The sequence below is a fragment of the Phyllobacterium sp. SYP-B3895 genome (assembly GCF_009647635.1).
GTDB lineage: Bacteria > Pseudomonadota > Alphaproteobacteria > Rhizobiales > Rhizobiaceae > Phyllobacterium > Phyllobacterium pellucidum.
This window is the reverse complement of the sequence record NZ_WJIG01000002.1, coordinates 908,877-965,457: the sequence shown is the minus strand read 5'-3', so window position 1 is coordinate 965,457 and position 56,581 is coordinate 908,877. Positions and strand designations below refer to the sequence as shown.

The following is a 56,581-nucleotide window of genomic DNA, read 5'->3' as shown; positions in this document are numbered from 1 at the left end:
CGGCCGACGATCTTAGGCAGCTTTATCTGCCGAAGCTCGTTTCCGGCGAATGGATGGGCACGATGAACCTTACGGAGCCGCAGGCCGGCTCCGATGTCGGCGCATTGCGCACGCGCGCCGAACGCGCCGAGGATGGCACCTATCGCATTTTCGGCAGCAAGATTTTCATTACCTATGGCGAGCACGACCTGACCGACAACATCGTCCATCTCGTCCTCGCCCGGCTTCCCGACGCCCCGCAGGGAACGAAAGGTATCTCGCTGTTTCTCGTGCCGAAAATCCTTGTGAACAAAGACGGTTCGCTCGGCGCCCGCAATGATGTTTTCTGCGGCGGCGTCGAGCACAAGATGGGCATCCACGGCTCGCCCACCTGCACGATGATCTACGGGAACGGATTTGCCAAGGGTCGCGAGCCGGGCGCGGTCGGCTGGCTGATCGGTGAGGAAAACCGCGGTCTCGCCTGCATGTTCACCATGATGAACAACGCCCGCCTTGCCGTCGGGATACAGGGGGTCGCTGTTGCCGAGACCGCCTATCAGAAAGCGCTTGCCTATGCCGAGGACCGCCGGCAGATGCGGGCACCCGGCTGGAAGGGCGAAGGCATGAGTCCGATCATCGAGCACCCCGATGTCCAGCGCAATCTATTGACGATGAAGGGCCTGACCGGTGCCGCGCGCGCAATCGCCTATGCCTGTGCCCATGCCATCGACATGGCCAAGACCGGCGAAGGCGATGAGGCGCGGTTTTGGTCGGATCGGGCCAATCTCTTGACCCCCGTCGCCAAGGCTTTCTCGACCGATATAGGCGTGGACGTTGCGTCAATCGGTATCCAGGTTCATGGCGGCATGGGCTATATCGAGGAGACGGGCGCCGCACAGCTGCTGCGTGATGCCCGCATTGCGCCGATCTATGAAGGCACCAACGCCATTCAGGCCATCGACCTTGTCCAGCGCAAGCTGTCGCTTGCCGGCGGCCAGCATTTCGCCGGCTATATCGCAGAGCTGCGAGAAATCGCCGAAGCCGTCAACGCTTCGAACAGCATCGAGTTTGGCGAGACCGGTAAGCGCCTGTTTGGTGGCCTCGACGATCTTGCCGAAGCGGGTTCCTGGCTGCAGGCGGCAATCGCCGAGGGCAGAGTCAGCGACGCCTTTGCGGGGGCGACGCCTTTCCTGCGGCTCTTCGGTCTTGCCGCGGGCGCGGCCTATCTCGCCAAGGGGGCGCTCGGCGGCAACAATGCCGGGCGCTCGGCACTTGCACGATTCTTCGCCGAAAATCTTCTCGCCGAAACGGCGGCGCTAAAGGACCGCGTTATCCATGGCGCCGCCAGCCTTCTCGCCGCGCGCACGGCGCTTTCCTAACAGGGGACCAATATGTCGGAGCATATACAGATCGAGCGCCACGGCGCGGTTAAAGTCATTCGCATGAATCGACCGGACAAGAAGAACGCACTGACACGTACAATGTATGCGGCGATGTCCAAGGCAATCATCGACAGCGACAGCGATCCGGACATCCGCGCCAATGTCTTTTTCGGCGTGCCGGGCGCATTTTCCTCCGGTAACGACCTGCAGGACTTCATGGCCTTCGCCACCACCGGCCAAATGGGCACGGAGGTCATCGACTTTCTCGTAGCGGTCGCCAATGCGAAAAAGCCGCTGCTCGCGGGCGTAGACGGCCTCGCCATCGGGGTTGGATCGACGCTGCAGCTTCATTGCGACTTGAGCTTCGCGACACCACAGTCCTATTTCAAGACGCCGTTTGTCGATCTCGGCCTCGTCCCGGAAGCGGCATCGAGCCTGCTCGGACCGGCTCTGATGGGTCAGCAACGCGCCTTTGCCTTTCTCGCCATGGGTGATGGCCTGAACGCGGTCGAGGCGAAGGAAGCCGGGCTGATCTACCGGTTGGTGGAGACAGACGAACTTGAGGCGACCGTGTTGAAGGCGGCGACCGAAATCGCCGCCAAGCCGCCGCAGGCGATGCAGATTGCCCGTGATCTGTTGCGGATGCCGCGGCAGGAAACCATCGACCGTATCCATCTCGAGGCCAAGCTCTTTGCCGAGCGCCTTCAGTCGGACGAGGCGCGGGCGGCGTTCATGGCCTTCCTCAGCCGCAAGAAAGGCTAGAGCCGAGATCCTGAACGCAGCTTAGGGATAGAGCCGCGTCTTGTTCCAGTCACCGGCTGGCTCGTCGCGGCTGAAGACCACGCGGTCGTGCAGGCGGAATGGCCGGTCGTGCCAGAATTCAATGGATGTCGGGCGAATCCGGAAACCTGACCAATGGTCGGGACGCGGGATCTCGCCGATCGCGTAGCGGGCCGTATATTCTGCCACGGCCTTTTCCAGCGCAAACCGGCTTTCGAGCGGTCGCGACTGCTTAGATGCCCATGCGCCGATGCGGCTGCCACGCGGCCGCGTGGCATAATATGCGTCGGCCTCTTCCTTGCTGACGATTTCGACCGGGCCGCGTACACGCACCTGCCGGCGCAGTGACTTCCAGTGGAAGCACATGGCAGCCTTCATCGATCCGAGGATTTCCTCGCCCTTCCGGCTTTCAAAATTCGTATAAAAAACAAAGCCTTGTGTATCGAACCCTTTTAAGAGAACCATGCGCACGTCCGGCAGGCCGTCCGCATCGACGGTCGCAAGCGCGACAGCGTTCGGATCGTTGGGCTCGGTTTTGGTGGCATCCCCCAGCCATTCCGCGAAGAGGGCGAATGGCTCGGAATTCTCAGTGAAGTCATCTGTTGATGTCATGGGTCTTGATCATTCCATAGGTTTCGAAGACGGTGCCGAGGTCGCTTGACGGCGTATCCTCAACTCCGGTTAGAGTCTTCTAATTTTGTTACCTTCTCCATGCCCTGCATGGCAAGCGGCACCTGGCTTCCAGCTAAATAAGATGGCACGTGAGCGCGCTTGAGGTCTGCGACGGGACGTTAATGAACCGATTCCTCGGTCTATTTATGAAACATTTTCGAATCGGTTACATTTATTGAGTGTGGCGCCGCAAGTATTGCGTGAACCGCCCGCACAAAATCCTGGAGTTGAGGACGCCTCGTTGAACAACACACGCTATCCTTCGCGAAATTCCATCGGACTTCGGCACCGTGGTTTTCTGGCGGCTATCCGCACATGGCTCAAAGAGCGAAAGGCTGCTCCTCTGCTGTCAAGCCAACTCGGAATGCATCAGATCGCGACAGCGACGTCAAAATATACGGACGGTGACATTGCAGTTGTGGTGCCAGTCAGAAATGAAAGGAAATTTCTAGGCTCGTTTCTGACGCATTACAGAAAGCTCGGGGTCGCGCGTTTTATCGTTATTGACGACCAATCCTGTGATGGAACCGTCGAATATCTAACCGCCCAGAATGACGTCGACCTCTGGCGGTCGACGGTTAGATACGCGGACGCTCAACGCTCGATCCTGTGGAGGGAATGGATCTTCAACCACTATGGTCAGAACCGGTGGTACCTCAATCTGGATGTAGATGAGTATCTTGTTTATCAGGACTGCTACCAGCGACCGATTACCGACGTTGCTGCACATCTTTCCATCCAGCAACATTTTAGAATGGCCGCCCCGATGATCGACTTGTATCCGGGCGAGCATTCATGCGCGAACCTTTCCGATGATGTTCCGCCTTGGGAGATTGCAAACCAGTTTGATGCCACCGGGTATGTTATCGGACAGGCGAGTTCGGGATGGTCGATAAAGGGCGGTTTACGAGGCAGGAAGTTCGGCTTGTCGAACCAACTGATAAAATACCCGCTTACCTACTGGGATAGTGAGAGTTCGTTGTCTCGCGGAATACACAAGCCCAGGCCGTTCAAACGCAATTTCGGCCCGATATACGGTGTTCTGCTGCACTTCAAATTCTTCTCTGATCTTAAGCAGAAAGTCGACACAGCCATCAACGACTGCCAATACTTCTCCAATGCTGCGGAATATCAGCTTATCGCCAAAGTCCTTGCAGAAACGCCCGAACTTCAATTGCATGATGTCCAATACTCTGCCGGGTACGAGGGACCTGGCCAACTCATCGGGCTTGGCTTTATGAGGGAGCTATGGATGATCATGGCTGCGTTCATGGGATTCGCCAGCACGTTTCAGTTCCTGCTCGATGGAATATGAGGGGCGTTTCTGACACCTCGTTTCGTGGGTTGCTCCTCGCAACTGAGGTTGGTGCCCGCCTGCCACGGTTCGCGTCCAGGTGATGCTTCTCTCCCGCTTTCCAAAAAAGCTTTCCACAGAAAACCGGCACGTCTTTCAAAGCTGACTTGGATACCCGAAAGCTAACGATTTGATAACGTTCGATGGGTGGGTAATCCGTTGTTAACTTCATTTAATCCATAGTCCCATAGTCATTTCGAATTGACCCTGTTAGAGAAAGGCATGTTTTTGGCGTTTCCACGATCCGGTAGCAAGCAATTCCGTGCAGATAAGCGGCGTGCAGGCGGGCTCTTTAAAGGCTCCGCGGTGATCGTCGTCTTTGGCTTGCTCCAGGGCTGTGCCATGAAGGGTTTCAGTATCGAGAAGGCGGTTCCGGACCAGACAGCGGTGACCGGTTCGGTCGCTCCGGCGCAAGCCGTCGATGCGAAAGGATCGTCCGACCAGACGACCGTCCGCAATATCGTCTCCGCGCTTAATTTCACCCAGTGGGGCAAAAAACCCGTGCCGTGGTCCAACCCGGAAACGGGCAGCCAGGGCACCATCACCGCTATTGCTGAAAAGAAGAACGAGACAGAGCTTTGCCGCGAATTCCAGACATCGCGCGAGTCCTTCGACGGGGTCATGCTCTATAAGGGCGAGACGTGCATGCAAAATGGCGGCCAGTGGACGTTGAAATCGTTCGGCCCTATGTAAGCGGTTGCAAGCTCTGATCTGTTTTCGTAGTTTTTTGCATCAAATCTCTGGAATTTCTTCCTATTCATGAGCATATAGCTGCGGAATCACAAGACATCTCGCTCATGCGAGGAAAGGCAGACACATGCGCGATCCCTATAGCGTGTTGGGCGTCGCCAAGACGGCGAAGCCAGAAGAAATAAAATCGGCGTTTCGCAAGCTCGCCAAGAAATACCATCCCGACCAGAATCAGGATGATCCGAAGGCGCAGGCAAATTTCTCCGAGATCAACCAGGCCTATGAAATCGTCGGCGACAAGGAGCGCCGGGGCCAGTTCGATCGCGGCGAGATTGACGCGGAAGGCAAGCAGCGCGCTCCGCATGGTTTTGAAGGTTTTGGTGGCGGCGAGGGCGATCCTTTCGCCGGTTTCGGCGGTGCGCGCCATCGGCCGGGCGGTTTCGAATTCCGTTCGAGCACGGCCGGCAATTCCGGCTTCGGCGCGGAAGACATATTGAGCAGCCTCTTCGGCGAGGGCGCCGGCATGGGTGGCGCCGGCTTCGGCGGCGCGCGCCGCGCTGGACCGCGCAAGGGCGCCGATCTCCAGGCAACGATCGATATTACGCTCGAGCAGGCCGCAGGCGCCGAGAAGGTCGAGGCGATTTTTCCGAACGGCAAGCGACTTGCGATCAAATTGCCGACCGGCGTCGAGAACGGCCAGACGATTCGGCTCAAGGGGCAGGGCGAGGAAGTATTGGGCGGCACCGCGGGCGATGCTCTGGTGACGATCCGTTTCAAGCCGCACCCTGAGTTCCGTGTCGATGGGCGGGACATCCATGTCGAACTACCGGTATCGCTGCGCGATGCCGTTCTCGGATCACGCCAGGAAGTTGATACTTTAAATGGCCGCGTGGCGGTAAAAGTCGCGCCCTGGACGAGCTCCGACCGCGTTTTGCGGCTGAAGGGCAAGGGTTTGCCGAAAAAGGGCGACGGACATGGCGATCTCTTCGTTCATGTTCGCATCATGCTGCCCGAAAATCGCGATCCGGCGCTCGAAGCGTTCCTGCGCGAATCCGGCAACTGAAAAACCAAAACGACATTGAGAGCATGCTTGAAGCCCGGCGCGGGCTGTGCGATACCGCACATCGATCATAAGTCTCATGAAGGGTTGGTATATGACCGCCAAAACCGGTTTGATGCAGGGTAAACGGGGCCTGATTATGGGCGTGGCCAATAACAGGTCCATCGCCTGGGGCATTGCCAAGGCGGCTCATGATGCCGGCGCCGAACTCGCATTCACATATCAGGGCGACGCTTTGAAGAAGCGTGTCGAGCCGCTTGCGGAGGAACTCGGCGCTTTTCTCTGCGGCCATTGCGATGTCGGCGATGCCGCGACCATCGATGCCTGTTTTGCAGCTCTCGAAGAGAAATGGGGCAAGCTCGATTTCCTCGTGCACGCCATCGGGTTTTCCGACAAGGACGAGTTGACCGGCCGTTATGTCGATACGTCCGAAGCCAATTTCAGCAAGACCATGCTGATCTCGGTCTATTCGTTGACGGCAGTTGCCAAGCGGGCAGAAAAGCTGATGACAGATGGCGGCTCCATCCTGACGCTTACCTATTACGGCGCCGAAAAAGTGATGCCCAACTATAACGTCATGGGTGTTGCTAAGGCCGCGCTCGAGGCGAGCGTCAAATATCTCGCCGTGGATCTCGGCCCCGACAATATTCGCGTCAACGCCATTTCCGCCGGTCCGATCAAGACGCTTGCTGCGTCAGGCATCGGCGATTTCCGCTATATTCTCAAGTGGAACGAGTACAATGCGCCGCTGCGCCGCACGGTCACCATTGAGGAAGTGGGCGACGCCGGTCTCTACTTCCTTTCCGACCTTTCCCGCTCGGTCACCGGTGAAGTGCATCACGTCGACAGCGGCTATCACGTCGTCGGCATGAAAGCGGTGGACGCACCGGATATTTCCGTCGTGAAAGATTGAGCATCGCAGTGATCCCGCCCGACACGCTGATTTATTTCTCGCGTCACGGCGAGACGGACTGGAACGTGACGGAGCGAATCCAGGGGCAGGAAGATATCGATATCAATGCGCGCGGCCGCGCTCAGGCCGACCGCAACGGCGATCTGATCAAGTCGCTCATCGGCGATGGCGCAGGATTCGATTTCGTTGCGAGCCCGCTACGCCGCACGCGCGAGACCATGGAGCGCATCCGCACCCGAATGGGTGTCGATCCGGCTGCCTACCATACCGATCCGCGCCTGATGGAAGTCAGCTTCGGCGACTGGCAGGGCTATATGATCGAGGACATCGCCAGGAAGACGCCGGAACTCGTCGAGGAACGTGCGCGCAACAAGTGGACCTTCGTGCCGCCCGGTCCAACAGCCGAGAGCTATGCGATGCTTGGCATCCGCGTGGCGAGTTGGCTGTCCGAGGTAAAGGGGCCGACCGTGTGCGTTACGCATGGCGGCTGTCTTCGCACCATTTTCCAGATGATCAACGGGTTGGATGGCCACGACGCGGCCAACCTCGCCATTACGCAGGATCACATCCTGCGCCTTGAGCACGGCAAGCTTACCTGGCTTTAGCCCAAATTATTCCTGGGTTTCTTCGATATCGGTGATGAAGCGTTCCTTGTTGACGACGTCGAACATCAACGTGACCTTCATGCCCTTCTCGATGACGCTGAGATCGAACTCGCCCGGCAATTTATAGACCTTGCCGTCGTCGAGCGTGATCGTCGAATTGTCCTCGTCGATCTTGGTGATTGTCCCTTGTGCATCGTCCGCAAGCGCACCGACCGGGAGCAGGGAGGCAATAAACATGAATGTTGCTACAAAGAAGCGCATTTTCGAATCCTCTTTATCAAATAGGTGGTCGGGCGACGCGCACACTTAGAGCGATGATTTGTGGCAAAAGAATTGCGAATCTGCGGTAGATTTGTTGAAATCAGAACCGTCCACCCGACGCTTGCGATACTCGGCAATTCCGTGAAGAATTCTTATAGGTGCATTGTCCTGGAATGCAGCCTGCATATCCTACGAAGAGTTGGAAATACGCCAATGGCGTAATATTAGCTTGAAAAATTACGCCATTGACGCCATAATTCGGCCATGCAGATCGTTCGAACGACGCTTTACAAGAAAGCTCTGAAGAAACTGAAGGCGTCGAAACAGGAAATCGAAGCGCTTGAACAAGAGATTGCCAGCAATCCGCTTGCCGGGGATGTCATCCCCGGACTTGGTGGCATAAGAAAAATTCGTTTCGGCATGGCGGGGAAAGGCAAGAAGGGCGGCGGCCGTGTGATCTACTACCTGATGGTTGCGAAGGACATTGCGTTGATGATTTTCGCTTATGCAAAGGCCGATCAGGAGGATTTGTCAAATAATCAGAAGAAGGCAATCAAAACCTTCGTTGAGGAGTTGGAAGATGGTCAGCAAGAAAATGAATGAGCACACGGCGTTCGGTGATGCGCTCATCAAGGGATTGCGCGAGGCCGTGGAGTGGAAGCGGGGTAAACTTGCTCTGGAGACGGTAAACATCGATCCAATGCCGCCTGAACGGGTGAAGGCCATCCGCAAAAAGACGGCGAAGTCGACCAAGGAATTTGAGCGACGATTCGGCGTTCCTGCTTCAACGATGAACAACTGGGAGCAGGGGAGGCGAAAGCCTGACCTGACGGCCAGGGCGCTGTTGACAATCATCGAGCGTGAGCCGCAAGCCGCCGAACGCGCCCTCCATCCGGAAACGGCATAAGCTAGAGCTCCTGGTTTTCGATAGCTCTCGCGATTTTGGTCACCGCGGCGGGCCGGCCTGATTTGACGGCCTTGCACACGACACCTTCGCCGCACTTTGTTAAGTCCTTCATACCGCCATAAGTCTTATTGCGTAATCCCTGCGCGCCGTTATGTTTTGATGATTACGATATGCATTGAATCAACCGAGATTATGGAGGAGATATTCATGGGGTTTAACAGACGCACTGTTCTTGGACTTGCCGCGGGTTCACTAGTTGCATCGGTATTGCCTGCCGCTGCCGAGACATTTCCGGAGCGGGCCATTACATTGGTGGTGCCTTTTGCCGCCGGCGGGTCCACCGATCTCGTTGCCCGTCTGGTCGCAGCCAATATGTCGAAATCGCTCGGGCAGCAGGTGATCGTCGAGAATGTCGGCGGTGCCGGTGGCAATCTCGGTGCGGCTCGCGTCGCCAAGGCAGATCCGGATGGCTATACGATCCTGATGGGAACCGTCGCGACCCACGCGCTCAACCCGCTCATGCTGAAGACAAAGCCCTATGATCCGGTGACGGATTTCGCGCCAGTCTCGCTTCTTGTCGTTGTTCCCAACGTGCTCGTGGTCAATCCGCAACTGCCGGTCAACAATGTCAAGGAACTCATTGATCTGTTGAAGGCCAATCCCGACAAGTACTCCTATGCTTCATCCGGGAACGGCACGCCGCTGCATCTGTCCGGTGAACTCTTCAAGAGCATGGCCGGCGTGAAGATGGAGCATATTCCGTATAAGGGCGCGGGCCCGGCCCTGAACGACCTTCTCGGCAATCAGGTTTCGATCATGTTCGACAATCTGCCCTCTTCCTCGGCCCATATAAAGGCGAAGTCCCTCAAGGGTCTCGGCGTCACGACGAAGGAGCGTGCGCCTTCCTTCCCGGATATGCCGACGGTGGCCGAGACCGTGCCTGGCTACGAGACCTATACCTGGAACGCGCTGTTTGCGCCTGCGGGCACTCCGCCTGAGATTGTCGCCAGCCTCAACAAGGCTGCCAATACCGCGCTCACCAATCCCGAGCTGATCACGCGCATGAACGATTTCAGCGCGCAGATCGTCGGCTCGACGCCGGAAGCGCTTGCCGACCATGTGAAGGCGGAAATCGCCAAATGGGAGCCCATCGTCAAAAGCACAGGCGTGACTTTGGACTGATCTGTTGCCGAGATCTTTCGTCGGCGGCGCATCCGTCGCCGGCGGAATCAATCGCGCGAGCACAAGGATCCGCACCGCATTGAGAATTTAGCAGCGACGGGTTTGACCACGGGAGGAAACACTCATAAAACGCCTCCCAAAGGCGGGTAACCCACATGTCGCACAATACGTTCGGTCATCTTTTTCGTGTCACCACCTGGGGCGAAAGCCACGGCATAGCGCTCGGCTGCGTGGTCGACGGCTGTCCGCCGGGTATTTCCTTCACGGAGGCCGAAATCCAGGCCTATTTGGACAAGCGCAAGCCCGGCCAGTCGAAGTACACGACGCAGCGGCGCGAGCCTGACCAGGTCAAGGTCCTCTCGGGCGTGATGCTGCAGGATGACGGCGTCACCATGATCTCGACGGGAACGCCGATCTCGATGATGATCGAGAATACCGACCAGCGCTCCAAGGATTATGGCGATATCGCCCGCCAGTATCGCCCCGGCCACGCCGATTATACCTACGATGTGAAGTATGGCATTCGCGACTATCGCGGCGGTGGTCGCTCCTCGGCCCGCGAGACCGCTGCGCGCGTCGCTGCCGGCGCCATTGCGCGCAAGGTCGTGCCGGGTCTCGTGGTGCGCGGCGCGCTGGTCGCAATGGGAATCCATTCGATCGACCGCGCTCGCTGGGACTGGGCCGAAGTCGACAACAATCCGTTCTTTACACCCGATGCCGGCTCGGTCGAAACCTTTGCCGCCTATCTCGACGGCATCCGCAAGGCGGGTTCGTCGATCGGTGCGGTCATCGAGGTTGTCGCTGAGAATGTGCCTGCAGGTCTTGGCGCGCCCGTCTATGCCAAACTCGATCAGGATATCGCCAGCTACCTCATGTCGATCAACGCCGTGAAGGGCGTTGAAATCGGCGACGGTTTCGAGTCGGCCAGGCTCAGCGGCGAGGAGAATGCCGATGAGATGCGCATGGGCAATGACGGCAAACCCATATTCCTCTCCAATCATGCCGGCGGTATACTGGGCGGAATTTCAAGCGGCGCGCCGGTCGTTGCCCGCTTTGCCGTCAAGCCGACCTCGTCGATCCTGACCCCGCGCCGCAGCATCGATGCCGATGGCCAGCAGGTGGATGTGATGACCAAGGGGAGGCACGACCCTTGCGTCGGCATCCGTGCTGTACCGATCGGCGAAGCTATGGTGGCATGCGCCATCGCGGATCATTATTTGAGGCATCGCGGCCAGACCGGCCGCATTTAGGGGGGCGCTTTCATGGCTTACAATCAAAAACGGGTCGTCGATGCTCTGCGCGCCTTCGAACGCGGCGAAATTGTCGTCGTGATGGATGATGACGGACGCGAGAACGAGGGCGATCTGATCGTCGCGGCCGTGCATTGCACGCCGGAAAAGATGGCGTTCATCGTCCGCCACACCTCGGGCATCGTTTGTACGCCCATGCCCCGCGACCACGCGCGGCGTCTCAATCTCGCGCCGATGGTCGCCGAGAACGACGCACCGCATGCAACGGCGTTCACCGTGACGGTGGATTACAAGCATGGCACCACCACCGGCATTTCCGCCGATGATCGCACGCTCACCGTCCGCAATCTCGCCAACCCCAACGCGGGCGCGGCGGATTTTGTCCGGCCCGGACATATTTTCCCGCTTGTCGCGCGCGAAGGTGGCGTCCTCATGCGCTCCGGACATACCGAAGCTGCCGTGGACCTGTGCAAGCTTGCCGGGCTTCCGCCAGTCGGCGTCATCTGCGAACTCGTCAATGACGATGGCTCGGTGATGCGCGGCCCCCAGGTCGCGGCCTTTGCCGAGACGAACAATCTGCATCAGGTAACGGTGGCCGACCTCATCGCCTATCGCCAGCGCAAGGAAACCTTGATCGAGCGCATCGGCGAATATGATATCGACACCTGCGCCGGCAAGGCGAGGGCCATTACCTATGCCTTGCCATGGGAGCCGATGCACCACGCGGCTATCGTCTATGGCGATATTCGCGACGGCGAGGATGTGCCGGTACGCCTGCAGCGCGAGGACGTCTTGAGCGATGTATTCGGCGCGCGCAACACGCTCGACAGTATCATGAAGCGCATTGCCGAAGAAAAGCGCGGCGTCATCGTTTATCTGCGCGAAGGCTCCGTCGGCGTCGGCCGTGACGACGACCGCAATCGTGCCACCCTCCAGGACCGCGAGGCCCACGCCGAAGCGAAGGTCCGGGAGGAGGAATGGCGGCAGATCGGTCTTGGCGCGCAGATCCTTAAAGATCTTGGCATCACCTCGATCCGGCTTCTATCCTCGCGCGAGCGCCACTATGTCGGCCTCGAAGGCTTCGGCATCCAGATCACGAAGACGGACATCCTCTAACCTTCAAATTCTTGCGATTAGCCGGGCAAATTCGCAAGGAACGATCTTCCCATCTGCTATAGTCTCGCTGGTTAGCCTACCAGCGAGGAGACTGTTATGACCGCGCCCCATCCCTCCAAAACCCGCATCGGCAATCACGAGTTGCATCCTGAAACCCTGATGCTCAATTACGGTTATGATCCGGAATTGTCCGAAGGCGCGGTGAAGCCGCCAGTCTTTCTCACCTCGACCTTCGTGTTCAAATCGGCGGAGGAGGGGCGGGATTTCTTCGATTTCGTCTCGGGGCGGCGCGAGCCGCCGGAGGGCACCGGCGCCGGGCTCGTCTATTCGCGCTTCAACCATCCGAACAGCGAAATCGTCGAGGACAGGCTTGCCGTTTACGAGCGTACGGAAAGCTGTGCCCTGTTCTCGTCCGGCATGTCGGCCATCGCAACGACACTTCTCGCCTTCGTCCGTCCCGGCGATGCAATCCTTCATTCGCAGCCGCTTTACGGCGGCACGGAAACGCTGCTTGCGAAGACCTTCCTCAACATGGGCGTGGCGGCAGTCGGCTTTGCCGACGGTGTGAACGAGACAACCGTTCAAGCTGCCGCCGAGGACGCGATGAAGCGCGGGCGGGTCTCCGTGATTTTGATCGAAACGCCAGCCAATCCGACGAACAGCCTTGTTGACGTGGCGATGATCCGCCGGGTTGCCGACGCAATTGCCGAGACGCAAGGCCATCGGCCCGTGATCGCCTGCGACAACACATTGCTCGGCCCAGTGTTCCAGCGCCCCATCGAGCATGGCGCCGATATTTCGCTCTATTCCCTGACCAAATATGTCGGAGGCCATTCCGATCTGATCGCGGGCGCGGCCCTCGGCTCCAAGGCCGTTATGAAACAGGTCAAGGCACTGCGCGGCGCGATCGGCACCCAGCTCGATCCGCATTCCTGCTGGATGCTCGGCCGCTCGCTCGAAACGCTTGGGATCCGAATGGAGAAGGCCAATAGCAACGCGGCCATCATCGCCGACTTTTTGCGCGAGCACCCGAAGGTCGAGAAAATCCACTACCTGCCTTATCATGACCCGGCATCGCCGCTCGGCAAGACCTTCGCGGCGCAATGCACCGGCGCAGGCTCGACCTTCTCGTTCGATATTGTCGGCGATCAGCCTGCGGCGTTCAAGTTCCTGAATGCCTTGCAGATCTTGAAGCTTGCGGTGAGCCTCGGCGGCACGGAATCACTTGCGAGCCACCCGGCGACGATGACGCATTCGGGCGTGCCCTTCGATGTGCGCCAGCGTATCGGCGTTCTTGATTCGACTATCCGCCTGTCGATCGGCATCGAGCATCCGGACGATCTGGTCGCAGATCTTGCGCAGGCCTTGAGCGAAGCCTAGCGCGCGGTTGCACCCTGCAACTCGACCGGGAAGGGCGTTGGCTCGAAGTAGCTTTCAAGTTTGAGCGCCGCGATCGAGTTCAGTTGCTGCTTGCGGAAGAAATCAAGGAGGCCTTCCTGGTCGCGGGCGAGAAGCAGGGGATAATATTTGGGCACGCAATCCTGTTTGCCACTGGCCAAGCCCGCCTCAAGGATCGATGCCGCCTTGTCGAGATCGCCTTTGACGATGGCGATAACAGCCAAGCAGTTGAGGTTTGCGAAAAAGTACCGCGAATTTTCCGGGTCATTCGAGCGGTGTGCAACGAAATCGTCGATCGTGCTGATGGCGCGCAACTCAGGCAGCGCCTCGAACTCGATCATATCGCGCAGAAGCTGCAGAGATACCGGGTCGCGCGTATCCCAAAGCCGTCCTGGTATGTAGAGCATTCGCCCACCGCTCAGCGACCAACCGCCAAAGTTCAAAAACGACAGGTTCACGGCTGTATCGGCAGCAAACGTGAACGGGTCACTCCGACGATCTATGCACACGAAACGCAGGACATGTCGCACCGGCTTGATGATCAGCTTGCGATTGACGAGCGCGAGGTCACTATGGCGCTCCAACAGGGGCGCCACCAAATTCTTGACTTCAGCGATGGTGGTCATGTGTTCACGCGCAATTGTCGGGATATTATGAGACGGTCGTTCGCTACGCCAGGTCAATTCGACTTTCGTACCAACCTGTCCACTTTCGCCTTGAACAAGCTGCTCCGACCGGTGCAAATTCGCTCTGCAACTGATCGGTCATGCTCATGCCCTTTTGGCAGGGCAGAAAGTTTTCATGGTTACTCGCCTTTATACGCATCCGATCTATCTCGAACACCTGACGCTCCCGGGCCACCCCGAGCGGCCGGACCGTCTGCGTGCGCTCGCCAAGGTGCTGGAGGATAGCGCTTTTGACGGTCTGGACCGTGCCGAAGCGCCGATGGGCGATGAGGCGACGATCCTTTATGCGCATCCGCAGGAATTTATCGAGCGCGTCCGCGGCACGATACCGGATGAGGGGCTGACGCGCGTCGATGCCGATACGACAGTCAGCCCGAAAAGCTGGGAGGCGGCCTTGACCGCGATCGGCGCGGCCAACGCCGCCGTCGACGACGTGTTTGCGAACCGGGCGGACAATGTCTTCGTTGCCTCGCGCCCGCCCGGCCATCACGCAGAGCGCAACAAGGCCATGGGTTTTTGCCTTTTTAACAATGCCGCGATTGCCGCACGGCATGCGCAAAAGGCCCACGGCCTCGAACGGGTCGCGATTGTCGATTGGGACGTCCACCACGGCAACGGCACCCAGGATATTTTCTGGGACGATCCCTCGGTGCTCTATTGTTCGACGCACCAGATGCCGCTCTATCCCGGCACCGGTGCGAAATCCGAAACCGGCGCCGGCAATATCGTCAACGCGCCGCTTGCACCGATGACCGGCAGCGACCACTTCCGCGAAGCGTTCACCACGCGGATTCTGCCCGCGCTCGATAATTTCAAGCCCGAACTCATCATCATTTCGGCGGGCTTCGACGCGCATCGCCGCGATCCGCTCGCCGAAATCAACCTCGATGAAGATGATTTCGACTGGGCGACCGCAATGCTCATGGAAAGAGCTGGGAGCTTTGCGGGAAATCGCCTTGTCAGCCTTCTTGAAGGCGGCTACGACCTCAAGGGAATGTCGCTCTCCGCGGGCGCGCATATCAAACGCTTGATGGAAGGTTGACCATGGCCGAGGCCCCGAACAATACCGATATCGCTGCCATGAGCTTTGAACAGGCGCTCGATCAATTGGAAAAGATCGTCGATGACCTCGAGCGCGGTGATGTGCCACTCGAACAGTCGATTCGCATCTACGAGCGCGGCGAAGCGCTGAAGAAACATTGCGATGCCTTGCTGAAAGTAGCCGAAGACAAGGTTGAGAACATTCGCCTCGGCCGCGACGGACAGCCGGTCGGCACCGAGCCGCTTGATCCCGAGTAAGCAGCCGACGCTGTTCAACGCCGCGCCGGGACTCTATCGTTGGTATCAATTCGGGTCGTGGTGTGACCCAAGGAGTGCGCCTATGAGCTTTTTCCCTGGCAATGACCCCGAGCCCGGCGACAGGACGGCCGCCGACGCCATCGAAACGCTTATCATTCCTCGCACCAGCGATATAGGCAATCTTGAAGTGCGCCGCGCGCTGCCGACCGCCAAGCGCCGGCTCGTCGGCCCTTTCATCTTTTTCGACCGCATGGGCCCGGCAATTCTGCGTCCGAGCCAGGGGATCGACGTGCGCCCGCACCCCCATATTGGACTCTCGACAGTGACCTACCTTTTCGACGGCCAGATACGCCATCGCGACAGCCTCGGCACCGAAATGGTTATTCGTCCAGGCGACGTGAACCTGATGACGGCGGGGCGCGGCATCGTCCATTCGGAGCGGTCGCCGGAAGAATTGCGCAAGGAGCCGCTGCCGATTTCCGGCCTGCAGACCTGGCTCGCCTTGCCCGACCATCTCGAAGAGATCGACCCGGCCTTTGCCAATACCGGTGTTGCCGAGCTTCCTTCGATGAGCGAAAACGGTATCGACCTGCGCGTGGTCATGGGAACGTTCCACGGCGCCAAGTCAGCGGTAAAGCAGCACGCCGAAACGCTCTATGTCGATATTCGCCTTGCACCCGGAAAACGCATCCAGATACCGGGGACAGCGGCCGAAGAGCGGGCGATCTATACGCTGGAAGGCCCGGTCGAGGTCGCTGGCGAGACATTCCCGGCCGACCGCCTGCTGGCGTTTCGCAGCGGCGACGAAATCATCATCAGCGCACCGGAAGGCGCGCATTTCATGCTTTTTGGCGGCGCAGCTCTGCCCTCTCAGCGCTATATCTGGTGGAATTTCGTTTCGTCCTCCAAGGAACGTATCGAACAGGCCAAGGAAGAGTGGCGCAGCGGCCGCTTCGATATCGTCCCGGGCGACGAAGAAGAATTCATTCCCCTGCCGGAGGGGTAGGGCGAAGGCCCGGCTCCTTGCCGCACAGGTCGATTTACTCTAGGAACGCCTGACTTTTTAAACGGAGCCTCGCACCTTGGCCAAGATTTTTGACACACCGCTTCTCGACCGCGTCAAGATCCCCTCGGACCTGCGCGCGCTACCGGAGTCGGACCTGCCGCAACTCGCTTCTGAGCTGCGCACCGAGCTTATCGATGCGGTGTCGACGACCGGTGGTCATCTTGGCGCGGGCCTCGGCGTCGTCGAGCTCACCATTGCGCTTCACCATGTCTTCAACACGCCGCACGACCGTATCATCTGGGATGTCGGCCATCAGGCCTATCCGCACAAGATCCTGACCGGTCGGCGCGACCGCATCCGGACCTTGCGCCAGGAGGGCGGGCTTTCCGGTTTCACCAGGCGGAGCGAAAGCGAATACGATCCATTCGGCGCTGCCCATTCGTCCACCTCGATTTCCGCCGGGCTCGGCATGGCTGTCGCCAGCGAACTCGCCGGAACGAGGCGCAATGTCGTCTCCGTCATCGGCGATGGCGCCATGTCGGCGGGCATGGCCTACGAGGCGATGAACAATGCCGGCGCGCTCGATGCGCGGCTCGTGGTCATTCTCAACGACAACGACATGTCGATTGCGCCGCCGACCGGCGCAATGAGCGCCTATCTTGCGCGCCTCGTTTCCGGCCGGGCCTATCGCACGTTTCGCGAGACGGCAAAGCAATTGGCGAAGAAACTGCCGAAATTCCTGCAGGAGAAGGCGCGGCTCTCGGAAGAATATGCGCGCGGTTTCTGGACTGGCGGCACCATGTTCGAGGAGCTCGGCTTCTATTATGTCGGCCCGATCGATGGCCATAAGCTCGATCATCTGCTTCCGGTCCTGAAGAACGTGCGAGACACGATGGACGGTCCCGTCTTGATCCACGTCGTCACGCAAAAGGGCAAGGGCTATGCCCCTGCCGAGGCGGCAGCCGACAAATATCACGGCGTCAACAAGTTCGACGTGATCACCGGCGCGCAGGCAAAGCCGCCTGCAAACGCACCGAGTTATACGAAGGTCTTCGCTACCAGCCTTATCGAGGAAGCGCGCCATGACGACAGGATCGTCGCTGTTACGGCGGCGATGCCAGGCGGAACCGGCCTCGATCTCTTCGGGGAAGTATTTCCGCAGCGCACATTCGACGTCGGCATTGCCGAACAGCATGCCGTAACTTTCGCGGCCGGCATGGCGAGCGAAGGATATAAGCCCTTCGCCGCCATTTATTCGACTTTCCTGCAGCGCGGCTATGATCAGGTCGTCCATGACGTGTCGTTGCAGAACTTGCCCGTACGCTTTCCGATCGACCGCGCTGGACTTGTCGGCGCCGACGGCGCAACGCACGCCGGATCGTTCGACACCGGCTTTCTTGCCGCCTTGCCGGGTTTTGTTGTCATGGCCGCATCGGACGAGGCCGAGCTTCGCCATATGATCCGGACGGCCGCCGCTTACGATGAAGGTCCGATTTCCTTCCGCTACCCGCGCGGCGATGGCGTCGGCGTCGACCTGCCGGAGCGTGGGGCGATCCTCGAGATCGGCAAGGGCCGCATTGTCCGCGAGGGCGCCAAGGTCGCGCTGCTGTCGTTCGGAACGCGCTTGCAGGAGTGCCTCGTTGCCGCCGATGAACTCGACGCCGCCGGTCTTTCCACCACGGTCGCCGATGCACGGTTCGCCAAGCCGCTCGACGAGGACCTCATTCGCCGCCTCGCGCGTGATCACGAGGTTCTGGTCACCGTCGAGGAAGGCGCGGTCGGCGGCTTTGCCTCGCACGTGCTGCATTTCCTCAGTCGTGACGGGCTTCTCGACCATGGCCTGCGCGTCCGCGTGCTGACCCTGCCGGACGCCTACCAGGATCACGCCAAGCCCGAAGCGATGTATGCGCGCGCCGGGCTCGACAGCGCCGGCATTGTACAGGCCGTATTCAGTGCGCTCGGACGCGATCAACTGGTTGCGCCAGCACGCGCGTGACAATGCGGCTTGACCAGCTTCTGGTCGAACGAGACCTGTTTGCCAGCCGCTCGCGCGCCCGCGATGCGATCGTGCGTGGGACTGTCAAAGTGGATGGTGCCGTCGTCACCAAGCCGGGCGCGGTGATTGGCGCAGCCGCCATCATCCTCGTTGACGACCCCGCCAGCGCCTATGTTTCCCGCGCTGCCGTGAAGCTCATTGCCGGCCTCGACCATTTCGGCATTCCCGTTGCGGGGCGAGCCGCCCTCGATATCGGCGCTTCGACCGGCGGCTTCACGCAAGTGCTGATTGAACGCGGCGCGGCCCATGTCACAGCTGTCGACGTAGGGCACGGACAGTTGCATGTGCGGCTGCGCGGCGACCCGCGCATAACCAATCTTGAATCGCTCAATGCGCGGGAACTGACCCGAGACCATCTTGGCGGTCTGAAGGCCGATCTCGTCGTCTCCGACGTCAGTTTCATCTCGCTGAAACTTGCATTGCCGCCAGCCCTCGATCTGGCCGAACCCGGGTCGCACTGCGTCCTTCTCGTCAAGCCTCAATTCGAAGCCGGGCGCGAGGCCATCGGCAAGGGCGGAATTTTGCGCGACCCGAAGGATGGTGAACGGGTGGCGGATGATCTAATGAAATGGCTTGATGCAATGCCGGACTGGAACGCGCTCGGACTTTGTCCTTCGCCGATCGAAGGCGGCGACGGCAACCGCGAGTATCTTCTCGCCGGATTGAAAAGAAAAGTTTGATGAGCACACGCGTTACAATCGAGAAGATGGGAGCGGGCGGCGACGGCATTGCCTCGACAGAATCCGGGATCGCCTACGTTCCGTTCTCACTTCCGGGCGAGACCGCCAATATCGCGCTCGACAATGGCCGGGGCACGCTCATGGCTTTGCTCGAAGCTTCGCCGGAGCGCATCGCCTCGGCCTGCCGCCACTTCGAAGAATGCGGCGGCTGCGCGCTGCAACATTGGCAGGATGAACCCTATCGGGTGTGGAAGCGCTCGCTGGTTCAGGAAGCCCTCGCGGGAAGGGGGCTCGCTTTCGATCTTGAACCGCTGGTGCCCTGCATGCCGCAGACCCGCCGCCGGGTGGTGTTTGCGGCTCGCACGAGCGATCACGGTGCGGTGCTCGGCTTCAATCGCCATCTCAGCCATGATCTTATCGACATTTCGGAATGCCCGGTAACCCTGCCCGATATCGTGTCGCGCCTCGATGACCTGCGTGATCTCGTTGCGGTTATCGGTGGGGGGATGAAGCCGTTTCGACTGACCGTTACGGCGACGGCCTCGGGTCTCGACATCATGGTCTCGGGTTGCCAGGCCCCGGACGCTGCAAAGCGCCAGGCCTTGACGGCGCTGGTGCTGAAGAGGGGCTTTGCCCGCTTGACCTATGAAGGCGAAATCATCGTCGAACCGCGCCGGCCCATGGTTCAATTCGGCAGGGTGCCGGTATTTTTGCCAGCCGGCGGCTTCCTGCAGGCGACAGTCGATGCCGAAAACGCCATGGCAGCTCTGGTGACCGCCCATCTTGCCAAGGCCAAGAAGACGCTCGACCTTTTTGCGGGTGCCGGCACGTTCGCCTTGCGCATTGCCGAGAAATCCGCAGTGCATGCGGTGGAGGGAGATGCGGCGGCGGTGGCCGCGCTCGACCGCAGCGTGCGCCAGGTACAGGGACTGAAGCCGGTGACCGCCGAGCGCCGCGATCTCTTCCGCCGGCCGTTTCTTGCGCGTGAACTCGCGCCCTTCAACGGACTTGTTTTCGATCCCCCGCGTGCCGGCGCCGAAGCGCAATCGATCGAGATTGCCAAATCCACCGTGCCGAAAGTCGCGGCGGTGTCATGCAATCCCGTCACGCTGGCACGAGACTTGAGCATTCTCGTCAAGGGCGGCTACCGGATCGACCGCGTGATCCCGATCGATCAGTTTCTTTGGTCACCCCATGTCGAGGCCGTGGCGCTGTTGAGCAAGAAATAGAGGCTTGAATTTGAAGCACACCCTCTGTCCTGCCGGACAGAGGGATGAAACTTGCCTGTCTACACCTAGGCGATAAAGGCCGGTTAAACCGAGGTGCCGCCGACCGTCATCTGGTCCATGCGCAGATGCGGTTGGCCGACGCCGACGGGTACCGACTGCCCCGCCTTGCCGCACATACCCATCCCGGTATCAAGCTGCAGGTCATTGCCGATCATCGAGATGCGCTGCATTGCGTCCGGCCCGTTGCCGATCAGCATGGCGCCCTTGATCGGCGCACCGACCTTGCCGTTCTCGATCAGATAGGCCTCAGTGCAGCCGAAGACGAACTTGCCGGAGGTGATATCCACCTGACCGCCGCCGAACGAGACGGCGTAGATACCCTTCTTGACCGAAGCGATGATTTCCTCGGGCGTCTTGTCGCCGTCGAGCATATAGGTGTTGGTCATGCGCGGCATCGGCACATGCGCGTAGGATTCGCGTCGGCCATTGCCGGTCGGTTGCATCCCCATGAGACGGGCGTTCTGCCGGTCCTGCATGTAGCCGACGAGAATGCCGTCTTCGATCAGCACCGTCTTGTTGGTCGGCATGCCCTCGTCGTCGATGGTCAACGATCCGCGCCGTTCCGAAATGGTCCCGTCATCGACCACGGTGACGCCCTTCGAGGCGACCCGCTGTCCGAGCAGTCCGGCAAAGGCGGACGTCTTCTTGCGATTGAAATCGCCTTCAAGGCCATGGCCGACGGCCTCATGCAGCATGACGCCGGGCCAACCACTCGAAAGCACGATATCCATGGTGCCGGCGGGGGCGGGGATCGCTTCGAGATTAACGAGCGCCTGTCGCAGTGCTTCGTCCGCCGCGTGATGCCATTTGTCGGTCGCGATGAACTCCCCGAAACCCTTGCGGCCGCCGGTGCCGAACGAGCCGCTTTCCTGGCGGTCACCTTCACCGACGACGACACTGACGTTGAGGCGGACCATCGGGCGTATGTCGCGCACGAAATGGCCGTCGGCGCGCAGGATTTCGACCTGCTGCCATGATCCAGCGAGCGAGACCGAGACCTGGCGAACCTTGGGATCCTTGTCGCGAAGGTAGGCGTCGATCTCCTGCAGCAACTTGACTTTCGCCTCGAATGTCGGCGATCCGAGCGGATTTTCGTCGCTATAGAGGCTGCGATTGGTTCCGGGTGGGGCAGCGGTATAGGTGCCGGCATAACCGGTCCGGATGGCGGAAGCGGCATCGGCGGCGCGCTTCAGGGCACCAAGCGACAATTCGCCCGCGTGAGCATAGCCGACGCCTTCACCAGCAACGGCGCGCAGGCCAAAGCCCTGATCCTGATTGAAAGACCCGTTTTTCAGGCGGCCATTGTCGAAGACAAGGCCTTCCGATTCTCTGTACTCGAGAAACAGTTCGCCATCGTCGGCGCCGGCAAGGCTTTGCTTGACCGTTTCAAGGACTTTTTCACGGGGCACATCAAAACTGTCGATAAGGCTTTTCATAATAAAACGTCCGTTTCAAAATACATGAACGGCATGTAGGCCATTCATCGGCCCACGACAAGTACAGGACGCGCGCGTTTGTTGATATGAGCCGTCTATGGAAGGGCGTCGAAGCCTTCGCCAAACCCGTTGAGTTCGACGGGAATGCCGATGCCTTCCTCGGGCGTCTGGAATACAATGAAGGTTGCGGCCTTGCCGGTCTTCAATGTCTGGACCAGTTGGTCTTCGAGGATGACTTCCGCATAACAGCCATCTTCGAAGCAGCGCACGAAATAGGCGCGGCCGATGTCCTTGCCATCGACATTGAGGCCGAGCCCGTTGGGCAGGAGGACGCCAAGGGGCGCGAGCACCCGCAGGATTTTAGCCTTGTTGTCGGCAGTCTTCAGCACGACGACGGAGAGGCCCATTTCGGGCCGGTCGGCGGCGACGACATTCTGTATGAGAGCGCACTGTTCGGATTTGGCGCCTGCGGGCGTATCGCAAAGGATCGACCATGCTCCATGCGTGGATTTGACCGTACCGCTCTGCTGCGCTGCCATGGCAGTGCCCGCAAGGGCGGTCAGCGACAGGGTAAGCAGGCCGATGGCGATGCTGCGTAGCGGAAAAAACGACATATAGGCTCCAAAACGAATCATCCAGACGTTAAACCTACCCGTCGAAGATGAAAAGAATGCCGCACCAACACTCCCCAGCATAGAGCGGCCATCGAATGTGTCGTGTAATGCAATAATGGCCGGATTGTGAGCCCTTTTATGCGTTGGGCAGCAAAAACGCGGCGAATGCCAAAAAACATGCCCGTTCAAGCCGCCGTGTGCCTCCGCAATGGAAAGCTGCGCGCAAAAATGCCGCATGAGATCACGTTCGCCTTCCTTGCGATGTAAGCTAATGTGTGGTTTGAACGCGGCATATGACCGGGCCTTCCTGCGCCCGGTGTTATCGTATGGAATCAAAGCTTCATTCGGGAGATTTCTAGGTGAAGAAGAATTTTGTCACGCTGATGGGTGTCCTGGGTGGCCTGCTCGGTGCTGGAACAGCTGCTCATGCAGCAAAGCCCGAGCCCTGGCAGATGACGTTCCAACCCGCTGCTACCGGCATCATGGAGCAGATCGTCTGGTTCGAGCGCTATACGTTATGGTTTATCGTCCCGATTACGCTGTTCGTGATGGTGCTTCTGGCCTGGGTTATGATTCGCTATCGTGCGAGCGCCAATCCGGTTCCCTCGAAGACCAGCCACAACACTGCGGTGGAGATCGTGTGGACGGTTGGACCGGTCGTCATCCTGCTTTTCCTGGCAATTCCCTCCTTCCAGCTCCTGACAGCCCAATATTCCCCCGAAGAGCCCAAGCTGACGATCAAGGCGACCGGCTACCAGTGGTATTGGGGCTATGAGTATCAGGCCGGTGAAGCGCCGGTTTCGTTCGATTCGGTGCTTCTGAAGGATGCCGACCGCCCCACTCTCGGCAAGGAAGATCGCGAAGCTTTCCCATACCTCCTCGCCGTCGACAACGAGATGGTCGTGCCGGTCAATACCACGGTCCGCCTTCTCGTCACCGGCGCCGACGTGATCCATTCCTTCTCCATGCCAGCCTTCGGTGTGAAGATGGATGCCGTCACCGGCCGCAGCAACGAGACCTGGTTCAAGGCGGAAAAAGAAGGCCTCTACTACGGCCAATGCTCGCAGATCTGCGGCAAGGACCATGCCTACATGCCGATTGCGATCCATGTGGTCTCGCAGCAACAATACGATACGTGGTTCGCCGCTGCCGGAAAGGATCTTCCGGGCGCATACAAGGCGTTGACCGCGAAAATCGATGCAGACAAAAACGTGAACGTCGCCGGCAACTGAGCTGGCTGACGCGACTAGATTAGGAACGGGAGCACTTTGATGGCAGGTTCTGCAGCTCACGAAGCCCACGACGCTCACAAGCCGACAGGCTGGACGCGTTGGGTTTATTCGACCAACCACAAGGATATCGGTACGCTGTATCTGATCTTCGCGATCGTGGCCGGTCTCATTGGCGGTTCTCTTTCGATCGCCATGCGCGCCGAGCTGCAACAGCCCGGCATCCAGATTTTCCATGGCCTTGCGTCCATGGTCTATGGCTATGAAGGCGACGCCGCCATCGACGGCGCCAAGCAGATGTACAACGTCTTCTCGACGGCGCACGGCCTCATCATGATCTTCTTCATGGTCATGCCGGCGCTCATCGGCGGCTTTGCCAACTGGATGGTGCCGATCATGATCGGTGCGCCGGACATGGCGTTCCCGCGCATGAACAACATCTCGTTCTGGCTGCTCCCGCCAGCGCTCCTGCTCCTCATCCTGTCGATGTTCGTTCCGGGTCCTGCCGGCGGCTACGGCACCGGTGGCGGCTGGACGATCTATCCGCCCTATTCGACCACGGGACAGCCCGGGCCGGCGATGGATTTCGCGATCCTTTCGCTGCATATCGCCGGTGCGTCCTCGATCCTCGGTGCGATCAACTTCATCACCACGATCTTCAACATGCGCGCTCCGGGCATGACGTTGCACAAGATGCCGCTCTTTGCCTGGTCGGTGCTGATTACCGCCTTCCTGCTGCTTCTGGCGCTGCCGGTTCTGGCTGGCGGCATCACCATGCTTCTGACCGACCGCAATTTTGGCACGACCTTCTTCTCGCCTGAAGGCGGCGGCGATCCGCTGCTGTTCCAGCATCTCTTCTGGTTCTTCGGTCATCCGGAAGTTTACATCATGATCCTGCCGGCCTTCGGCATTATCAGCCACATTGTCTCGACCTTCTCGAAGAAGCCCATCTTCGGCTACCTCGGCATGGCCTACGCAATGGTTGCCATCGGTGTCGTCGGCTTCATCGTCTGGGCGCACCACATGTACACCGTCGGTCTCTCGCTCGAGACCCAGCGTTACTTCGTCTTCGCGACGATGGTCATCGCCGTGCCGACGGGCGTGAAGATCTTCTCGTGGATCGCAACGATGTGGGGCGGCTCGATCGAATTCAAGCCGCCGATGATCTGGGCGATCGGGTTCATCTTCCTCTTCACCATTGGCGGCGTGACGGGCGTCCAGCTCGCCAATGCCGGTCTCGACCGCGCCATGCACGACACCTACTACGTGATTGCACACTTCCACTACGTGCTTTCGCTCGGCGCCGTGTTCGGTATCTTCGCCGGCTGGTACTACTGGTTCCCGAAGATGACGGGCTACATGTACAACCACGCGATCGCCAACACGCACTTCTGGGTGATGTTCATCGGCGTCAACCTCGTGTTCTTCCCGCAGCACTTCCTCGGCCTTGCCGGCATGCCGCGCCGCTATATCGACTATCCGGTCGCCTTTGCCGGCTGGAACGAAGTATCGTCGATCGGTTCGTACATTTCCGGTGTTGCCGTGCTGATCTTCCTCTTCGGTGTCTTCGAGGCTTTTGCCAAGAAGCGTGAGGCAGGGGCAAACCCATGGGGCGTCGGTGCGACCACGCTGGAATGGCAGCTTTCTTCGCCGCCGCCGTTCCATCAGTGGGAACAGCTCCCGCGTATCAAGTAAGACAATGGCTGTCCGGACCATTCATGGTAGTGGTCCGGATGGCCCTGACGACAATCTATCGGACTGCAGCAAGAACGAACAAATGGCATTGGTTGAGAAAAACGCGAGCATGGATACGAGCATCGGCCTTTCGGAGGCCAGTGCGTCGGATTATGTCGTGCTGCTCAAGCCGCGGGTTATGTCGCTCGTGGTCTTCACCGCGCTTGTCGGCTTGCTGGCGGCGCCGGGACATATCAATCCGGTTCTTGCGGGCATAGCCATCCTTTGTATCGCCGTCGGGGCAGGCGCCTCGGGCGCACTTAACATGTGGTACGACTCCGATATCGATGCCGTGATGAAGCGCACGGCCAAGCGGCCGATTCCCGCCGGGCGTATCAGCCGCGAGGAAGTGCTGACCTTCGGCCTGTTGCTCTCGGCGTTTTCGGTCGTCACGCTCGGCCTTTTCGTCAATGTGCTTTCGGCATTCCTGCTGGCCTTTACGATATTCTTCTATGCGGTCGTCTATACGATGTGGCTGAAGCGTTCGACACCGCAGAACATCGTCATCGGCGGAGCCGCCGGTTCATTCCCGCCCATGATCGGCTGGGCTTGCGTTACCAATTCGGTGAGCATGGAAAGCATCGTGCTGTTCATGATCATCTTTCTGTGGACGCCGCCGCATTTCTGGGCGCTGTCGCTGTTCATGTCGGACGACTATGAAAAGGCGAAGATCCCGATGATGCCGAATGTGATGGGTCCGGCATCGACCAAGTTCCAGATTTTTCTCTATACGCTCCTCGTCGCGCCCGTTGCGGTTCTGCCATGGATCATGGGCTTCGCCGGCCCGGCCTACGGCCTTTTCGCCGCAGCCATGGGCGTCGCTTTCATCGTCTATGCCTGGCGGGTATGGCGGGCGCCGGTGGGCAAAGACATGATCAAGCCGGCAAAGAAGATGTTCGGCTTCTCCATCCTCTACCTCTTCGGAATCTACGCTGTCCTTCTCGGCGAAATTCTCGTGCGCAAAGCACTACTATTGGCAGGTGCCTGATATGAGCAATGATCGCGTGACCCTAACCGACAAGCAGAAGAAGGCGCAGCGCAGCCGTTCTATCGCACTTGCGCTGGCGCTCGCTGCTTTTGTCATCATCGTCTATGTCGGCACCTGGGCGAAGCTCGGCGCCAACATCCTGATCCGGCCGATGTAATGAGTGGTTCAATGTCTGAGGAAACCGTAAAGAGCGCAGATGCGCCAACCGGGCGGAAGCGGAAGGTTTCGGATCGTACGATTGCGATTTCCTGCCTCGCTTTCTTCTTCGGCATGGTTGGCATGGCTTTTGCGGCGGTTCCGCTCTACGCGATGTTCTGCCAGGTGACCGGCTATGGCGGGACGACGCAACGAGTCGAACAGATGTCCGACACGATTCTCGACAAGACAATCACGGTCCGCTTCGATGCGAACACCTCCGGCGCGCTGCCGTGGAAATTCGAGCCCGTGCAGCGCGAAGTCACGATGAAGATCGGTGAGACCTCGTTGATCAAGTACGAGGCAAAGAGTATCGCCGACAAACCGACAGCGGGACGTGCTGCCTTCAACGTTACGCCGCAGGCAGCCGGCGCCTATTTCAACAAGGTCGAGTGCTTCTGCTTCACCGATACGGTGCTCAAGCCTGGCGAAGACCTTGAAATGCCGGTCGTCTTCTTCGTCGATCCGGACATTGTCAACGCGCCCGAATTGAAGGGCGTCAATACCATCACCCTGTCCTACACGTTCTTCCCCATCGCAATGCCGGCCCCGCTTGCCGCCAATACCGATGTCAAGAAAGAGAACGGGTCAGGACAGCTTTGAACTTGCGCCGGCTCTGGCCGGTGTCTTACAGATGAACAGAAATTGCGGGGGTTAGAATGGCCGAAGCACACCAGAAACATCACGACTACCACATCATCGATCCAAGTCCGTGGCCGTTCCTCGGATCGGTCGGTGCCTTCGTCCTGGCCCTCGGCGGTATCGCATTCATGCGCTACCACGCTGGCGGTGAACTCGTGCTGTTCAGGGCCAACCTGACAAGCCCATGGATTTTCCTCATCGGTCTCGTGATCATCCTTTACACGATGTACGGCTGGTGGTCGGACACGATCAAGGAGAGCAAGCAGGGCCATCATACCCGCGTTGTGCAGCTGCACCTGCGCTACGGCATGATCATGTTCATCGCCTCGGAGGTGATGTTCTTCGTTGCCTGGTTCTGGGCCTTCTTCGACGCAAGCCTGTTCCCGGGCGAGGTCGAGCAGGTTGCCCGTACCGCCTTTACCGGTGGCATCTGGCCGCCCAAGGGCATCGAGGTGATCGATCCGCTCCATCTGCCGCTCTACAACACGATCATTCTGCTGCTTTCGGGAACGACCGTTACCTGGGCGCACCATGCCCTCATCCACAATGACCGCAAGGGCCTCATCACAGGCCTCACCCTGACAGTTCTGCTCGGCATGCTCTTCACCTTCGTGCAGGCTTACGAATATGTGCACGCACCGTTCGCCTTCAAGGATTCGATCTACGGCGCGACCTTCTTCATGGCGACCGGCTTCCATGGTTTCCACGTGATCATCGGCACCATCTTCCTGGCCGTCTGCCTGTTGCGCTCGATCCGCGGCGACTTCACCCCGCAGAAGCATTTCGGCTTCGAAGCCGCAGCCTGGTACTGGCACTTCGTTGACGTCGTCTGGCTGTTCCTCTTCTTCTCCATCTATGTATGGGCCGGTTGGGGCGCACCGATGGCCGTCGAATAAGCGGCATCTATCGAGACATGAAGGGGCGGGGCATGGCGACATGGCCCGCCCTTTTCTTTGGGATGTGCTTCAACTTGGCTGCTGGACAGATCAACGAAACGGCGCCACTAATCGCACGCGGCCTTAATCTCGACGCTTGTCCCGATCACAACGCCAACTGAAACAATCCTTCGAGCGCAGATTTCAATGAACGAAGACACAGCCCTTTACCCGCCCGTCGATCCCATTGCGGCCGGCATCAAGGCCAAATGCCCACGCTGCGGTCAGGGCAAATTGTTCGATGGATTTGTAAAGCCCGCGCCGCGATGCACCAATTGCGGTCTCGACTATTCGTTCATCGATACGGGCGAGGGGCCGGCCGTGCTGGTCATGCTGCTGATCGGCTTCATCGTGGTTGGTCTTGCCCTATGGATGGAGGTCAATATCGACCCGCCGCTCTGGGTCCATTTCATCCTATGGATACCGCTCGCACTCGTGCTTTGTCTCGCCACGCTTCGCTGGATGAAGGGCGTTCTCATCGCCCTCCAGTACAAGCACAAGGCCGCCGAGGGACGGCTCGACCGCCCGACCGCTCATGAGTAAGATATACGCAGCGGCCGACCGCCCAAGATTTCCCTGGATCACGCTTATCCTAGGCGCAGTGCTCTTCGCAATTCTCGTGGCGCTCGGCACATGGCAGGTCGAACGGCTCTACTGGAAGGAAGGTCTCCTTGCGGAGATCGAAGCACGCACGCATGCCGCACCAGTTCCGCTCGCCGATATCGAAAAGATCTGGAACGAAGGTCAGGATGTGGATTACCGCACCGTCAAGGTTGCCGGACGGCTGCTGAACGACAAGGAGCGGCATTTCTTCGCGACCTACGAGGGTTATTCCGGCTTTTACGTTTATACGCCGCTGCTGCTTGATGACGGCCGCGCGGTTTTCGTCAATCGCGGCTTCGTGCCCTACGACCGGAAGGAACCGGCGACGCGCCCAGCGGGCGAGGTCGAGGGCCAGGTGACGATTACCGGCCTTGCCCGCAACCCGCTTGATGCCAAGCCGTCCTCGCTTGTTCCAGACAATGACCTGTCCGCCAATATCTACTACTGGAAAGACCTGACGACGATGGCCTCGCAATCGGGGATCGACAAGGGAAAGCTTGTGCCCTTCTTCATCGACGCCGACAAGACGCCCAACCCGGGTGGTGCGCCGGTCGGCGGGGTCACGATCATCGATCTTCCCAACAGCCACTTGCAATATGCCGTCACCTGGTATGGCCTTGCGGCAACCCTGGTCGTAATTTTGGCAATCTCGCTGCGGCGACGCTATAAACTCCCAGCGGAAAAGAAGACGGCCGTCGACGGAGCATCGTCTTCCGACTTGACTTCCCGCTGATTGCCGCCCAAGTCCAAGTAGCATTTCAACCGGTTCCGCGAGACGATAAAGATGCCTGAGAAGAGACCGCTGACAATCCGCCTTTGCGGACCGCGCGGATTTTGCGCCGGGGTGGACAGGGCGATCCAGATCGTGGTTCTGGCTCTGAAAAAATACGGCGCGCCGGTCTATGTGCGCCACGAAATCGTGCACAACCGCTATGTGGTCGAGGGCCTGCAGGCCCGGGGCGCTGTATTCGTCGAGGAACTCGACGAAATCCCCGCAGAACATCGCGACCAGCCCGTGGTGTTTTCCGCCCACGGCGTGCCCAAATCTGTTCCCGCCGATGCGCAGAACAAGAACCTCTTCTATCTTGACGCCACCTGTCCACTGGTCTCCAAGGTGCACAAGCAGGCCATGCGGCATCAGCGCCTCGGCAGGCACGTGATCCTGGTCGGTCATTCCGGCCATCCGGAGGTTATCGGAACGATGGGCCAATTGCCGGAAGGCGCCGTTACGCTGATCGAAACGATCGAGGACGCCGAGGCCTACATGCCCGTCGATCCGGACAATCTCGGCTTCGTGACGCAGACCACGCTTTCGGTGGACGATACCGCCGGAATTATTGCTACCCTGCAGCAGCGTTTTCCAGCCTTGATGGCACCGGCGGCCGAATCCATCTGCTATGCAACCACCAACCGCCAGGACGCGGTGAAGGCGGCGGCTCCGGGATGCGACCTCTTCCTCGTTGTCGGCGCGCCGAATTCATCCAATTCGAAGCGGCTCGTCGAAGTCGCGGAACGTTCGGGCGCAAGCCACTCGATGCTGGTGCAGCGCGCCTCGGACATCGAGTGGGATCAAGTCGGCGACATATCCGTGGTCGGACTTTCCGCCGGCGCCTCGGCTCCGGAGATCATCGTCGACGAAATCATTCAATTCTTTTCGGAACGCTACACCGTGTCCATCGAACTTGCTGAAACGACCATCGAGACCGAAAACTTCCACGTCATGCGCGACCTGCGTGACGTGGAACTGACAAGCCTCGATATGGCCTTCGTCAACGGAAGCCGCTGATCATGGCCGTCTACACCGACATCAACGAAATCGACCTGGCGCGTTTCCTCAAGGACTACGAAATTGGCGAGCTGCTCTCCTATAAGGGCATTGCCGAAGGCGTCGAGAATTCGAACTATCTCCTGCACACAAGTGCAGGCTCGTTCATTCTGACGCTTTACGAGAAGCGGGTGAACAGCAACGACCTGCCGTTCTTTCTCGGTCTCATGCGCCATCTCGCGGGCAAGGGGATCAGTTGTCCATTGCCGGTGAACCAGAAATCCGGTTCAAGCATTGGCGAGCTTGCCGGTCGCCCCGCCGCGATCGTTACCTTCCTTGAAGGCATGTGGATGCGCCGCCCGACGGTGCAGCATTGCTTCGCGCTTGGCGAGGCGCTGGCGCGGATGCACATTGCGGGCGAGGATTTCCCCATGCGACGGAAGAACGCGCTTTCGGTTGAAGGCTGGCGGCCGCTGTGGGAGAATTCTAGGGCAGGCGCGGATGGAGTGGAACCCGGCCTTGCCAGCGAAACCGAAGCCGATCTTGCGTTCTTCGAGGCGAACTGGCCATCGCACCTTCCGCATGGCGTCATCCACGCCGATCTTTTTCCGGATAATGTCTTTTTCCTCGGCAACAAGCTTTCCGGCCTCATCGACTTCTATTTCGCCTGCACCGACCTTCTCGCCTACGACGTCGCGGTGTGTCTCAATGCTTGGTGCTTCGAGAAGGACAATGCCTTCAACCTCACCAAGGGTACTGCGCTCCTGCGCGGCTATAATTCCATCCGGCCGCTTTCGGCCGACGAGGCGGCAAACCTGCCGATCCTTGCGCGTGGCTCGGCCCTCCGCTTCATGCTGACCCGCCTCTATGACTGGCTGAACACGCCTGAAGGCAGCCTCGTCGTCAAGAAGGACCCGATGGAGTATCTGCGCCGCATGCGGTTTCATCGCCAGATCAAGTCTGCCCAGGAATACGGGCTGGTCCTCGAAGGACAACGCGCATGAAGGATATCGAAGCGTTCACCGACGGCGCTTGTTCAGGCAATCCTGGCCCGGGTGGCTGGGGCGCTGTCCTGCGTTGGAACGGCAACGAAAAAGAACTCTCCGGCGGCGAGGGCGACACAACCAACAACCGCATGGAACTCATGGCGGCAATTGCGGCCCTGAGCGCGCTGAAGGAGCCTTGCAACGTCGATCTCTATACGGACTCCGTCTATGTACGCGATGGTATTTCAGGCTGGATCGAAGGCTGGAAGCGCAATGGCTGGAAGACGGCGGCCAAGAAGCCGGTAAAGAATGCCGAGCTTTGGCAGCAGCTAGATGAGGCGCGCAAGCGACACAAAGTCGTGTGGCATTGGGTGAAGGGGCACGCCGGCCACCCGGAAAACGAGCGCGCCGATGAACTTGCGCGCGCGGGCATGGCTCCGTTTAAGCGCAAGCCGGTGGTTCAAGGAGGCGAGGGCCGGTAAAGCCCTCGCAGCCGTAAAGATCAGAGCTGCCCGAGCAGGGTTGCAGCGCTCGATGTAACGGCCTGTCCCGGCGCTTCCTCGATGTTGAGTTCCTTGACGACGCCGTCCTCGACGAGCATGGAATAGCGCTTCGAGCGCACGCCCATATTGCCGGCGGCAAGATCGATATCGAGGCCGACGGCCTTGGTGAAGGTCGCATTTCCATCCGAAAGATACTGGATCTTGCCTTCGCCGTTGGTCGCTTTGGCCCAGGCACCCATGACGTGCGGATCGTTCACGGCGACGACGACGATGCTATCGACGCCCTTCGCGAGAATGGCGTCGCGGTTTTCGAGATAACCGGGGAGGTGGTTCATGCTGCATGTGGGCGTGAACGCACCTGGAACGGCAAAGAGAACGACCTTCTTGCCCTTGAACAGGCTGTCGGAGCGTACTTCGCTGACGCCCTCATCGGTCTTGGTCTTGAATGTGGCATCGGGCAAACGTTCGCCTACCTTGATAGTCATGAATCGCTCCTCTTGAGATTACGCAAAGGCCTATCGCAGATAGGGTGCGGCTGGTGAAAAGTCGAGCTATTCCTTGAAGGGAATTGTTCCGGATACCGACTTGTCGCCCTGCACCAGCGTATAGTACAGGAGGCCAGGCTTTGCCTGTGCCCCGGAAACGAGCGGCACGGCAAAGACGGCGGTTTGGCCGTCGCGGCTCTTCAATTTCGACATGCCGAAATTGGCCCCGCCTTCCGCGGCCACGAAGAGGTCAATCTCTTCGCTGCCCGCCGCAAGATCAGCCGTGAAATCAAGATGGTCATTGTCGCGCGTGACGGCGCGAACGCCGATTTCCGCCGATGCTGGTGCCGGCAATTGATCAAATGCGGTCGATATCTGCGCCTTGGTCAGCGCGTCGCTCGGCGTTCCGTCGATGGCAATATCGAACTCGGCAGTGACGGGAATGCAGATTGTCTCGCATATGCCGAGGAAGGCGTGCCCCTTGAGATGGGCCGGTTTGGCGGGGTCTTCCAGCGTCAGCGTGAACGGGAGTGACACGGGCTTCTTGTACCCGGCCCACTGCGTGCCTCCATCCGCGAAGCGGTGCGGCGTCGGGAAGGCAAGCGCATAGGCTTTGATGTTGCTGCTCGCCGTGAGATCGAGTTCCGGGGGTACGCCTGCGTCACCCGGTTCCTTCCAATAGGTCTTCCAGCCCGGATCGAGATTGATCTGGATGGCGCCGCGGACCTCCGGGGTCCCGTCCGCAGGATTGTCGACGATGACGCGGACCTTGCCGCCCGGCGTGCTGGTCCAGTCTGAACTGGCAGCGGCTGCCGGAAAAGCGAAGAGCAATGAGGCAATGAGGCAAAGGAATTTCGTTTTCATGGCGGCGACAATTACAATGCTTTTCGTTGCGATCAAGGAGATGAGGGGATTTGCCCATCATATCTGTGTGACGAAGTCGTGTTCAGCCAAACTTTTCTCCCGGTAACCGCTGTCGTTTACAATTCGTTACCATTGGGCGTTGTCATTTATAGAATCCTTGGTACCCTTATTCTTATGGGAAACTTGAGAGACGCGACCAACGAAGCCGGTTTTCTAAATGGACAATTCCTTCTCGCCATGCCGGGGATGGAAGACAGCCGTTTCGCGCGCTCGGTTATCTACATCTGCGCCCATTCGGAAAATGGCGCGATGGGTCTCATCATCAATCGCGCCCAGGAAATGGAATTTGCGGAAATTTTGGTGCAGCTTGGCGTGCTCGATGAGCAGCAAGTCATCATGATGCCGGACAGGACGCGCGATTTCCTCGTCCGCAATGGCGGCCCCGTCGAAGTGCGGCGCGGCTTCGTCCTCCATTCCGACGACTATCTGACAGATTCCACCATGCCCGTTGCCGAGGAACTCTGCCTGACGGGAACGGTCGACATCCTGCGTGCCATCTCAGGCGGACGTGGTCCGCGCAAAGCATTGATGACCTTGGGTTATTCGGGATGGGCCTCCGGCCAGCTCGAAAACGAGATCGCCAATAATGGCTGGCTTACTTGCCAGGCGCCGCACGATCTGCTCTTCGATCCCAATATTGACAGCACCTATGATCGACTGCTCGCCTATATGGGTATCGATCCGTCGCGCCTCGCCACGGTCGCTGGCCACGCCTAAATTAACCTACCGGTTTTGACCTGTCGTTCGGTCGCGCTGCAACGCGATACAGCAAGGGATTCAACCCTGCATTTCTTGTTGGGAATCCAAATCCGAGCAATCAATGAAAGCGAGAGCCAAGTAGCAGCATCAAGCCAGCTGGTGCATCGGGACGATGGGCCTCCCGACCGTGGCAACGGCCTTGCTCTCAAACTCGGAGAATAGGCATGTGGTTTTTACCACTGACTATTACCTTTGAAATCAAAAGAACCCGGACTGGCTGGCAAGTCACGCTCCGGGTTCGATTGATTACCCAGGTAAAGGTGGGGCGGGCGAAAGCTCGCCCCACGCTCCAGTTACGAATAATAGCAGTCTCTTCGCCAATTCCAAGCCCGCTTTTAGTCTTACGATGCAGCCTTCGACTGCTGGAACTGTTCGCGCAGAAGCTTGGTGGCGACGTCGAGCGTCAAGGGCGGGCTGAACATGAAGCTCTGCGCATATTCGCAGCCCATCTGGCGCAGTTGCAGCGCATCGCTCTCATTTTCGATGCCTTCCGAAACGACGGCAAGACCGAGGTCATGCGCCATGCTGATCATCGAGCGCAGCAGCGTCACTTTTTGCGGCTGATCAGCCTTGAGGAACGATCGGTCGATCTTGATCATATCGAACGGGAAGGACGTGAGATAGGAAAGCGAAGAATAGCCCGTGCCGAAATCGTCGAGCGATACGCCAACGCCCATTGCCTTGATGCTGGAAAGCACATAGCCGGAGCGCTCCGGATTTTCCATCATAAGAGATTCTGTGAGCTCAAGCTTCAGGCTGCTCGGCTCGATCTGCGTCTGCAGCAAGACCGAGCGGACATCATCGATGAGATCCTGGCGGATCAACTGGCTGCTCGAAATGTTGACCGAGACGAAGAGCGGTGTCGCACCCAGGGTGCGGCGCCAATTGACGAGATCTTCGGCGGCTTTTTGCATCGCAAAGAGGCCGAGCTGGACGATGAGGCCGGAACTCTCGGCGACGGGAATGAACTCTGACGGCGGGATCGATCCGCGGCGCGGATGATCCCAGCGCATGAGCGCTTCAAAGCCGGCGATGCTGTTGTCATCGAGGCGCACGATCGGCTGATAGGCCATATGAATTTCACGTCGTTCGAGCGCGCGCCGCAGGTCCGATTCAAGCTGAAGGCGATCGCTTCCGACCGCGCGGAAGGCCGGGCGGAAGGGCTCGATGCGGTCGCCGCCGAAGCGTTTCGCCTGGTACATGGCCAGCTCGGCATCCTTCACCAGATCCTCCGGCGAGGCGGCGCTGCCGCTCGTCCAGGTAATCAGGCCGAGCGATGCGGTAAGAACAATCTCGCGCTTGGCAAAGGCGATGGGCGCGCGAATCGCCTGCTTCACCGCATCGGCGAATGCGGCAATTTTGGCGGGCTCGCTTTCGGATACGAGGATCAGGCCGAACTGGTCGGCCGAGAGGCGGCTCAGCGTATCCTGCGGGCGCAGCAGGCGGTGCAGGCGGCGCGATATGGTCAGCAGGAAGGTGTCGCCGGCGGACAGGCCGAGGCCGTCATTGACCTGCTTGAAGCGGTCGATGTCGATGATGAACACAGTCGGGCGAATTTTGCTTTCCGTTTGCGCCATGGTGATCACCGAGCCGAGCCGATCCAGGAAAAGTTCGCGGTTGGGAAGACCGGTCAGATTATCGTGGACGGCATCGTGGAGTAGCCGCTCCTCCGCCTTCTTCTGTTCGGTAACGTCAATCAGGGTGCCGACGCAGCGGACGATCTCACCATCCGAACCGATGACCGGGCGCGCCTTCAAGGAATACCAATAATAATGACCGTCATTGGCTCGCAGGCGGAAGGTCTGGGAGATGCGGCCGCGACGGTTCTCAAGAATGACGTCGAGCGTGGTCCGGAAACGGTCGCGGTCGTCGGAGTGCAGCATCGGCAGCCAGTTGCGCACGGCCCCGTGCAAGGAACTTGCCGATGCTCCGAGGAAATTGGTGAGGTCAGGCGTCGTGACAACGCGGTCGCGCGGCACATCCCAATCCCAGACGATATCGCCCGAACCGATGATGGCGAGCGCCTGTCGCTCGACATCGGAGAAGAGCCCCTGCTGCAACGCGCCTCCGGAAAAAGCGTGCTGCATGACCGTAAAGCCGATCAGGAGAACGATGAGGACAAGGCCGCCTGCGAGGGCGGGCTGGATGATGTCGTTGGCAAGAATGCCGGCAACGGTAAGCCAGCTGCCCATCAGCCAGACCAGGAGCAGGATCCACGTCGGGATCAGCATGATTGCCCGGTCATAGCTGCGGAACGAGAAGAATCCGATCAGGATCGTACCGGCTATGATGGTCAGCGCGAAGGAAAAGCGGGCGATGCCGGCAGCAATCGGCGGGTCGAAGATTGCGACACCGGAGACGATGCCGAGACCGAGAATCCAGGTCAGTGCGCCATAGCTGAAATTATCGTGCCAGCGATTGAGGTTGAGATACGTGAAAAGGAAAATCACGAGCGTCGCGGCCAGCGCCACTTCGGTGCCCGCCCGCCACATTTGTTCGTTGCCGGGCGCGATTTCGATGAGCTTGCTCCAGAAGCCGAAATCGACGCAGATATAGGCAAGAACGGCCCAGGCGAGTGCTGCCGTCGCCGGGAATAGCGAGGTACCCTTGACGACGAAAAGGATCGTCAGAAACAGCGCGAGCAAGCCGGCAATGCCAAGCAGAATGCCGCGATAAAGCGTATAGGAATTGACCGTATCCTTATAGGCATTCGGCTCCCACACATAGACCTGTGGCAGGTTGGGAGAAGCAAGTTCCGCGACAAGGGTTATGACCGAACCCGGGTTGAGCGTGATCAGGAAAATATCCGCGTCGTCGCTCGCCTGCCGGTCGAGGGCGAAGCCTTCGCTGGGGGTAATCGACGTGATGCGCGTGGAACCGAGGTCGGGCCAGATGAAGCGCGATCCAACAAGACGGAAATGCGGCACGACGATCAGACGGTCGATCTGCTCGTCGGTCGGATTGGCGAGCGAGAATGCCGCCCAGTCGCCGGTCGAACGCTTGTCGTTTGCCTGCACCTCGATACGCCGAACGATGCCGTCCGTACCGGGGGCCGTTGAGATCTGGAACGTCTCGCCCTGGTTGCGATAGACCTCGACGGCCTTCGACAGGTCGAGCGCCGTGCTTTCCTTGGTGATCTTGATGGTTTCGAAGGCATTGGCGGCGGTATGGGCCGCGAGCAGCATGAATATGAGGACCAGAGCCCGCGATAAGCCTTTCAGCATCTGTCGTCCCAACAAAGCCACCGATACATCTTCATTTGCCAGCCCTTGCATCATCCTCAATCAGAGCGAAGAGAAGATGATCTTGCCACATTCCGTTTATCTTTAGGTAAGAACGGAGCAGTCCTTCTCTCTGAAATCCGGCTTTTTCGAGAAGGCGGATCGATCTTTCATTGCTTGGAATACAGGCAGCTTCCAGGCGGTGCAACCTCACCTTGGTGAAAGCATAGGGGATGAGCAGGCTCAATGCTTCGTGCATGAAGCCCTGTCCGGCGAAAGGTGCGCCGATCCAGTAGCCAATCATGCCGTTCTGGCCGACACCGCGGCGGATGTTGCCAAGCGTGATGCCGCCGAGCAAGCGCTGGTCTGTATTGCGGAAGAGAAAGAACGGATGGGCCGTGCCTGCCGCCGCCTCGTCGTCATAATGGCGAATTCGATGGCGGAATGCGCCGCGCTCCAGATCATCGACCGCCCAGAGCGGCTCCCATGGCGCGAGAAATTCGCGGCTTTCGGCCCGCAGCGATGCCCAGGCGCGATAGTCGGAAAGCGTCGGCGGACGCAGGTAAATGCGCTTGCCCTGCAAGGGCGGGGCGACGCTTTTGAGAAAGGGCAGGGCGATCATTGCCGCTCCGGATCGCCGTCAGACCGCTATCTTTCTCGGGCTCGACGCTGGGGCAGTCAGTCCATGACGGATATCGGCGAACTTCATCAAGGAACCGATCGGGCCGACCGCAGCGACTGTAGGCGTCGTGTCGAGGAACAGGCGTCCGGCAAGGTCGGTCAAACGTTCAACAGTGATCTTCGAGAGACGCTCGACCAGTTCGTCGGTCGATATCGGATTTCCGTAGAGAAGCATCTGGCGTGCGATCTGTCCGGCGCGGCTTGCTGCGCTTTCATGCGACATCAGCAGGCTCGCCCGGTATTGCGCCCGTGCCCGGTTCAATTCCTCCTGGCTGATATTGCGGGCAGCAGCGTGCAACTCGTCAATGATCACGGGCACGAGCTTTTTCAGATGATTGCGGCCGGTTGCAGCATGGACCCCGAAAACGCCGGTCTCGGAGAACCCCCAATGGAACGCATAGACCGAGTAGCACAGGCCCCTCTTTTCCCGCACTTCCTGGAAGAGGCGTGAAGACATGCCGCCACCGAGGATCATCGCCAAGAGCTGCGAGGCATAGAAATCACGCACATGATAGGCGCGGCCCTCAAAACCGATCACCACCTGGGCGTCCATCAATTCGCGTTGTTCGCGGAAATCGCCGCCGACATAGTGGGAGATTTCGGGTTCCGGGGCCGTCGATTTCGGCCGGAACGAACCGAGGCGCTTTTCGACCTCTCGGACGAATTCGTCGTGCTTAACACCGCCGGTGGCGACGACGACCATGCGCTCGGCGCTGTATTGCTCGTCCATATAGCGGCGAAGGTCGGCCGACGAGAAGGATTGGACGGTCTCCGGCGTGCCAAGGATGGTACGTCCGATGGTCTGGTTCTGAAAGGCCGCTTCGGTGAAGCGATCGAAAACCACATCGTCGGGCGTATCGTGCGCAGCGCCGATCTCCTGCATGACGACGTTCTTTTCGCGCTCGAGTTCCTCGGCATCAAACTTCGAACTCGTCATGATGTCGGCGAGAATGTCGATCGCGAGCGGCATGTCATCGCGCAGGACGCGAGAATAATACGAAGTGGTCTCGACGCTGGTCGCGGCGTTGATTTCACCGCCCACATCCTCGATATCGGCGGCGATCTTCCAGGCGGAGCGGTTCTCGGTGCCCTTGAAGGCCATGTGTTCGAGAAGATGGGCTATACCGTGCTGGTTGCTTGCCTCGTTCCGTGACCCTGCCTTGACCCAAATGCCAAGGGCTACGCTCTCCACATGCGGCATTGTCTCTGTCGCAATCGTCAAACCGTTGGAGAGGCGACTGATTTCAACGCCCATGCAATGCTCCTTACTTTGCCGCTCTTGAATGCCGGCTCACATACTCTTCCACAATTTTAAGGTCGTTGGGAAGTACCGTGTACTGTTCTTTTCGTTGCATGAGATCACCCAGCCAGAGCGGCAGGTCTGGATGGACACCGCTTGCCTCCTTCACGGCATCCGGGAACTTGGCTGGATGAGCCGTGGCAAGGACAACGCTTGGCGCCGTCGACCGCAGAACTTCGCGTGCTACTTTCAGGCCGATGGCCGAATGCGGATCGAGCAGATAGCCGGACTGCTTTAGTACGCTCGCGATGATCCCGGTTGTCTCCGCCTTGCTGGAGCGGCCGGCATCGAATTCGGACCGGATGAAGCCGAGTGCCTTTTCGGCGATCGAGAAGCTTCCGGATTGCTTGAGGCCGTCCATAAGGCGCCGTACCGAGGCCGCGTCACGGCCGTGCGCTTCAAAGAGCAAGCGTTCGAAATTGGACGAAACCTGGATGTCCATCGACGGCGAGGTCGTATGTACCACGCCGCGCGTTTCGTAATTGCCGGTCTCCAGCGTCCTGGCAAGTATATCGTTGTCGTTGGTGGCAATGGCGAGGCGCTCGATCGGAAGTCCCATGCGCTTTGCAACGTAACCTGCGAAAATATCACCGAAATTGCCGGTTGGCACAGTGAACGAAATTGGCCGGTCGGGAGCGCCGAGGCTGAGCGCCGACGTGAAGTAATAGACGATCTGCGGCATGATCCGCGCCCAGTTGATCGAATTGACACCAGAGAGCGAGAGCGCGTCGCGGAAGTTGAGATCGTTGAACATGCCTTTGACGAGCGATTGGCAATCGTCGAAATTGCCATCGATGGCGAGCGCATGAACATTGGACGCTGCCGACGTCGTCATTTGCCGCTGCTGCACGGGCGAGACGCGGTTGTGCGGAAACAGAATGAAGATGTCGGTCCGGTCGCGGTTGGCAAAGGCCTCGATAGCCGCGCCGCCCGTGTCGCCGGACGTTGCACCGACGATGGTCGCCCGCTCGCTCCGCTTGGCAAGACTGTAGTCCATCAGCCGCGCCAGAAGCTGCATCGCCACATCCTTGAATGCGAGCGTCGGACCATGGAAAAGCTCCAGCACGAACTCATTATGTCCGGTCTGGACCAAGGGGCAGACCGCCTCATGGCGGAAGGTGGCGTAGGCTTCGTGCACCATGGCCTCGAAATCGGCCTGGTCGATGTCCCCTGCAATGAACGGCGTCAGCACGTGAATCGCGATCTCGGCGTAGGTCTTGCCCCGCAGTGAACGGATCTCGTCTGCAGAAAATTGTGGAAATTCCTGGGGAAGATAGAGCCCGCCATCGCGCGCAAGGCCGGCGAGAAGGGCATCGGAAAATCCTAAAACCGGCGCTTCGCCGCGTGTACTAACGTATTTCATCTCAAATATCCCTTGCCTTTGGATGCACGCGCCGCCTTGGCAAAAAGCTTGCGCAGCCCCGTCGCATTCTCATCGAACCGTTGATATAGAACACGTTCGTTCGTCAAGGTTCGTTCTACGAGGAAAGTTCAGTTCATGAAGTCAGAAACACAAAAAACTCTGCCCTTCTATCAACTTTGCGCCCCAATTTGTGCATTGGTCTTTGCTGCAGGTCTTGCGGCCTGTTCGACGAGCGGCGGGACCGTGGACACGAACTCCCCCAAGGCCCAGGCCACCGCCGAGGCCGACAAGCGCCTCACCGCCTCGCAACTGCGCGCCTTCTGCCCGCCCGTCACGATCCGCGAAGGAACCTCGGTCATCAACAATTACGGGAAGACCACCGACAAGAACCCGGCGAACCTGATTTATCAGGCATCCATGTCGGACGAAACCCGCTCTTGCAATTCTGACGACACGACGATGACCATGACTGTCGCCGTTTCCGGCAAGATCGTTCCCGGGGCGAAGTTCACGCCCGGTACAGTCACGGTGCCAATCCGTGTTGCCGTCATCCAGGGCTCCGACGTTGTCTACTCCAAGCTGAGCAGGCAGGCGGTTGCGGTCAACGACAGTGGCGCGGCCACCCAGTTCATCTTCAACGATCCGAACGTGAGCTTCCCCAAGCCGGCGAGCCGGAACGTTCAGGTATTCGTCGGCTTTGACGAAGGTCCGGACGATAGCGCCAAGGCAAAGACAAAGAAAAAGAACTAGATCGTCAACAAAGACGGCCGGTGGAAATACCGGCCGTCTTCTTTTTGACTGAAGCTGGATCAAACGGCTTCCGACCACACCGACATGGCTTCGATCACGGCCGGCAGATCGCGATGGCGGCTGATGACTGTTTCAGCGCCGGCATCCGTCAATTTGTCCGCATGACCCGGATAGGTGTGAGCGCCGCCGGTAAAGCCGATGACACGCATGCCGGCTGCCCGGGCCGCGTGAACACCATGTGTCGAGTCTTCGATTACGATTGCCCGCGCTGGATCGACGTTGAAATGCCGCGCCGCAAAGAGATAGACGTCCGGCGCCGGCTTCGGCTTCTGCGATCCAACCTCACGCGCCGAAAAGATGTGCGGGGCAAACAGATCGTAGAGCGTGCTCTGCTCCAGCATCATCTTGAGCGAGGAACTGATCGAGTTCGAGGCGATGCATTTCGGATATTTCAGCGAGGCAACGACCTGTTCCACGCCATCGATTACGTTGAGCTCGTTGCGCAGCTTATAATCCATCTGCTTGGCGGATTCTTCGATCAACTGCGCGGAAATTGGAATTCCTGCTTCCTTCTCGACCTGAAGCAGGATGTCGGTCCAGGTCAGGCCGGCAAAGCGCTCGGCAATGTCTTCGGGTTCGATCGGATAGCCTGCATCGGTCAGGAGCCTGGACTCGACCTGTGCGGCAAGGAATTCGGAATCGACGAGCACGCCATCGCAGTCGAAAATAATGAGCTGTGGTTCCATTAAATCATACCTGTTCGTGAAAATAGCGCTGCCATCGTGCAGCATTTCGGTCGCTTGGGGGATTTACCGGCATCGACTACACGCTAATTGTCCGGGCGTCAAAGAAAAGCGGGCTATGGCGATTTGGGTGGCGCTGAAGTTACCACTCCGTCACACCCCAGAAAGGTTGCGGGGTTCAATGCACCACGAACAGTTTCCCGCATAACGCCGGCTCTTAACGCGAAATTTACCGCGTCCGGTAACCATGAGGCTCTGTAATGCGTCCCCAGTAGTCGAGTACCCCATGTCCGTTGTTCGTCTCGTGAATGAACTGCCCCAGGCAGCGCCGCAATCCTCCTGGCTCGATACAATTTTGAAGGGCGACTGTGTGGCCGCCCTCAACCGGCTGCCGGATCATTCCGTCGATATCATCTTTGCCGACCCGCCCTACAATTTGCAGCTCGACGGTGATCTGCATCGTCCCGACCAGTCGAAGGTCGATGCGGTCGATGACCACTGGGACCAGTTCGAAAGCTTTCAGGCCTATGATGCCTTCACCCGTGCCTGGCTGCTGGCGTGCCGACGCGTTCTCAAGCCCAACGGCACGATCTGGGTCATCGGCTCCTATCACAATATTTTCCGCGTCGGCTCGATGATGCAGGATCTTGGCTTCTGGATGCTCAACGACGTCATCTGGCGCAAGAACAATCCCATGCCGAACTTTCGCGGTCGCCGCTTCCAGAATGCGCATGAGACCATGATCTGGGCATCGCGCGACCAGAAGTCCAAGGGCTACACATTTAACTATGAGGCGATGAAGGCTGCCAATGACGACCTGCAGATGCGGTCGGACTGGCTCTTTCCCATTTGCACCGGTGCGGAGCGTCTGAAAGATGAGAATGGCGACAAGATCCACCCAACACAGAAGCCAGAAGCCCTGCTTGCCCGCATTCTCATGGCATCGTCGAAACCCGGCGACGTCATTCTCGATCCCTTCTTCGGTTCGGGAACCACGGGCGCGGTGGCAAAGCGCCTCGGGCGACATTTCGTCGGCATCGAGCGCGAGCAGAAATATATCGATGCTGCGACGGCTCGCATCGCTGCCGTGGAGCCGCTGGCTGGGGCTGAACTCACGGTCATGACCGGCAAGCGCGCCGAGCCGCGCGTCGCCTTTGGCAGCATCGTCGAGTCCGGCCTGTTGAAACCCGGCGCCATCCTCAGCGATGCGCGGCGCCGTCACGCGGCCATCATCAGGGCCGACGGCACCGTCACGGCAGGTGGCGATGCCGGCTCCATCCACCGGATGGGTGCAAAGGCGCAAGGGCTCGATGCCTGCAACGGCTGGACTTTCTGGCACTATGAAGATGCAGGCGTTCTCAAGCCGATCGACGAGTTGCGCAAGCAGGTGCGAAGCGGCATGACGACAGCCGGAGGCTGACGTTCCGATCGGACGCGGACCTCCAGTGCCGTTCTGATCCGAAACGCTCAGGCTTCATGCCTGGGCGTTTCGTCTTTGGCGATCAGACGCGAATGCCGAGATTATTGAGATCCGCCTTCAGCGCCTCTGGACCGGTGAATTGCACGGACTGCCAGCCAGCTTGCTTTGCTCCCGCGACGTTCTTGGCGCTGTCGTCGATGAACAGTGTTGCAGCTGGCTCAAGTTCGAAGGCCGCGACATGGTGATCATAGATGGCCTTGTCCGGCTTGATCAGTCCGATATCACCTGAAACGGTTACGCCGCGGCTCTCGGTCAAGAACGGAAAGCGCTCCCAGGCCTCGCGCAATGTATCGGACGCGAAGTTGGTCAGCATGGTGACGTCATGGCCGTCGGCGATGAGCTGGCGCAGGATCGTGACGCTGCCATCGATCGAATGAGTGATCATCATGTGCCAGTTTTTGCGAAATGAACGGATGTGGTCTTCCTGGTCGGGAAAGTCCGCAATCAGCAGCGCCTCGGCATCGACCCATTTGCGGCCGCGGTCCTGTTCGATGTTCCATTCATGCGTGCAGATATTGTCAAAGAACCATTTCCGCTCGGCGGCGTCCGGAATGAGTTCCCGAAAAGCGGCATCGGGCTCGTAGTGGATGAGAACCTGGCCGATGTCGAAAACGATATGCTTGACGGGTGTCATACGTCCTTACCTCTTTTTGCAAAAGCGTGGGGGATGGCTGCTGCAATGACTTTTTTCATGACCGTAGGCAACGCCTCGGCTGAAAGTTTTTCGATTTTTACCCACCAACCGTCAAGGTTTTGCATTGCAGGGATATTGCCTGCCTTGAAGACGGCAAGCCGCAACTCGAAATGTGTGAAGATGTGCGTGATGTTGCCGGCAGCAATCCAGTCGGCCGCAAATGGCGCGCTGGCGATATCCGTCGCGCCGTCCTGACGCGCTGTCCAGGCTGTGGTGGGCACCTCTGCCATCCCGCCAAGCAAACCGGATTCGGTGCGACTGCGCAGCAAAACTTCGTTGTCCGCAGAGACGGCAACAAAGGCCGCCCCAAGGCGGATCGGCCTTTCCTTCTTGGCCGCCTTGACGGGATAAAGTTCCGGATCGCTCGTTTGCAGGGCCTCGCAGCCCTCCTTCACGGGACAGACAAAACAGGCCGGCCGCTTCGGCGTGCAAATTGTCGCACCGAGATCCATCGTGGCCTGCGCGAAATCGCCGGGACGTTCATCAGGGGTGAGCGCCTGCATGCGGGCGCGGATTTCAGACTTGGCGGCGGGGAGAGGGGTGTCGATTGCGTAAAGGCGGCTGATAACACGCTCAACATTGCCATCGACGACCGCGAAAGCCCTGTTGAACGCGATCGAGGCAATCGCCGCGGCCGTGTAGTCGCCGATCCCCGGCAATGACTTCAACCCGTTGATATCAGAAGGGAACGCTCCGCCGTGATCGGCGCATACGGCATCGGCGCATTTCTTCAGATTGCGCGCCCGCGAATAATAGCCAAGCCCCGCCCAGGCGCGCAGGACGGCGTCCTGGCTGGCAGCAGCAAGGTCCTTCACGGTCGGCCACTTTTCGACAAAGGCGTTGAAATAGGGCTTCACGGCCTCGACCGTCGTCTGCTGCAACATGATCTCGGATAGCCAGATTCGGTAGGGATCCACAGATTTCCCGGCCTTCTGCTCGCGCGGCGAAATGCGCCATGGTAGAATCCGGTGGTGAGAATCATACCAATCGAGCAGGTTGGCGGTTATTGGTTGCATCAATCTCAAACTGCGCTACACGGGGCCAACGGTTCATACAGAACCGCTGCGAGTACAAGAACAAAAATATTCGGAATCATGAATGTTTCCAGATCAGTTGACCAAGCCCTTGATGCTCCCCGCCAGGGGACATTTTATTGGAATCGATCGCAATAATCGCATTTTTACATTTCTCTTCGCGCTTTTCCCGGGCCTTTTGGCAAGTGGGACGTCAGTTACGCTTGTCCTTGCCTTCATATGGGCAGTTATCTCGCTGGCGTTCAAGCGCTTCCCCTTCAAATTGACGCCGACTGAAAAACGCGTCGCCTGGTGCGTCACTTTCTATATCGTCGTTACGGTCGTCTCGGTCGTCCTTCATCCCAATGCGAAAGCCGGCCTCACCTATATTCTGAAAATGATCCCGTTCCTCGCCGTTTGGGCGGTACTTCCGCGGCTTCATGCCGGCGTTTCCGGCCGCCTCGTACCCTTCCTGATCACCGGCGCCGGCATCGGCATGATCGGAGCACTCGCCTACAGCCTCGTTCAGATAACTTTCTTTGCCACGCGCGCTGAAGCCGGCGCCGGCAATGCTGCCGTCTTTGGCCTGTTTGCTGTGCTCTTCGGCAGTATCTCGCTCCTCAACGCCCACTCAAATAGCAAGACCGAGCGTGTGATTGCGATCCTGGGCTTTGCCTGCGGAATGGCCTGCGCTTTTCTTTCGGGAACAAGGTCGGCCTGGCTGGTCATGCCGGTGCACTTTGCGATCCTCTATTGGTATTTGCGTGGCCAGTCGTTGCCGTCGCTTACCAATGCGGCGAAGGTTGTGGGAACCGTCCTGATCGTGGCGGTCATTTCCGTCGCGTCAATCAAGGTAACCGAGCGCTACCATGCGCTCGAAAGCGATATCACCCACCTTGACCAGCCGCAGGAGAACATCAACTCGCTGAAGGCCCGTCTTATGCTCTGGTCGGCCGGCGCGCAGGTATTCCTGCAGTCGCCGCTTCTCGGCGAGGGTCCGCAGAACAGAATGTCCTCGGTCAACGCGGTGTTGAATTTGCCGCCTGAAAAGCAGATGACATTTACCCATGTTCACAACGGACTTTTGAACGCAGCGGTTGACGGCGGCATTCTCGGCGTCCTTGGTGTCATGGCGCTCCTTGCTACCCCTCTCATCGGCGCGCGCCAGAAGGAGCCGGGACCGGGCCGCGACCTTGCGACGGCAATCGCGTTGCTCTTGCTGTCGAGCTACATCATAACCGGCATGTTGGGGATCATGTTCGGCCACGACGCCACTGACGCCGTGTTTATCTATCTGACCATCTTGATCTGCTGGATGCCGGGCAATGCACCATTTCTTTCGATCCCCCAGGTTGCCCAACACGCCGAGGCTGACGTTGCGGCGCTGAGTGCAAGGGCATGAACTTGGGCAGGTTGCAAAGGGAAACGGGAGAACGATGAAGGCCATTGTCACAGGAGCCGCTGGCTTTATCGGTTTCCACGTTGCAAGAAGGCTCGCAACCGAAGGCGTCGAGATTGTCGCGATCGACAACGTCAATGACTACTATCCGGTAGCGCTCAAGGAAACGCGGCTATCGGCTCTTGATGGCCATGCCGGCATCCGCTTCGTGCGCGCCAACATTGCCAATGCCGGCGAACTCGCCGCTGCGATCGGCGAAGATACCGATGCCGATGTCATCATTCATCTGGCCGCCCAGGCGGGGGTTCGCTATTCGGTCGAAAATCCCGCTGCCTATGTCGACGCGAATGTCCATGGTCAGGTCACGGTCTTCGAACAGGCATTGCGGATGAAAAAGCGACCGCCCATCGTCTATGCGAGTTCGTCTTCGGTTTACGGGACCAACAGCAAAGTGCCGTTTTCCGAGAGCGATCCTGTCGATAATCCGGTTTCCGTCTATGCGGCGACGAAACGTTCCGGCGAGCTCCTGGCCCATTCCTACCGGCATGTGCACAAGATTGCGTCCACCGGACTGCGTTTCTTCACCGTTTACGGCCCTTACGGCCGCCCTGACATGGCGCCTTGGTTGTTTACGGATGCGATCCTCAAAGGGGAGCCGATAAAGGTTTACAACCACGGCAAGATGGAACGGGATTTCACCTTCATCGACGATATCGTCAATGGCGTCGTTGGCGCAATGAACCGCATCCTGACCAATCCTGAAGCAACGGCCCCGGTCTATAATCTCGGCAACAACAAGCCCGTCGCCCTGATGCGCTTTATCGAGATTATCGAAAAGGCATGCGGCCGCGAAGCGACCAAGGAATTTGCGCCCATGCCGCCCGCCGATGTGCCGCGCACCTATGCCGATATCGACCTTGCCGCACGCGATCTCGGGTTTTCTCCCTCGACTTCGTTGGAAGAAGGCATACCTTTGTTCGTAGAGTGGTTCCGCGGCTACAATGGCCGCTGACATGATGGCGACGATCCGATGAACGATAGCCAACAGCGGAAAGGATTCCGGCCCTTGGCCGATCCCGCCGCGGGGATCCTCGATCCTGTGTTGCGCAAACGGGCCGGGATCACGATCGAACTCGTCCAGGCGTGGGACGAAGTCGTCGGCTCGAGTCTTGGCGGATTGTCCCGCCCGCTGAAACTCATCTGGCCCCGGCGCGCCCGCGAGGATGATCCGTTTCAACCGGCCACCTTGGTGATTGCTTGCCAGGGATTCACCGCGATGCGCGTCCAGCATGAGACCGGCGAAATCATTAGCCGTGTCAATGCCTTCCTGGGCTTTGCTGCGGTCGGACGCATCAAGATCGAGCAAAAGCCGGTCGCGCTGCCCGTCGTGAAAAAGCGTTCCTTGCCGCCCGTCGACGCAGAGACCTCACGGAAGATCAGCCATGCTGTCGAGCCTATCGAGGATGACGGATTGCGCGAGGCCCTCGAGCGGCTCGGAAACAGCATCCATGCGGAGCGCAAGGGGCGCTGAGTTGCCACGGACCGACCCTTGATCCTTCACGAAAAATTCAAAGACAGATCGCTGTCTCTGCCTTAAAGAGACTGCCATGGGGCTCTAACGAGTCAGTAGACAGATCAAACACCGGAGACAGGTGAACTTATGACTGAATTCTTCACCCGCAGAAACGTACTGGCGCTTGCCGCCGCCTCGACGGCCGCCATTGCTCTTGCATCCGGCCAGGCATGGGCCCAGGAAGCAGCAAAGCCTGCGGATGGCACAGCGCCGGTGAAGGCCCCCGAGCCGGCGGGCAAGATCGACGAAGCCAAGCTGATGGCGCCAGGTACCTTGAAGGACATCGTCATGGGCAAGGCCGAGGCGCCTGTCACCATCGTCGAATATGCGTCGATGACTTGCCCGCACTGCGCGCATTTCGCCACGACGACCCTGCCGACGATCAAGGAAAAATACATCGACACCGGCAAGGCGAAGCTCATCCTTCGCGAATTCCCGTTTGATCCGCGTGCCGCAGCCGCCTTCATGCTTGCACGGTGCGCGCCGGAAGATCGCTATTATCCGATGGTCGAAGTCCTCTTCGCACAGCAGGAACAATGGGCGGGCGCAGCAAATGCAGAAGAACCTTTGCTGCAAATCTCTAAATTGGCCGGTTTTACACAGGAGTCGTTCAAGGCTTGCTTGACGAACCAAAAACTTCTGGATGATGTGAATGCTGCGCGTGAGCGCGGAGCCAATGAATTCGGAGTAAATGCAACTCCGACTTTCTTTATCAATGGCTCGAAATACTCGGGAGCCCTTTCGGTTGACGAAATGTCGGCGATCATCGACGGCCTGCTCTAATACCTGCGATACAGTTGTCGGCGGGTGCTTCGGTGCGCCCGCCGTTTGCATTCGGGCGCCGGTTGACGGGAAGGGCTGCTGATGCGCTTCACCAAACTCCGCCTCCTCGGCTTCAAATCCTTCGTCGAGCCAGCTGAATTCGTCATCGAAGGCGGGCTGACTGGCGTTGTCGGCCCCAATGGCTGCGGCAAGTCCAACCTTGTCGAAGCGCTGCGCTGGGTGATGGGCGAGAATTCCTACAAGAACATGCGCGCATCCGGCATGGATGACGTGATATTCTCCGGGTCCGGAACGCGCCCATCGCGCAATACGGCCGAAGTGACGCTCTTTCTCGACAATCAGGACCGCACTGCTCCGTCTGCATTCAACAATGCCGATGAACTGCAGGTATCGCGCCGCATCGAACGCGAGGCGGGGTCCGTATACCGCATCAACGGCAAGGATGCCCGCGCCAAGGACGTGCAGCTGCTGTTTGCGGACCAGTCCACAGGCGCACGCTCTCCCTCCATGGTCGGACAGGGCCGCATCGGCGAGCTTATTCAGGCAAAGCCCCAAGCGCGCCGTGCATTGCTCGAAGAAGCTGCGGGCATTTCTGGCCTGCACACGCGCCGGCATGAGGCGGAGCTGAGGCTGCGCGCGGCCGAGCAGAATCTCGAGCGGCTTGAAGACGTTGTCGGCGAACTCGAAACCCAGATCGAAAGCCTGCGCCGGCAATCGCGTCAGGCAAACCGCTTCAAGAGCCTTTCCGCCGATATCCGCCGTTCCGAAGCGATCCTGTTGCATCTGAAGTGGGCGGTCGCCAAGGCGCATGAAGGCGAAGCCCAGTCGGCGCTGTCGGTGGCGACATCGGGCGTCGGCGAGCAGGCCCAGCTGCAGATGAATGCCGCCAAGGAACAGGCAATCGGCGCGCACAAGCTGCCGGACCTGCGTGAGGCAGAGGCGAAGGCCGCCGCGGTGCTGCAGCGCCTCACCATCGCCCGCGCACAACTCAATGAAGAGGCCGAGCGTATCCGCGCCCGCCAGGGCGAACTTGAAAAGCGACTTGTGCAATTTACGGCAGACATTGCCCGTGAAGAGCAAATGGTGCGTGACAATGCCGACGTACTCGCCCGGCTCGAGGCAGAGGAACAGGCGCTTCACGAAGAAAACGCCGGCGCCGGCGAACGCGAGATTGCGACGCGGGCCGAATTCGAACGCGCCGATGCGAAGCTGAAGGAAAGTGAGGCTGCGCTTACCAAGCTTACGGCAGAACGCGCCGAAGCTTCCGCCGAACGGGCGCAGATCGAGCGCAATATGCGCGATAGCGCGGAGCGCCGCGACCGGCTGGTACGCCAGCTTGGCGATGTCGAACGCGATCTCGCCAGTGTGATCGGCGAGATCTCGTCCTTGGCGGACCCGGTCGAAAAGCAGGGACTGGTTGAAGCCGCCGAAGCCGAGTTGGCGCAGGCCGAAGAGTCCGCGATCATTGCCGAAGCTGCCGTCGAAAATGCGCGCCAGCGAGAAGCGGAACTGCGGCAACCCTTGCAGGAGACGCGTGCTGAGCTTGGCCGTATTGAAACCGAGGCGCATACACTTGCCAGAATGATCAACGCCGGAGGCACGGATCTTTTCCCGCCGGTGGTCGAGTCGATCAAGGTGGACAAGGGGTACGAAGTTGCGCTCGGAGCCGCACTCGGCGAAGATCTCGACGCACCGACCGATCATGGTGCGCCCGTATTCTGGAGCGAAGTCGACAATGCAGGCGGTGACCCGGATCTTCCGTCCGGCGTCCGGTCGCTCTCGGAGTTCGTCCGCGCCCCACGGCAATTGGCACGCAGTCTGGCGCAGATTGGCGTCGTCCATGAAGCCGATGGCGCCCGGCTGCAATCGTCGCTGCAGGCCGGGCAACGGCTGGTCAGCCTCTCCGGTGCGCTATGGCGCTGGGATGGCTATACCGCAAGGGCCGATGCACCGACGCCGGCGGCGCAGCGGCTTGCCCAGAAGAACCGGCTGGCAGAACTCGATCTCGAAGTTGTGGCGGCAACGAAACGCCTGCGCGAGGCGGAAGCCGCGATTGCCGGCGCCGAAGCCAATGTCCGTCAATTAGTCGATGCCGAACGTGGCGCCCGCGAGCGGGTCCGCGGCACGCAACGCGCAGTGAGCGACGCACGCGAGGCGCTGGCAGCGGCGGAGCGGGCGGCGGGCCAACTGTCGAGCCGCCGAGCAGCGCTCGAAGAGGGCAAGACACGGCTCGCCGAAACGCTCGAAGAAGCGCACGAACAGCATGTGGACGCCGAAACGAGGCTGGCCGATGCGATCGACCTGCATGACCTCGATTTGCGTCTCGCCCATCTGACAAGCGAGGTCACGCAGGACCGCGCCGGACTGTCGGAAGCGCGCGCCATTCATGACGGGCTGCGCCGCGAGGCGGACAATCGCATGCGCCGGCTCGAATCCATTGCATTTGAGCGCAAGAGCTGGATCGGGCGCGCCGACAACGCCGACCGCCAGATCAAATCGCTGATCGAACGGCGGCTCGAAACCGAGCGCGAATCCGAACAACTCGCGGATGCACCGGAGGAAATCGAGGATCGCAACCGTACTCTGCTGTCGCAGCTTTCCGAGGCCGACCTGCTCCGCCGCGATGCCGCAGACCGGCTTGCCGTGGCCGAAAGCCGCCAGCATGAACTCGACCGGGCCGCAACCGAAGCCATTCAGGCGCTGGCGACAGCGCGTGAGGGCAGGGCGCGCGCCGAAGAACGCCTCGCGGCAGCGCAGGAGCGGCGCAAGGATACCGAAGCGCGCATCACTGAGGCCCTTCACTGCGCACCGCACGAAGCCTTGAAGCTGACAGGTCTCGGACCCAATGATCCGCTGCCGGATGTAGACGCCACCGAACGCAATCTTGAGCGGTTGAAGATCGAGCGCGAACGGCTCGGTGCAGTCAACCTGCGCGCCGAGGAAGAGCAGGAGGAACTTTCCGCCCGTCTCGAAGCGATCGTCAGCGAGCGCGAGGACATCATCGAGGCCGTCAAGAAACTGCGCCAGGCTATCCAGAGCCTCAACCGCGAAGGTCGCGAGCGTTTGCTTGCGGCGTTCGAGGTGGTGAACGTCCAGTTCCAGCGCCTGTTCACCCATCTCTTCGGCGGTGGCACGGCGGAACTGCAACTGATCGAATCCGACGATCCGCTCGAGGCAGGGCTCGAAATCCTTGCGCGGCCGCCGGGCAAGAAACCGCAGACCATGACGCTGCTCTCCGGCGGCGAACAGGCGCTGACGGCCATGGCGCTGATCTTCGCCGTGTTCCTCACCAATCCGGCGCCGATCTGCGTGCTCGACGAAGTCGATGCGCCGCTCGACGATCACAATGTCGAGCGCTTCTGCAATTTGATGGATGAGATGGCTTCCTCGACGGATACGCGGTTCGTGGTCATTACCCACAACCCCATCACCATGGCGCGGATGAACCGGCTGTTCGGCGTCACCATGGGCGAGCAGGGTGTAAGCCAGCTTGTTTCCGTTGATCTGCAGACCGCGGAGCAATTGCGCGAAGCGAGCTGAGTTGCAGCCGCTGAAATGACGAAGCTTTTCAAAGCTTAATGCTGTTTTACTCTGCTAATCGATTTGAATGGTGCAATGCAGCATTTTTCTATGGTGCTTGACGGATCGATCGCGTAGACCTCTCTTGTGCCAAGGGAGGCTGCTAGAATGAAATGGGTCTACACGTTCGGTGACGGCAAGGCAGAGGGTTCTGCCAATGATCGAAATCTCCTGGGAGGCAAAGGCGCCAATCTCGCCGAGATGTGCGCGCTGGGCCTGCCAGTCCCTCCGGGCTTTACGATTACCACCGATGTGTGCAGCTGGTTCTACGAGAACGGCCGCAAATACCCTGAAGCGCTCGCAGCCGACGTCAAGAAGTCGCTGGAGCATATTGCTGCCGTGACCGGCCGAACCTTCGGCGACAAGGCAAAACCGCTTCTCGTTTCGGTGCGCTCGGGTTCACGTGCATCGATGCCCGGGATGATGGATACGGTCCTCAATCTCGGCCTGAATGACGAAACCGTGGAAGCAATCGCCGAGGAATCGGGCGATCCCCGTTTCGCCTATGATAGCTATCGCCGCTTCATCCAGATGTATTCCGATGTCGTCATGGGCCTCGACCACTCGGTTTTCGAGGAGATCCTCGAAGACACCAAGGCCAATCTTGGCCACGAGGTCGATACTGCGCTTAGCGCCGACGATTGGAAAAATATCATCGAGCTGTACAAGGAAAAGATCGAGGAAGAGCTGGAAAAGCCATTCCCGCAAGACCCCGAGGAGCAACTCTGGGGCGCGATCGGCGCTGTATTTTCAAGCTGGATGAACACGCGTGCGATTACCTATCGCCGCCTGCACGGCATTCCGGAAAACTGGGGCACCGCCGTCAACATCCAGGCGATGGTCTTCGGCAATATGGGCGATCGCTCCGCGACCGGCGTCGCCTTCACACGCAATCCATCAACCGGCGAAAAGAAGCTTTATGGTGAGTTCCTGGTCAACGCCCAGGGCGAGGATGTCGTTGCCGGCATTCGCACGCCGCAGAACATCACCGAGGATGCGCGGATCGCCGCCGGTTCCGACAAGCCGTCGCTCGAGAAAGTCATGCCCCAGGCTTTTGCCGAGTTCTGCGCCGTCTCGGACCGGCTTGAGAAGCATTATACCGACATGCAGGATCTCGAATTCACCATCGAGGACGGCAAATTGTGGATGCTGCAGACGCGGGCCGGCAAGCGCACGGCCAAAGCTGCGCTGAGGATTGCCGTCGACATGGCGAACGAGGGGCTGATTACCCGCGAAGAAGCCGTGTTGCGCATCGATCCGGCCTCGCTCGACCAGTTGCTGCACCCGACCATCGATCCGAAAGCCAAGCGCGACGTGATCGGGACCGGCCTGCCTGCATCTCCGGGCGCTGCCACGGGTGAACTTGTCTTCTCTTCCGAGGATGCCGAACAGGCGAAGGCCGAAGGCCGCAAGGTCATTCTCGTGCGTATCGAGACGAGCCCGGAAGACATCCATGGCATGCATGCGGCAGAAGGCATCCTGACGACGCGTGGCGGCATGACCAGCCACGCGGCTGTGGTTGCTCGCGGCATGGGCAAGCCTTGCGTCTCCGGCGCTGGTTCATTGCGGGTCGACTACCGCAATGAGACGCTGCTCGCCATGGGGGTCGTTCTGAAGAAAGGCGACATCATCACCGTCGATGGCGGCACGGGGCAGGTGCTGAAGGGCTCCGTGCCCATGCTGCAGCCGGAGCTTTCGGGCGATTTCGGCCAGATTATGGAATGGGCCGACAAGACGCGGCGCATGAAGGTGCGCGCCAATGCCGAAACCCCGACCGATGCACGCACGGCGCGCTCGTTCGGCGCCGAGGGCATCGGTCTTTGCCGCACCGAACACATGTTCTTCGAAGGCGAGCGCATCGTCGCCATGCGCGAGATGATCCTCGCCGACAACGAAAAGGGCCGCAGGATCGCGCTCGAAAAGCTGCTGCCGATGCAGCGATCGGATTTCGTCGAATTGTTCGAGATCATGAACGGCCTGCCGGTCACGATCCGTCTGCTCGACCCGCCCTTGCATGAATTCCTGCCGAAGACCGAGGAAGAAATCGCCGAGGTTGCCGCTGCGATGAATGTCAGCGCCGACAAGTTGCGCGAGCGAACCGACAGTTTGCACGAATTCAACCCGATGCTTGGTCACCGTGGTTGCCGCCTCGCAATTTCCTATCCGGAGATCGCGGAAATGCAGGCGCGCGCCATTTTCGAGGCAGCCGTTGCCGCGGCCAAGTCGACCGGTGCGCCGGTTGAGCCGGAAATCATGGTGCCGCTGGTCGGGCTTCGGGCGGAACTCGATTTCGTCAAGGCGCGCATCGATGCGGTTGCTGCCGATGTGATGAAGGAAGCCGATATCAAGATCAATTACCTCGTCGGCACCATGATCGAATTGCCGCGCGCCGCCGTGCGGGCGCATTCGATCGCCGAGGTCGCCGAGTTCTTCTCCTTCGGTACCAATGATTTGACCCAGACCACGTTCGGCATCTCGCGCGATGATGCGTCCTCCTTCCTGACGACCTACCAGGCGAAGGGCATCATCGAGCAGGATCCGTTCGTCTCAATCGACGTGGACGGTGTCGGCGAACTCGTCCGCATCGCCGTGGAAAAGGGCAGGGCGACACGCCCGGGTATCAAGCTCGGCATTTGCGGTGAACATGGCGGCGATCCGGCCTCGATCAAGTTCTGCGACGAAACCGGGCTCGACTATGTGTCCTGTTCGCCGTTCCGCGTGCCCATCGCTCGACTGGCAGCGGCGCAGGCATCGGCGAAGCCAAAGAAAGGCTGAGCGGTTCTGCCTTAAATCCGCTCGGTTTGCTTGGCCTATCTGCGCGGGAGATTCCTTTAAGAACGGCGAATATCGTGCGCAAAGCCTTGCCAGCCCTCACCGCCCTCCTGCTGGCGCTGCCCATGGCGAATGCCGTGGCTGGCGACAAGCCGCATTTCGTTGAGCCGAAACTCTACATTGCGAAGGGCGGGCACGCCGGGCCGCAAGTCGCCCTGACTTTAGATGCCTGCGCCGGCCAAACCGACATGCGCATCCTTAATGCCCTTGTGGACAATCGCATTCCGGCGACGATCTTCGTTACCGGTCGTTGGCTCAAGCGCAATCCGGAAGCTGTCGCAATCCTGCAGGCACATCGGGATCTGTTCGAACTCGAAAACCATGGCCTCAATCACGTACCTGCGATCGACAACCAGCCGGAGATGTTCGGGCTGAAGACGGCAGGCTCGCAGGAAGCGATCCAGGCCGAGATCGCAGGCGGAGCGCTCGCCATGGAGGCAACGGCCAAGGTGAAGCCCGTATGGTATCGCGATGCAACGGCCCGCTACAGCGACGACGCGATCGCACTGGTCCATTCGATGGGCTATCGCGTCGCCGGCTATTCGCTCAACGCCGATATGGGTGCATCGTTGATGTCGGCCCAGGTTGAAAAGCGTATCGCCGGAGCCAAGGATGGCGATGTCATCATCGCCCACATCAACCAGCCGTCGCGCGTTGCCGGTGCCGGCGTCGTCAAGGGCGTTCTTGCCCTCAAGCAAAAAGGCTTCCATTTCGTTCGTCTCGAGGACGTGACGGAGAGCGAAAAGCCGGTGCAGTCGGGCGTCTAGAACGCTTGACGAACCGCGCTGGTTCACTAAGAGTTATTGT

Annotated in this window: 54 protein-coding genes (1 of these 54 running past the window's edge); 40 read left to right on the top strand and 14 right to left on the bottom strand. The window is 59.4% G+C overall.

Annotation, left to right across the window (positions count from 1 at the left end; translation table 11 throughout):
* A protein-coding gene (locus GF108_RS11120) for an acyl-CoA dehydrogenase family protein (protein WP_153667988.1) crosses the window boundary here: on the top strand, window positions 1–1,358 show its 3' portion. It extends 415 nt beyond the left edge of the window; the window shows 1,358 of its 1,773 coding nt (coding positions 416–1,773); the start codon falls outside the window, past its left edge; its stop codon occupies window positions 1,356–1,358.
* Window positions 1,359–1,370: 12 nt separating this feature from the next.
* Window positions 1,371–2,123, top strand: coding sequence for a crotonase/enoyl-CoA hydratase family protein (locus tag GF108_RS11115; protein ID WP_153667987.1), 753 nt, complete (start codon window positions 1,371–1,373; stop codon window positions 2,121–2,123).
* Window positions 2,124–2,144: 21 nt separating this feature from the next.
* Here GF108_RS11115 and pdxH read toward each other — a convergent pair whose 3' ends face one another.
* Entirely contained in the window at window positions 2,145–2,753 is a 609-nt protein-coding gene (gene pdxH, locus GF108_RS11110; protein WP_027230096.1) for a pyridoxamine 5'-phosphate oxidase, read from the bottom strand.
* A 301-nt stretch (window positions 2,754–3,054) separates the two neighbouring features.
* On the opposite strand from pdxH, the gene GF108_RS11105 reads away from it, so the two are divergent.
* The 5 genes from GF108_RS11105 to GF108_RS11085 all read left to right on the top strand — a co-directional run bounded on the left by GF108_RS11105 (window position 3,055) and on the right by GF108_RS11085 (window position 7,435).
* Complete coding sequence (locus GF108_RS11105; RefSeq protein ID WP_153667986.1) at window positions 3,055–4,128, top strand: glycosyltransferase family 2 protein; 1,074 nt, start codon at window positions 3,055–3,057, stop codon at window positions 4,126–4,128.
* Between the two features lie 381 nt (window positions 4,129–4,509).
* Entirely contained in the window at window positions 4,510–4,860 is a 351-nt protein-coding gene (locus GF108_RS11100; RefSeq protein ID WP_153667985.1) for an RT0821/Lpp0805 family surface protein, read from the top strand.
* 124 nt (window positions 4,861–4,984) lie between these two features.
* Complete coding sequence (locus tag GF108_RS11095) at window positions 4,985–5,920, top strand: DnaJ C-terminal domain-containing protein (RefSeq protein ID WP_153667984.1); 936 nt, start codon at window positions 4,985–4,987, stop codon at window positions 5,918–5,920.
* Window positions 5,921–6,011: 91 nt separating this feature from the next.
* Window positions 6,012–6,830 (top strand): enoyl-ACP reductase FabI, encoded by an 819-nt coding sequence (gene fabI / locus GF108_RS11090; protein ID WP_153667983.1) that lies wholly within the window; start codon window positions 6,012–6,014, stop codon window positions 6,828–6,830.
* Between the two features lie 2 nt (window positions 6,831–6,832).
* Window positions 6,833–7,435 carry a histidine phosphatase family protein gene (locus GF108_RS11085; protein ID WP_244506729.1) on the top strand — a complete coding sequence of 201 codons (603 nt, stop codon included), beginning with the start codon at window positions 6,833–6,835 and terminating at the stop codon, window positions 7,433–7,435.
* Window positions 7,436–7,441: 6 nt separating this feature from the next.
* Here GF108_RS11085 and GF108_RS11080 read toward each other — a convergent pair whose 3' ends face one another.
* On the bottom strand, window positions 7,442–7,696 hold the full coding sequence (locus tag GF108_RS11080; RefSeq protein ID WP_027230091.1) for a DUF1344 domain-containing protein: 255 nt from the start codon (window positions 7,694–7,696) through the stop codon (window positions 7,442–7,444).
* A gap of 264 nt (window positions 7,697–7,960) precedes the next feature.
* Here GF108_RS11080 and GF108_RS11075 point away from each other — a divergent pair, with 264 nt between their 5' ends.
* From GF108_RS11075 to GF108_RS11050, 6 genes are all read left to right on the top strand, one after another.
* On the top strand, window positions 7,961–8,299 hold the full coding sequence (locus GF108_RS11075) for a type II toxin-antitoxin system RelE/ParE family toxin (protein WP_153667982.1): 339 nt from the start codon (window positions 7,961–7,963) through the stop codon (window positions 8,297–8,299).
* Window positions 8,277–8,603: a DNA-binding transcriptional regulator gene (locus GF108_RS11070; protein WP_246663910.1), complete on the top strand. Its 327-nt coding sequence runs from the start codon at window positions 8,277–8,279 to the stop codon at window positions 8,601–8,603. The genes GF108_RS11075 and GF108_RS11070 overlap by 23 nt, the downstream gene beginning before the upstream one ends.
* Before the next feature lie 207 nt (window positions 8,604–8,810).
* Window positions 8,811–9,785: a tripartite tricarboxylate transporter substrate binding protein gene (locus tag GF108_RS11065; RefSeq protein ID WP_172982615.1), complete on the top strand. Its 975-nt coding sequence runs from the start codon at window positions 8,811–8,813 to the stop codon at window positions 9,783–9,785.
* Between the two features lie 155 nt (window positions 9,786–9,940).
* Window positions 9,941–11,035 carry a chorismate synthase gene (gene aroC, locus GF108_RS11060; protein ID WP_153667980.1) on the top strand — a complete coding sequence of 365 codons (1,095 nt, stop codon included), beginning with the start codon at window positions 9,941–9,943 and terminating at the stop codon, window positions 11,033–11,035.
* Between the two features lie 12 nt (window positions 11,036–11,047).
* On the top strand, window positions 11,048–12,151 hold the full coding sequence (ribB, locus tag GF108_RS11055) for a 3,4-dihydroxy-2-butanone-4-phosphate synthase (RefSeq protein ID WP_027230086.1): 1,104 nt from the start codon (window positions 11,048–11,050) through the stop codon (window positions 12,149–12,151).
* Between the two features lie 96 nt (window positions 12,152–12,247).
* Window positions 12,248–13,531, top strand: coding sequence for a cystathionine gamma-synthase family protein (locus GF108_RS11050; protein WP_153667979.1), 1,284 nt, complete (start codon window positions 12,248–12,250; stop codon window positions 13,529–13,531).
* On the opposite strand, the gene GF108_RS11045 is transcribed toward GF108_RS11050, so the two are convergent.
* The gene (locus tag GF108_RS11045; RefSeq protein WP_153667978.1) at window positions 13,528–14,175 is read right to left on the bottom strand and encodes a hypothetical protein; all 648 of its coding nucleotides are present in this window, start codon (window positions 14,173–14,175) and stop codon (window positions 13,528–13,530) included. The genes GF108_RS11050 and GF108_RS11045 overlap by 4 nt on opposite strands.
* Before the next feature lie 175 nt (window positions 14,176–14,350).
* On the opposite strand from GF108_RS11045, the gene GF108_RS11040 reads away from it, so the two are divergent.
* From GF108_RS11040 to GF108_RS11015, 6 genes are all read left to right on the top strand, one after another.
* Window positions 14,351–15,277 (top strand): histone deacetylase family protein, encoded by a 927-nt coding sequence (locus tag GF108_RS11040; RefSeq protein ID WP_153667977.1) that lies wholly within the window; start codon window positions 14,351–14,353, stop codon window positions 15,275–15,277.
* Between the two features lie 2 nt (window positions 15,278–15,279).
* Window positions 15,280–15,534 carry an exodeoxyribonuclease VII small subunit gene (locus GF108_RS11035; RefSeq protein ID WP_153667976.1) on the top strand — a complete coding sequence of 85 codons (255 nt, stop codon included), beginning with the start codon at window positions 15,280–15,282 and terminating at the stop codon, window positions 15,532–15,534.
* Window positions 15,535–15,616: 82 nt separating this feature from the next.
* Window positions 15,617–16,540 (top strand): pirin family protein, encoded by a 924-nt coding sequence (locus GF108_RS11030; protein ID WP_153667975.1) that lies wholly within the window; start codon window positions 15,617–15,619, stop codon window positions 16,538–16,540.
* Between the two features lie 85 nt (window positions 16,541–16,625).
* Window positions 16,626–18,536: a 1-deoxy-D-xylulose-5-phosphate synthase gene (gene dxs / locus GF108_RS11025; RefSeq protein WP_370462155.1), complete on the top strand. Its 1,911-nt coding sequence runs from the start codon at window positions 16,626–16,628 to the stop codon at window positions 18,534–18,536.
* A gap of 2 nt (window positions 18,537–18,538) precedes the next feature.
* Window positions 18,539–19,276: a TlyA family RNA methyltransferase gene (locus GF108_RS11020; RefSeq protein WP_153667973.1), complete on the top strand. Its 738-nt coding sequence runs from the start codon at window positions 18,539–18,541 to the stop codon at window positions 19,274–19,276.
* A complete protein-coding gene (locus GF108_RS11015) occupies window positions 19,276–20,505 on the top strand; it encodes a class I SAM-dependent RNA methyltransferase (protein ID WP_153667972.1) in 1,230 nt (409 codons plus the stop codon). The genes GF108_RS11020 and GF108_RS11015 overlap by 1 nt, the downstream gene beginning before the upstream one ends.
* An 83-nt stretch (window positions 20,506–20,588) precedes the next feature.
* Here GF108_RS11015 and tldD read toward each other — a convergent pair whose 3' ends face one another.
* Together tldD and GF108_RS11005 are read right to left on the bottom strand one after the other, a co-directional pair.
* Complete coding sequence (tldD, locus tag GF108_RS11010) at window positions 20,589–22,001, bottom strand: metalloprotease TldD (RefSeq protein ID WP_153667971.1); 1,413 nt, start codon at window positions 21,999–22,001, stop codon at window positions 20,589–20,591.
* Window positions 22,002–22,096: 95 nt separating this feature from the next.
* Entirely contained in the window at window positions 22,097–22,615 is a 519-nt protein-coding gene (locus GF108_RS11005; RefSeq protein WP_027230076.1) for an invasion associated locus B family protein, read from the bottom strand.
* Between the two features lie 383 nt (window positions 22,616–22,998).
* Between GF108_RS11005 and coxB the strand changes: the two genes are divergently transcribed.
* The 11 genes from coxB (at window position 22,999) to rnhA (ending at window position 32,174) form a co-directional block, all read left to right on the top strand.
* The gene (gene coxB, locus GF108_RS11000; RefSeq protein ID WP_036813808.1) at window positions 22,999–23,847 is read left to right on the top strand and encodes a cytochrome c oxidase subunit II; all 849 of its coding nucleotides are present in this window, start codon (window positions 22,999–23,001) and stop codon (window positions 23,845–23,847) included.
* A gap of 39 nt (window positions 23,848–23,886) precedes the next feature.
* Window positions 23,887–25,539 (top strand): cytochrome c oxidase subunit I, encoded by a 1,653-nt coding sequence (ctaD, locus tag GF108_RS10995; RefSeq protein ID WP_027230075.1) that lies wholly within the window; start codon window positions 23,887–23,889, stop codon window positions 25,537–25,539.
* Window positions 25,540–25,621: 82 nt separating this feature from the next.
* Window positions 25,622–26,566, top strand: a complete 945-nt coding sequence (locus tag GF108_RS10990) for a heme o synthase (RefSeq protein ID WP_153667970.1) — start codon at window positions 25,622–25,624, stop codon at window positions 26,564–26,566.
* Window position 26,567: 1 nt separating this feature from the next.
* Complete coding sequence (locus GF108_RS22195; protein WP_027230073.1) at window positions 26,568–26,723, top strand: hypothetical protein; 156 nt, start codon at window positions 26,568–26,570, stop codon at window positions 26,721–26,723.
* Window positions 26,724–26,734: 11 nt separating this feature from the next.
* On the top strand, window positions 26,735–27,364 hold the full coding sequence (locus GF108_RS10985; RefSeq protein ID WP_228018977.1) for a cytochrome c oxidase assembly protein: 630 nt from the start codon (window positions 26,735–26,737) through the stop codon (window positions 27,362–27,364).
* A gap of 56 nt (window positions 27,365–27,420) precedes the next feature.
* Complete coding sequence (locus tag GF108_RS10980) at window positions 27,421–28,299, top strand: cytochrome c oxidase subunit 3 (RefSeq protein ID WP_027230071.1); 879 nt, start codon at window positions 27,421–27,423, stop codon at window positions 28,297–28,299.
* Between the two features lie 186 nt (window positions 28,300–28,485).
* On the top strand, window positions 28,486–28,881 hold the full coding sequence (locus GF108_RS10975) for a DUF983 domain-containing protein (protein ID WP_153667969.1): 396 nt from the start codon (window positions 28,486–28,488) through the stop codon (window positions 28,879–28,881).
* The gene (locus tag GF108_RS10970; protein ID WP_153667968.1) at window positions 28,874–29,674 is read left to right on the top strand and encodes an SURF1 family protein; all 801 of its coding nucleotides are present in this window, start codon (window positions 28,874–28,876) and stop codon (window positions 29,672–29,674) included. The genes GF108_RS10975 and GF108_RS10970 overlap by 8 nt, the downstream gene beginning before the upstream one ends.
* Window positions 29,675–29,725: 51 nt before the next feature.
* Entirely contained in the window at window positions 29,726–30,727 is a 1,002-nt protein-coding gene (gene ispH, locus GF108_RS10965) for a 4-hydroxy-3-methylbut-2-enyl diphosphate reductase (RefSeq protein WP_091919432.1), read from the top strand.
* Between the two features lie 2 nt (window positions 30,728–30,729).
* Window positions 30,730–31,710, top strand: a complete 981-nt coding sequence (locus tag GF108_RS10960) for a homoserine kinase (RefSeq protein WP_153667967.1) — start codon at window positions 30,730–30,732, stop codon at window positions 31,708–31,710.
* Window positions 31,707–32,174 (top strand): ribonuclease HI, encoded by a 468-nt coding sequence (gene rnhA, locus GF108_RS10955; protein ID WP_153667966.1) that lies wholly within the window; start codon window positions 31,707–31,709, stop codon window positions 32,172–32,174. Before GF108_RS10960 ends, rnhA begins: the two co-directional genes overlap by 4 nt.
* A gap of 20 nt (window positions 32,175–32,194) precedes the next feature.
* On the opposite strand, the gene GF108_RS10950 is transcribed toward rnhA, so the two are convergent.
* Together GF108_RS10950 and GF108_RS10945 are read right to left on the bottom strand one after the other, a co-directional pair.
* Window positions 32,195–32,680, bottom strand: coding sequence for a peroxiredoxin (locus GF108_RS10950; RefSeq protein ID WP_027230066.1), 486 nt, complete (start codon window positions 32,678–32,680; stop codon window positions 32,195–32,197).
* A 66-nt stretch (window positions 32,681–32,746) separates the two neighbouring features.
* A complete protein-coding gene (locus tag GF108_RS10945) occupies window positions 32,747–33,544 on the bottom strand; it encodes a protein-disulfide reductase DsbD domain-containing protein (RefSeq protein WP_153667965.1) in 798 nt (265 codons plus the stop codon).
* A gap of 174 nt (window positions 33,545–33,718) precedes the next feature.
* Between GF108_RS10945 and GF108_RS10940 the strand changes: the two genes are divergently transcribed.
* On the top strand, window positions 33,719–34,321 hold the full coding sequence (locus tag GF108_RS10940) for a YqgE/AlgH family protein (RefSeq protein ID WP_027230064.1): 603 nt from the start codon (window positions 33,719–33,721) through the stop codon (window positions 34,319–34,321).
* A gap of 383 nt (window positions 34,322–34,704) precedes the next feature.
* Here GF108_RS10940 and GF108_RS10935 read toward each other — a convergent pair whose 3' ends face one another.
* The 4 genes from GF108_RS10935 to thrC are packed head-to-tail and all read right to left on the bottom strand — an operon-like array spanning window position 34,705 to window position 40,928.
* On the bottom strand, window positions 34,705–37,587 hold the full coding sequence (locus GF108_RS10935) for an EAL domain-containing protein (RefSeq protein WP_153667964.1): 2,883 nt from the start codon (window positions 37,585–37,587) through the stop codon (window positions 34,705–34,707).
* Between the two features lie 31 nt (window positions 37,588–37,618).
* On the bottom strand, window positions 37,619–38,206 hold the full coding sequence (locus GF108_RS10930) for a GNAT family N-acetyltransferase (protein WP_027230062.1): 588 nt from the start codon (window positions 38,204–38,206) through the stop codon (window positions 37,619–37,621).
* An 18-nt stretch (window positions 38,207–38,224) separates the two neighbouring features.
* A complete protein-coding gene (locus GF108_RS10925; protein ID WP_027230061.1) occupies window positions 38,225–39,520 on the bottom strand; it encodes a pitrilysin family protein in 1,296 nt (431 codons plus the stop codon).
* A 10-nt stretch (window positions 39,521–39,530) separates the two neighbouring features.
* Complete coding sequence (thrC, locus tag GF108_RS10920; protein WP_153667963.1) at window positions 39,531–40,928, bottom strand: threonine synthase; 1,398 nt, start codon at window positions 40,926–40,928, stop codon at window positions 39,531–39,533.
* Window positions 40,929–41,171: 243 nt separating this feature from the next.
* On the opposite strand from thrC, the gene GF108_RS10915 reads away from it, so the two are divergent.
* On the top strand, window positions 41,172–41,678 hold the full coding sequence (locus tag GF108_RS10915) for a hypothetical protein (protein ID WP_051614805.1): 507 nt from the start codon (window positions 41,172–41,174) through the stop codon (window positions 41,676–41,678).
* A gap of 59 nt (window positions 41,679–41,737) precedes the next feature.
* Here GF108_RS10915 and GF108_RS10910 read toward each other — a convergent pair whose 3' ends face one another.
* Complete coding sequence (locus tag GF108_RS10910; RefSeq protein WP_153667962.1) at window positions 41,738–42,424, bottom strand: HAD family phosphatase; 687 nt, start codon at window positions 42,422–42,424, stop codon at window positions 41,738–41,740.
* Between the two features lie 283 nt (window positions 42,425–42,707).
* Here GF108_RS10910 and GF108_RS10905 point away from each other — a divergent pair, with 283 nt between their 5' ends.
* On the top strand, window positions 42,708–43,841 hold the full coding sequence (locus GF108_RS10905; protein ID WP_153667961.1) for a site-specific DNA-methyltransferase: 1,134 nt from the start codon (window positions 42,708–42,710) through the stop codon (window positions 43,839–43,841).
* Window positions 43,842–43,923: 82 nt separating this feature from the next.
* On the opposite strand, the gene GF108_RS10900 is transcribed toward GF108_RS10905, so the two are convergent.
* Both GF108_RS10900 and mutY read right to left on the bottom strand, forming a co-directional pair.
* Window positions 43,924–44,535, bottom strand: coding sequence for an HAD family phosphatase (locus GF108_RS10900; protein ID WP_153667960.1), 612 nt, complete (start codon window positions 44,533–44,535; stop codon window positions 43,924–43,926).
* Window positions 44,532–45,611: an A/G-specific adenine glycosylase gene (gene mutY / locus GF108_RS10895; RefSeq protein WP_153667959.1), complete on the bottom strand. Its 1,080-nt coding sequence runs from the start codon at window positions 45,609–45,611 to the stop codon at window positions 44,532–44,534. Before mutY ends, GF108_RS10900 begins: the two co-directional genes overlap by 4 nt.
* Window positions 45,612–45,693: 82 nt before the next feature.
* Here mutY and GF108_RS10890 point away from each other — a divergent pair, with 82 nt between their 5' ends.
* The 7 genes from GF108_RS10890 (at window position 45,694) to GF108_RS10860 (ending at window position 56,541) form a co-directional block, all read left to right on the top strand.
* Complete coding sequence (locus GF108_RS10890) at window positions 45,694–47,010, top strand: O-antigen ligase (RefSeq protein ID WP_153667958.1); 1,317 nt, start codon at window positions 45,694–45,696, stop codon at window positions 47,008–47,010.
* Between the two features lie 34 nt (window positions 47,011–47,044).
* Window positions 47,045–48,019, top strand: a complete 975-nt coding sequence (locus GF108_RS10885; RefSeq protein WP_153667957.1) for an SDR family NAD(P)-dependent oxidoreductase — start codon at window positions 47,045–47,047, stop codon at window positions 48,017–48,019.
* Window positions 48,020–48,037: 18 nt separating this feature from the next.
* Window positions 48,038–48,538, top strand: a complete 501-nt coding sequence (locus tag GF108_RS10880; RefSeq protein WP_113281724.1) for a DUF721 domain-containing protein — start codon at window positions 48,038–48,040, stop codon at window positions 48,536–48,538.
* A gap of 129 nt (window positions 48,539–48,667) precedes the next feature.
* On the top strand, window positions 48,668–49,363 hold the full coding sequence (locus tag GF108_RS10875; RefSeq protein ID WP_153667956.1) for a DsbA family protein: 696 nt from the start codon (window positions 48,668–48,670) through the stop codon (window positions 49,361–49,363).
* Window positions 49,364–49,444: 81 nt separating this feature from the next.
* Window positions 49,445–52,903 (top strand): chromosome segregation SMC family protein, encoded by a 3,459-nt coding sequence (locus GF108_RS10870; RefSeq protein ID WP_153667955.1) that lies wholly within the window; start codon window positions 49,445–49,447, stop codon window positions 52,901–52,903.
* 147 nt (window positions 52,904–53,050) lie between these two features.
* Window positions 53,051–55,717 (top strand): pyruvate, phosphate dikinase, encoded by a 2,667-nt coding sequence (gene ppdK / locus GF108_RS10865; protein WP_091949986.1) that lies wholly within the window; start codon window positions 53,051–53,053, stop codon window positions 55,715–55,717.
* 122 nt (window positions 55,718–55,839) lie between these two features.
* The gene (locus GF108_RS10860; RefSeq protein WP_153668258.1) at window positions 55,840–56,541 is read left to right on the top strand and encodes a polysaccharide deacetylase family protein; all 702 of its coding nucleotides are present in this window, start codon (window positions 55,840–55,842) and stop codon (window positions 56,539–56,541) included.
* The last annotated feature ends 40 nt before the right edge of the window (window positions 56,542–56,581 follow it).

Excerpts from the sequence above, each read along its gene's own strand:
- GF108_RS11115 (WP_153667987.1), top strand. The coding sequence starts at position 1,371 with ATGTCGGAGCATATACAGATCGAGCGCCACGGCGCGGTTAAAGTCATT.
- pdxH (WP_027230096.1), bottom strand. The coding sequence starts at position 2,753 with ATGACATCAACAGATGACTTCACTGAGAATTCCGAGCCATTCGCCCTC.
- GF108_RS11100 (WP_153667985.1), top strand. The coding sequence starts at position 4,510 with ATGAAGGGTTTCAGTATCGAGAAGGCGGTTCCGGACCAGACAGCGGTG.
- GF108_RS11095 (WP_153667984.1), top strand. The coding sequence starts at position 4,985 with ATGCGCGATCCCTATAGCGTGTTGGGCGTCGCCAAGACGGCGAAGCCA.
- fabI (WP_153667983.1), top strand. The coding sequence starts at position 6,012 with ATGACCGCCAAAACCGGTTTGATGCAGGGTAAACGGGGCCTGATTATG.
- GF108_RS11080 (WP_027230091.1), bottom strand. The coding sequence starts at position 7,696 with ATGCGCTTCTTTGTAGCAACATTCATGTTTATTGCCTCCCTGCTCCCG.
- GF108_RS11075 (WP_153667982.1), top strand. The coding sequence starts at position 7,961 with ATGCAGATCGTTCGAACGACGCTTTACAAGAAAGCTCTGAAGAAACTG.
- GF108_RS11070 (WP_246663910.1), top strand. The coding sequence starts at position 8,277 with ATGGTCAGCAAGAAAATGAATGAGCACACGGCGTTCGGTGATGCGCTC.
- GF108_RS11065 (WP_172982615.1), top strand. The coding sequence starts at position 8,811 with ATGGGGTTTAACAGACGCACTGTTCTTGGACTTGCCGCGGGTTCACTA.
- aroC (WP_153667980.1), top strand. The coding sequence starts at position 9,941 with ATGTCGCACAATACGTTCGGTCATCTTTTTCGTGTCACCACCTGGGGC.
- ribB (WP_027230086.1), top strand. The coding sequence starts at position 11,048 with ATGGCTTACAATCAAAAACGGGTCGTCGATGCTCTGCGCGCCTTCGAA.
- GF108_RS11050 (WP_153667979.1), top strand. The coding sequence starts at position 12,248 with ATGACCGCGCCCCATCCCTCCAAAACCCGCATCGGCAATCACGAGTTG.
- GF108_RS11045 (WP_153667978.1), bottom strand. The coding sequence starts at position 14,175 with ATGACCACCATCGCTGAAGTCAAGAATTTGGTGGCGCCCCTGTTGGAG.
- GF108_RS11040 (WP_153667977.1), top strand. The coding sequence starts at position 14,351 with ATGGTTACTCGCCTTTATACGCATCCGATCTATCTCGAACACCTGACG.
- GF108_RS11035 (WP_153667976.1), top strand. The coding sequence starts at position 15,280 with ATGGCCGAGGCCCCGAACAATACCGATATCGCTGCCATGAGCTTTGAA.
- GF108_RS11030 (WP_153667975.1), top strand. The coding sequence starts at position 15,617 with ATGAGCTTTTTCCCTGGCAATGACCCCGAGCCCGGCGACAGGACGGCC.
- GF108_RS11020 (WP_153667973.1), top strand. The coding sequence starts at position 18,539 with ATGCGGCTTGACCAGCTTCTGGTCGAACGAGACCTGTTTGCCAGCCGC.
- GF108_RS11015 (WP_153667972.1), top strand. The coding sequence starts at position 19,276 with ATGAGCACACGCGTTACAATCGAGAAGATGGGAGCGGGCGGCGACGGC.
- tldD (WP_153667971.1), bottom strand. The coding sequence starts at position 22,001 with ATGAAAAGCCTTATCGACAGTTTTGATGTGCCCCGTGAAAAAGTCCTT.
- GF108_RS11005 (WP_027230076.1), bottom strand. The coding sequence starts at position 22,615 with ATGTCGTTTTTTCCGCTACGCAGCATCGCCATCGGCCTGCTTACCCTG.
- coxB (WP_036813808.1), top strand. The coding sequence starts at position 22,999 with ATGGGTGTCCTGGGTGGCCTGCTCGGTGCTGGAACAGCTGCTCATGCA.
- ctaD (WP_027230075.1), top strand. The coding sequence starts at position 23,887 with ATGGCAGGTTCTGCAGCTCACGAAGCCCACGACGCTCACAAGCCGACA.
- GF108_RS10990 (WP_153667970.1), top strand. The coding sequence starts at position 25,622 with ATGGCATTGGTTGAGAAAAACGCGAGCATGGATACGAGCATCGGCCTT.
- GF108_RS22195 (WP_027230073.1), top strand. The coding sequence starts at position 26,568 with ATGAGCAATGATCGCGTGACCCTAACCGACAAGCAGAAGAAGGCGCAG.
- GF108_RS10985 (WP_228018977.1), top strand. The coding sequence starts at position 26,735 with ATGTCTGAGGAAACCGTAAAGAGCGCAGATGCGCCAACCGGGCGGAAG.
- GF108_RS10980 (WP_027230071.1), top strand. The coding sequence starts at position 27,421 with ATGGCCGAAGCACACCAGAAACATCACGACTACCACATCATCGATCCA.
- GF108_RS10975 (WP_153667969.1), top strand. The coding sequence starts at position 28,486 with ATGAACGAAGACACAGCCCTTTACCCGCCCGTCGATCCCATTGCGGCC.
- GF108_RS10970 (WP_153667968.1), top strand. The coding sequence starts at position 28,874 with ATGAGTAAGATATACGCAGCGGCCGACCGCCCAAGATTTCCCTGGATC.
- ispH (WP_091919432.1), top strand. The coding sequence starts at position 29,726 with ATGCCTGAGAAGAGACCGCTGACAATCCGCCTTTGCGGACCGCGCGGA.
- GF108_RS10960 (WP_153667967.1), top strand. The coding sequence starts at position 30,730 with ATGGCCGTCTACACCGACATCAACGAAATCGACCTGGCGCGTTTCCTC.
- rnhA (WP_153667966.1), top strand. The coding sequence starts at position 31,707 with ATGAAGGATATCGAAGCGTTCACCGACGGCGCTTGTTCAGGCAATCCT.
- GF108_RS10950 (WP_027230066.1), bottom strand. The coding sequence starts at position 32,680 with ATGACTATCAAGGTAGGCGAACGTTTGCCCGATGCCACATTCAAGACC.
- GF108_RS10945 (WP_153667965.1), bottom strand. The coding sequence starts at position 33,544 with ATGAAAACGAAATTCCTTTGCCTCATTGCCTCATTGCTCTTCGCTTTT.
- GF108_RS10940 (WP_027230064.1), top strand. The coding sequence starts at position 33,719 with ATGGGAAACTTGAGAGACGCGACCAACGAAGCCGGTTTTCTAAATGGA.
- GF108_RS10935 (WP_153667964.1), bottom strand. The coding sequence starts at position 37,587 with ATGCTGAAAGGCTTATCGCGGGCTCTGGTCCTCATATTCATGCTGCTC.
- GF108_RS10930 (WP_027230062.1), bottom strand. The coding sequence starts at position 38,206 with ATGATCGCCCTGCCCTTTCTCAAAAGCGTCGCCCCGCCCTTGCAGGGC.
- GF108_RS10925 (WP_027230061.1), bottom strand. The coding sequence starts at position 39,520 with ATGGGCGTTGAAATCAGTCGCCTCTCCAACGGTTTGACGATTGCGACA.
- thrC (WP_153667963.1), bottom strand. The coding sequence starts at position 40,928 with ATGAAATACGTTAGTACACGCGGCGAAGCGCCGGTTTTAGGATTTTCC.
- GF108_RS10910 (WP_153667962.1), bottom strand. The coding sequence starts at position 42,424 with ATGGAACCACAGCTCATTATTTTCGACTGCGATGGCGTGCTCGTCGAT.
- GF108_RS10905 (WP_153667961.1), top strand. The coding sequence starts at position 42,708 with ATGTCCGTTGTTCGTCTCGTGAATGAACTGCCCCAGGCAGCGCCGCAA.
- GF108_RS10900 (WP_153667960.1), bottom strand. The coding sequence starts at position 44,535 with ATGACACCCGTCAAGCATATCGTTTTCGACATCGGCCAGGTTCTCATC.
- mutY (WP_153667959.1), bottom strand. The coding sequence starts at position 45,611 with ATGCAACCAATAACCGCCAACCTGCTCGATTGGTATGATTCTCACCAC.
- GF108_RS10890 (WP_153667958.1), top strand. The coding sequence starts at position 45,694 with ATGTTTCCAGATCAGTTGACCAAGCCCTTGATGCTCCCCGCCAGGGGA.
- GF108_RS10885 (WP_153667957.1), top strand. The coding sequence starts at position 47,045 with ATGAAGGCCATTGTCACAGGAGCCGCTGGCTTTATCGGTTTCCACGTT.
- GF108_RS10880 (WP_113281724.1), top strand. The coding sequence starts at position 48,038 with ATGAACGATAGCCAACAGCGGAAAGGATTCCGGCCCTTGGCCGATCCC.
- GF108_RS10875 (WP_153667956.1), top strand. The coding sequence starts at position 48,668 with ATGACTGAATTCTTCACCCGCAGAAACGTACTGGCGCTTGCCGCCGCC.
- GF108_RS10870 (WP_153667955.1), top strand. The coding sequence starts at position 49,445 with ATGCGCTTCACCAAACTCCGCCTCCTCGGCTTCAAATCCTTCGTCGAG.
- ppdK (WP_091949986.1), top strand. The coding sequence starts at position 53,051 with ATGAAATGGGTCTACACGTTCGGTGACGGCAAGGCAGAGGGTTCTGCC.
- GF108_RS10860 (WP_153668258.1), top strand. The coding sequence starts at position 55,840 with ATGGCGAATGCCGTGGCTGGCGACAAGCCGCATTTCGTTGAGCCGAAA.